The 57,671-nt window shown below is 61.8% G+C and carries 47 protein-coding genes and 1 pseudogene; 30 read left to right on the top strand and 18 right to left on the bottom strand.

All coding sequences use genetic code 11. The features are described from left to right. Positions 1-179: 179 nt before the first annotated feature. From AB7E19_RS08055 to AB7E19_RS08035, 5 genes are all read right to left on the bottom strand, one after another. Complete coding sequence (locus tag AB7E19_RS08055) at positions 180-674, bottom strand: GDYXXLXY domain-containing protein (RefSeq protein ID WP_427934908.1); 495 nt, start codon at positions 672-674, stop codon at positions 180-182. Beyond that, entirely contained in the window at positions 671-1,678 is a 1,008-nt protein-coding gene (locus AB7E19_RS08050) for a DUF4401 domain-containing protein (RefSeq protein ID WP_427934906.1), read from the bottom strand. Before AB7E19_RS08050 ends, AB7E19_RS08055 begins: the two co-directional genes overlap by 4 nt. Next, a complete protein-coding gene (locus AB7E19_RS08045; protein ID WP_042014993.1) occupies positions 1,671-2,609 on the bottom strand; it encodes a DUF2157 domain-containing protein in 939 nt (312 codons plus the stop codon). The genes AB7E19_RS08050 and AB7E19_RS08045 overlap by 8 nt, the downstream gene beginning before the upstream one ends. 217 nt (positions 2,610-2,826) lie before the next feature. After that, positions 2,827-3,384 (bottom strand): TMEM165/GDT1 family protein, encoded by a 558-nt coding sequence (locus tag AB7E19_RS08040; protein ID WP_010675206.1) that lies wholly within the window; start codon positions 3,382-3,384, stop codon positions 2,827-2,829. 253 nt (positions 3,385-3,637) lie between these two features. Next, entirely contained in the window at positions 3,638-3,967 is a 330-nt protein-coding gene (locus AB7E19_RS08035; protein ID WP_161470768.1) for a translation initiation factor, read from the bottom strand. Positions 3,968-4,086: 119 nt separating this feature from the next. Between AB7E19_RS08035 and AB7E19_RS08030 the strand changes: the two genes are divergently transcribed. Genes AB7E19_RS08030 through AB7E19_RS08020 form a run of 3 tightly spaced genes read left to right on the top strand, consistent with a single transcriptional unit; the run spans position 4,087 to position 6,870 of the window. Next, positions 4,087-4,314 (top strand): FeoA family protein, encoded by a 228-nt coding sequence (locus AB7E19_RS08030; protein WP_010675204.1) that lies wholly within the window; start codon positions 4,087-4,089, stop codon positions 4,312-4,314. Further along, positions 4,311-6,581 (top strand): Fe(2+) transporter permease subunit FeoB, encoded by a 2,271-nt coding sequence (gene feoB, locus AB7E19_RS08025; RefSeq protein ID WP_427934902.1) that lies wholly within the window; start codon positions 4,311-4,313, stop codon positions 6,579-6,581. Before AB7E19_RS08030 ends, feoB begins: the two co-directional genes overlap by 4 nt. Before the next feature lie 46 nt (positions 6,582-6,627). Then, positions 6,628-6,870 (top strand): FeoC-like transcriptional regulator, encoded by a 243-nt coding sequence (locus AB7E19_RS08020; RefSeq protein WP_010675202.1) that lies wholly within the window; start codon positions 6,628-6,630, stop codon positions 6,868-6,870. 62 nt (positions 6,871-6,932) lie between these two features. Here AB7E19_RS08020 and tapW read toward each other — a convergent pair whose 3' ends face one another. Then, positions 6,933-8,069, bottom strand: a complete 1,137-nt coding sequence (tapW, locus tag AB7E19_RS08015) for a type IVa pilus ATPase TapW (protein ID WP_322131561.1) — start codon at positions 8,067-8,069, stop codon at positions 6,933-6,935. A gap of 56 nt (positions 8,070-8,125) precedes the next feature. Further along, positions 8,126-8,482 (bottom strand): DMT family protein, encoded by a 357-nt coding sequence (locus AB7E19_RS08010; protein WP_010675200.1) that lies wholly within the window; start codon positions 8,480-8,482, stop codon positions 8,126-8,128. A 112-nt stretch (positions 8,483-8,594) separates the two neighbouring features. Between AB7E19_RS08010 and AB7E19_RS08005 the strand changes: the two genes are divergently transcribed. From AB7E19_RS08005 to AB7E19_RS07995, 3 genes are all read left to right on the top strand, one after another. Beyond that, positions 8,595-9,326, top strand: coding sequence for a substrate-binding periplasmic protein (locus AB7E19_RS08005; RefSeq protein WP_160837467.1), 732 nt, complete (start codon positions 8,595-8,597; stop codon positions 9,324-9,326). Between the two features lie 75 nt (positions 9,327-9,401). After that, positions 9,402-10,409 carry a vitamin B12 ABC transporter permease BtuC gene (btuC, locus tag AB7E19_RS08000; RefSeq protein WP_124244908.1) on the top strand — a complete coding sequence of 336 codons (1,008 nt, stop codon included), beginning with the start codon at positions 9,402-9,404 and terminating at the stop codon, positions 10,407-10,409. Continuing rightward, positions 10,396-11,169, top strand: a complete 774-nt coding sequence (locus AB7E19_RS07995) for an ATP-binding cassette domain-containing protein (protein ID WP_319862448.1) — start codon at positions 10,396-10,398, stop codon at positions 11,167-11,169. Before btuC ends, AB7E19_RS07995 begins: the two co-directional genes overlap by 14 nt. A gap of 210 nt (positions 11,170-11,379) precedes the next feature. Here the strand turns inward: AB7E19_RS07995 and AB7E19_RS07990 are convergent, their stop codons facing one another. Next, positions 11,380-12,444 (bottom strand): 3-deoxy-7-phosphoheptulonate synthase, encoded by a 1,065-nt coding sequence (locus tag AB7E19_RS07990; protein ID WP_010675196.1) that lies wholly within the window; start codon positions 12,442-12,444, stop codon positions 11,380-11,382. Positions 12,445-12,585: 141 nt separating this feature from the next. On the opposite strand from AB7E19_RS07990, the gene AB7E19_RS07985 reads away from it, so the two are divergent. Beyond that, complete coding sequence (locus tag AB7E19_RS07985) at positions 12,586-12,966, top strand: diacylglycerol kinase (RefSeq protein WP_039040385.1); 381 nt, start codon at positions 12,586-12,588, stop codon at positions 12,964-12,966. Positions 12,967-13,044: 78 nt separating this feature from the next. Here AB7E19_RS07985 and serA read toward each other — a convergent pair whose 3' ends face one another. The 4 genes from serA to AB7E19_RS07965 all read right to left on the bottom strand — a co-directional run bounded on the left by serA (position 13,045) and on the right by AB7E19_RS07965 (position 17,386). Further along, positions 13,045-14,277, bottom strand: a complete 1,233-nt coding sequence (serA, locus tag AB7E19_RS07980; protein WP_039040384.1) for a phosphoglycerate dehydrogenase — start codon at positions 14,275-14,277, stop codon at positions 13,045-13,047. A gap of 264 nt (positions 14,278-14,541) precedes the next feature. Next, a complete protein-coding gene (gene rpiA / locus AB7E19_RS07975; protein WP_039040383.1) occupies positions 14,542-15,195 on the bottom strand; it encodes a ribose-5-phosphate isomerase RpiA in 654 nt (217 codons plus the stop codon). Positions 15,196-15,338: 143 nt separating this feature from the next. Continuing rightward, entirely contained in the window at positions 15,339-15,935 is a 597-nt protein-coding gene (locus AB7E19_RS07970; RefSeq protein WP_124244907.1) for a 5-formyltetrahydrofolate cyclo-ligase, read from the bottom strand. 104 nt (positions 15,936-16,039) lie between these two features. Continuing rightward, positions 16,040-17,386, bottom strand: a complete 1,347-nt coding sequence (locus AB7E19_RS07965) for a Na+/H+ antiporter NhaC family protein (RefSeq protein ID WP_103242929.1) — start codon at positions 17,384-17,386, stop codon at positions 16,040-16,042. Positions 17,387-17,702: 316 nt separating this feature from the next. On the opposite strand from AB7E19_RS07965, the gene dapB reads away from it, so the two are divergent. The 6 genes from dapB (at position 17,703) to AB7E19_RS07935 (ending at position 28,172) form a co-directional block, all read left to right on the top strand. Then, positions 17,703-18,515 (top strand): 4-hydroxy-tetrahydrodipicolinate reductase, encoded by an 813-nt coding sequence (dapB, locus tag AB7E19_RS07960; RefSeq protein ID WP_052816492.1) that lies wholly within the window; start codon positions 17,703-17,705, stop codon positions 18,513-18,515. A 659-nt stretch (positions 18,516-19,174) separates the two neighbouring features. Then, on the top strand, positions 19,175-20,311 hold the full coding sequence (gene carA / locus AB7E19_RS07955) for a glutamine-hydrolyzing carbamoyl-phosphate synthase small subunit (RefSeq protein ID WP_010675189.1): 1,137 nt from the start codon (positions 19,175-19,177) through the stop codon (positions 20,309-20,311). Between the two features lie 16 nt (positions 20,312-20,327). Beyond that, positions 20,328-23,552, top strand: coding sequence for a carbamoyl-phosphate synthase large subunit (gene carB / locus AB7E19_RS07950; protein ID WP_103242930.1), 3,225 nt, complete (start codon positions 20,328-20,330; stop codon positions 23,550-23,552). Between the two features lie 503 nt (positions 23,553-24,055). Next, a complete protein-coding gene (leuA, locus tag AB7E19_RS07945) occupies positions 24,056-25,714 on the top strand; it encodes a 2-isopropylmalate synthase (protein ID WP_319886183.1) in 1,659 nt (552 codons plus the stop codon). 243 nt (positions 25,715-25,957) lie between these two features. Then, positions 25,958-26,863, top strand: a complete 906-nt coding sequence (locus AB7E19_RS07940) for a GGDEF domain-containing protein (protein ID WP_322131560.1) — start codon at positions 25,958-25,960, stop codon at positions 26,861-26,863. A 145-nt stretch (positions 26,864-27,008) separates the two neighbouring features. After that, positions 27,009-28,172 (top strand): DUF1615 domain-containing protein, encoded by a 1,164-nt coding sequence (locus AB7E19_RS07935; RefSeq protein WP_322131559.1) that lies wholly within the window; start codon positions 27,009-27,011, stop codon positions 28,170-28,172. A 69-nt stretch (positions 28,173-28,241) separates the two neighbouring features. Here AB7E19_RS07935 and AB7E19_RS07930 read toward each other — a convergent pair whose 3' ends face one another. The 3 genes from AB7E19_RS07930 to AB7E19_RS07920 form a co-directional block, all read right to left on the bottom strand. Further along, entirely contained in the window at positions 28,242-29,093 is an 852-nt protein-coding gene (locus AB7E19_RS07930; protein ID WP_427934893.1) for an NERD domain-containing protein, read from the bottom strand. A 25-nt stretch (positions 29,094-29,118) separates the two neighbouring features. Beyond that, positions 29,119-29,751: a phospholipase D family protein gene (locus AB7E19_RS07925; RefSeq protein ID WP_214003780.1), complete on the bottom strand. Its 633-nt coding sequence runs from the start codon at positions 29,749-29,751 to the stop codon at positions 29,119-29,121. A 217-nt stretch (positions 29,752-29,968) separates the two neighbouring features. Then, positions 29,969-30,937, bottom strand: coding sequence for a hypothetical protein (locus AB7E19_RS07920; protein ID WP_322131557.1), 969 nt, complete (start codon positions 30,935-30,937; stop codon positions 29,969-29,971). Positions 30,938-31,268: 331 nt separating this feature from the next. On the opposite strand from AB7E19_RS07920, the gene AB7E19_RS07915 reads away from it, so the two are divergent. The 5 genes from AB7E19_RS07915 (at position 31,269) to AB7E19_RS07895 (ending at position 35,981) form a co-directional block, all read left to right on the top strand. Beyond that, positions 31,269-31,919 (top strand): DedA family protein, encoded by a 651-nt coding sequence (locus AB7E19_RS07915; protein ID WP_010675180.1) that lies wholly within the window; start codon positions 31,269-31,271, stop codon positions 31,917-31,919. Positions 31,920-32,164: 245 nt separating this feature from the next. After that, the gene (locus AB7E19_RS07910) at positions 32,165-33,460 is read left to right on the top strand and encodes a DEAD/DEAH box helicase (protein WP_180344881.1); all 1,296 of its coding nucleotides are present in this window, start codon (positions 32,165-32,167) and stop codon (positions 33,458-33,460) included. A gap of 114 nt (positions 33,461-33,574) precedes the next feature. After that, positions 33,575-34,210, top strand: coding sequence for a DUF2913 family protein (locus tag AB7E19_RS07905; protein ID WP_128271676.1), 636 nt, complete (start codon positions 33,575-33,577; stop codon positions 34,208-34,210). A gap of 254 nt (positions 34,211-34,464) precedes the next feature. Next, a complete protein-coding gene (locus AB7E19_RS07900; protein ID WP_045524288.1) occupies positions 34,465-35,505 on the top strand; it encodes a M35 family metallo-endopeptidase in 1,041 nt (346 codons plus the stop codon). Positions 35,506-35,549: 44 nt separating this feature from the next. Next, positions 35,550-35,981 (top strand): hypothetical protein, encoded by a 432-nt coding sequence (locus AB7E19_RS07895; RefSeq protein ID WP_041213092.1) that lies wholly within the window; start codon positions 35,550-35,552, stop codon positions 35,979-35,981. Here AB7E19_RS07895 and AB7E19_RS07890 read toward each other — a convergent pair. Next, positions 35,978-36,106: pseudogene (locus AB7E19_RS07890) on the bottom strand (questin oxidase family protein); the annotation flags it as partial. The gene AB7E19_RS07895 and the pseudogene AB7E19_RS07890 sit on opposite strands and share 4 nt — an antisense overlap. A gap of 127 nt (positions 36,107-36,233) precedes the next feature. Here AB7E19_RS07890 and AB7E19_RS07885 point away from each other — a divergent pair. From AB7E19_RS07885 to AB7E19_RS07865, 5 genes are all read left to right on the top strand, one after another. Then, a complete protein-coding gene (locus AB7E19_RS07885) occupies positions 36,234-36,812 on the top strand; it encodes an O-methyltransferase (protein ID WP_427934888.1) in 579 nt (192 codons plus the stop codon). Between the two features lie 62 nt (positions 36,813-36,874). Beyond that, entirely contained in the window at positions 36,875-37,060 is a 186-nt protein-coding gene (locus AB7E19_RS07880) for a hypothetical protein (RefSeq protein WP_427934886.1), read from the top strand. 440 nt (positions 37,061-37,500) lie between these two features. Beyond that, complete coding sequence (locus tag AB7E19_RS07875; RefSeq protein WP_042879441.1) at positions 37,501-38,274, top strand: amino acid ABC transporter substrate-binding protein; 774 nt, start codon at positions 37,501-37,503, stop codon at positions 38,272-38,274. A gap of 57 nt (positions 38,275-38,331) precedes the next feature. Next, on the top strand, positions 38,332-38,988 hold the full coding sequence (locus AB7E19_RS07870) for an amino acid ABC transporter permease (RefSeq protein ID WP_174217478.1): 657 nt from the start codon (positions 38,332-38,334) through the stop codon (positions 38,986-38,988). After that, complete coding sequence (locus tag AB7E19_RS07865; protein WP_042864046.1) at positions 38,985-39,746, top strand: amino acid ABC transporter ATP-binding protein; 762 nt, start codon at positions 38,985-38,987, stop codon at positions 39,744-39,746. The genes AB7E19_RS07870 and AB7E19_RS07865 overlap by 4 nt, the downstream gene beginning before the upstream one ends. A gap of 86 nt (positions 39,747-39,832) precedes the next feature. Here AB7E19_RS07865 and AB7E19_RS07860 read toward each other — a convergent pair whose 3' ends face one another. Together AB7E19_RS07860 and gltB are read right to left on the bottom strand one after the other, a co-directional pair. Further along, positions 39,833-41,248, bottom strand: coding sequence for an FAD-dependent oxidoreductase (locus AB7E19_RS07860; protein ID WP_039040371.1), 1,416 nt, complete (start codon positions 41,246-41,248; stop codon positions 39,833-39,835). Between the two features lie 12 nt (positions 41,249-41,260). After that, the gene (gltB, locus tag AB7E19_RS07855) at positions 41,261-45,718 is read right to left on the bottom strand and encodes a glutamate synthase large subunit (RefSeq protein WP_042014659.1); all 4,458 of its coding nucleotides are present in this window, start codon (positions 45,716-45,718) and stop codon (positions 41,261-41,263) included. Between the two features lie 613 nt (positions 45,719-46,331). Between gltB and AB7E19_RS07850 the strand changes: the two genes are divergently transcribed. The 7 genes from AB7E19_RS07850 to AB7E19_RS07820 all read left to right on the top strand — a co-directional run. After that, positions 46,332-47,276 carry a TIGR01212 family radical SAM protein gene (locus tag AB7E19_RS07850; protein WP_322131554.1) on the top strand — a complete coding sequence of 315 codons (945 nt, stop codon included), beginning with the start codon at positions 46,332-46,334 and terminating at the stop codon, positions 47,274-47,276. Between the two features lie 370 nt (positions 47,277-47,646). Continuing rightward, the gene (locus tag AB7E19_RS07845; RefSeq protein WP_039040368.1) at positions 47,647-49,791 is read left to right on the top strand and encodes a type I secretion system permease/ATPase; all 2,145 of its coding nucleotides are present in this window, start codon (positions 47,647-47,649) and stop codon (positions 49,789-49,791) included. After that, positions 49,784-51,199, top strand: a complete 1,416-nt coding sequence (locus AB7E19_RS07840) for an HlyD family type I secretion periplasmic adaptor subunit (RefSeq protein ID WP_113070080.1) — start codon at positions 49,784-49,786, stop codon at positions 51,197-51,199. Before AB7E19_RS07845 ends, AB7E19_RS07840 begins: the two co-directional genes overlap by 8 nt. Positions 51,200-51,234: 35 nt before the next feature. Continuing rightward, entirely contained in the window at positions 51,235-52,566 is a 1,332-nt protein-coding gene (locus tag AB7E19_RS07835; protein ID WP_010675164.1) for a TolC family outer membrane protein, read from the top strand. A 114-nt stretch (positions 52,567-52,680) separates the two neighbouring features. Beyond that, entirely contained in the window at positions 52,681-53,424 is a 744-nt protein-coding gene (locus AB7E19_RS07830; protein WP_372587717.1) for a transglutaminase-like cysteine peptidase, read from the top strand. Positions 53,425-53,427: 3 nt separating this feature from the next. Next, positions 53,428-55,353: an EAL domain-containing protein gene (locus AB7E19_RS07825; protein ID WP_201888342.1), complete on the top strand. Its 1,926-nt coding sequence runs from the start codon at positions 53,428-53,430 to the stop codon at positions 55,351-55,353. Positions 55,354-55,620: 267 nt separating this feature from the next. Then, on the top strand, positions 55,621-57,671 hold a 2,051-nt coding region (locus tag AB7E19_RS07820; RefSeq protein ID WP_427934880.1), incomplete at its 3' end, for a retention module-containing protein.

Raw genomic sequence — 57,671 nt, 5'->3', positions numbered from 1 at the left:
GGCGCAGGCGACCAGTCTGCGAAGGGGGACTGCAATGTCTATGTTCATCCTGACCGTCCTGCTGCCGAGTGCCCAGTTTCAAGTGTTGCCAAGTCACGGCGTTTCGCCACCCGGCGCAGACGTTATCCGCCGGGGGGTGTCATCATTTCGCCACTCTCAACCGGATCGGCGCCCTCTTTTTACCAGGCCGGGCGGGTGTGACCCAGGGGGGTGAACGCTTCGTCCCTCAGCCCTACCAGCAGGGTGCTGCCATCCTCTTGCAGACGAAACTCGCCGTAGCGGGCCGACTCATACTGATCTCCCGTGCCCTCTTCGAAGAAGAAGGCGTCAGGCCCGATAAACCACTGGCCGTCGCGCTGGCGCACCTTGAGCAGACGCTCCCCCGGGCCCGGGGCTTCGGACTTGCCCCCTTCCACCCAGTGCACCACCTGATGTTCATCCAGGCGAACGACCAGGGTGTGGGGGCCGACGGCGGCCTGGCGGCCCGCCAGCTGGCGGGCGAGGGCGTAGTTCAGGCGCATGTAGTCCCCCTGCATCAGGGAGCGGGGGTCGACCGGTGCCAGCTCGATCAGCACCACCTCCCCCTGGCTCATGGCGTGCTCGAAGCGCCAGACGGCGGCGTTGATGCCGGCGAGCAGGGCAAGACCGGTCAGCAAAAAGGCGAGGCGTCTCATGAGGGGCTCCCGTTGTGAAGGTGCTTGAGCCACTGACGGGTACCGAGCAGCAGGGCCCCCGAGGCGAGCAGCAGCCAGGACTTGGTCATCAGGGTCAGCCCCAGATCGTAGTAATAGAGGGAGCCAAAGCCGAGCAGCAGCAGGCCTGCCAGGGTCATCAGGGCCAGGCTGCCGGCGTAGAAGCCGAGCACCAGCACCAGGGCGCCAGCCCCCATGCCGGGAATGATGGCGCTGATCACCACCAGCGGCAGCCCGTAGCGCAGCGGCAGCCTGAGGCGAACCATGACCGCGAGCAGCAGGGCGGCGCAGAGCAGGGGATTGAGCCAGAGGGGCAGGCGGGAGCTGCCGAGCTCATTGAGCACGCTGGTGCCTCCCTCCCACAGGGGGTGGTGCAGCCGTCCCAGCACCAGCAGGGAGAGTGCCAGCCCCAGGGTGAGGGATTCATAGAGCAGATGGCGGGTGGGATCGCGCTCCGCCTGCAGCCAGCACAGGGCGACGGCGCCCATCACCAGCGGCAGGGCCAGCAGGTGCAGGCCGAGGCAGGCGAGGGCGAGGGTGAGCAGGATGGCGGCGGCGAAGCTGTGGAACAGCCTGATCAGCCAGTGCTCGAACAGGGCGGCCACCCCAAGGGAGAAGGCGGTCAGACCGAACCAGAGCCAGGCGACGTTCAGATCCAGCCTGTCCAGCAGGCCGTAGAGCAGCCAGGCATCTGCCGCCAGCGCCAGCGCCAGCACGAACTGATCCCAGAGATCGCTGCGGGTCGCCATGCGGTTGAGACCGAGGGCGGCGGCCATCAGCACCATCCCCATGGCGAGGGCGTTGTTGGGGTCGCGGGTCAGCTGCTCGAAGGCCATGAAGAGGAAGAAGAGCAGGAAGAGGGCGGCTATCCAGCCCACCATGCCGAGCAGAAAACGGCCCGACCAGTGGGGCTGTTCATCCCGGGGGGCATCCCCTTCCACAAGTTGGGCTGCACGCAGGCGCTCCCAGGGGGTGAGATCAGACATGCTGCCTCCGTTGTTGTTGCAGCCAGCGGCTGGCCATCACCGACAGGCCGATGGCGATGAGGGCCAGCAGCAAAAAGCCGTTCATGTCCGGCTCCATCCACTTGCCAAGGGCCGCGAGGATGACGGCGATAAGGCTCAGGCACCCCATGGCGAGCCCGGCGATGAACCTGTGGTGCCAGCGCAGGTAGGCGGCGCCGAGCCAGGCGAGCCAGGCAGGCCAGACCCAGGGAGAGGCGGCATCGAACAGGGCCAGCAGGGTAAGCAGGGTGATGCCGAGCCCCGCGGCCAGCCCCGCGAGCCAGGAGGGCATCAGGGCGTAGCGGGCGGGCACCAGGATGAGCAGACCCCAGAGGGCGGCGTTGAGCAGGGTCAGGCACCAGCCGAGGGCCTCCTCGTTGAAGGAGAAGAAGAGATCGAGAAGGCCGAGCCGCCAGTAGAGCACCAGGGCGAGCTGACCGAGCAGCCAGGCCAGGGTCCAGAGCAGCGGGCTTCTGCCAAGGGCCGCCAGCGGCAGCAGCATCAGGGCCCAGGTGGCGAAGAGCTGCCAGGGGTCTGCGCCGGTCTGGTAGGTCTGGCCCACCAGGGCGAGCAGGGCGCCGAGGTTGAGGGCCAGGGCCAGCAGCAGGGCCTGGCGCGGGGTGTCACTCATGGGTTTGCGCCAGAGCACCAGGAGCATGGCGAGCAACGGCAGCTCCAGCAGGGCGAGACGTGAGAGGCGCCCCAGGGCCTGCCAGTTGAAGGCGACGAAGAAGACGAGGCCGGCGCCAAGGCAGAGGCAGCCGAGCCAGAGCAGCAGCCTGTCGAACAGCCACTGCCAGCGGGCAGGGCCGGGGGGCAGATCGCACAGTGCCAGGGCGGCAGGCAGCGAGGCCCGTGGCAGGCGGCCGCGCCTGACCCAGTCGAGCAGGGTCTGTCTTGAGGTGAGGTGCATGGGGGCTCCTGAAGCCGTGATGCCTGAAAGATAAGGCATTATGGCACGGCGCCGCGTCTCGGGGCAGGGGCGCCGTTGGCGCTGCGACACAGGTCTCGGCACGGGGCCATGTCTTTGCACTAAAAAGGCCCCCGCCGTGAGGAGGGGGCCTGAAGGACGTCCGGGGCGGCGGTGGCGATCAGTGCTCACGCTGATCCCCCGCCGGCTTCTATGGAGGTCAGGCGAAGATCAGGGTGGAGATGCCAAGCCCCGCAAAGAGGATGGCGCAGGCAATGCGGATCCCCTTGAGGGGGAGCTTGTCGGCCCCGAGCTTGCCGAGCAGCACCACGGGCACGTTGGCCAGCATCATGCCGAGGGTGGTACCGGTGATGACCTGGATCAGGGAGTCGTACTTGGCTGCCAGCAGCACGGTGGCTATCTGGGTCTTGTCACCGATCTCGGCGATGAAGAAGAGCACGAAGGTGGCCATGAAGGGGCCGTACTTGTCCAGGGAACTCTCTTCATCGTCCATCTTGTCCGGCACCAGGATCCAGGCGGCCATGGCGATGAAGGCGCCAGCGACCAGCCAGGTCATCACCTTGGGATCCATCCAGCGACTGATGAATTCCCCTATCCAGGCGGCCCCTGCGTGGTTGAGCAGGGTGGCAGCCAGCATGCCGGCGATGATGGGCCAGGGTTTGCGAAAACGACAGATGAGCAACAGGGCCAGCAGCTGTGTCTTGTCGCCGATCTCGGCGATGGCAACGCTGATGGTGGAGGTTAACAAGGCTTCCATAAAAATGACCGGGGGACGGAATTGTTATAAACCAGAGACAAGCCTGCGCCATCCGTCCCCGGTTTTGGCACTGGCCCGTCAAAGGTCTTGTCAAATCCGGCATTGCCCGGATCACCCTGACCATGGTGAGTTGGCACCAAGTATGTTGATCAGGATCGCGCACGAAACGGGTCCGTGGCGAGACTACTCCCCCTCGATGGGAGCGGGCATTCTAGGGAAAAACCCCCGGTGAGGCAAGGCGCGGGATGGGGAATTATCCCCCCACCAGTTTGACCTGAAAGCCGGCCTTCTCCAGTTCGGCCTTGATAAGGTCCCGTTTGTCCCCCTGGATCTCGATGATCCCCTCCTTGAGACCGCCGCCGGTACCGCACTTCTTCTTGAGCAGGGTGGCGAGGGCCTTCTGCTGTTCGACGGGAACGCCGTGGATGCTGATGACCCCGGCCCCCTTGCGTCCCTTGGTCTCGCGGCGGATGCGCACGACCCCGTCGGCGGGGAAGGGGGAGGCGTGCTGGGCGGGGGCGGATTCCTTGATCATGCCGCCGTCCGTGCTATAGACCAGGCGGCTGTTGTTGTCGTGACTCATGGCAATACTTTGTCGGTTAGCTAAGCGGAGTTTGATTTTACGCAAATAAATGTTGAGGGCACAGCTTATAATCCCCCCATTAAAAGCGAATTATTCTTGTTTAACTTCAGGAGCCCGTCATGGTACTCACAGAGCTGTCGCCGGGACAGAGCGCTCGCATCACGCACATGAACCACCTTGGCCGCGCCTTGCGGCGCAAGCTGATGGTGATGGGGCTGCTGCCCCAGACCGAGATCCTCTATCTGCGGGCCGCCCCCCTGGGGGACCCGCTCCAGATCCAGTGCCAGGGCATCTGCCTCTCCATGCAGCGGAGTCTGGCCCAGCAAATCGAGGTGGAGCCGGTATGAGCTACAACCTGGTCACAGTGGGCAATCCCAACAGCGGCAAGACCTCCCTGTTCAACGCCCTGACCGGCTCCCGCCAGCAGGTGGGGAACTGGAGCGGGGTCACCGTCGACAAGAAGATGGGGGCCTTTGCTGCCCGCGGGCAGGAATACACCCTGGTGGACCTGCCCGGCATCTATGCCCTGGCCAACCAGGAGGCGAGCCTGGACGAGCAGATCGCCAGTCGCTTCGTCCAGCGCCAGCAGCCGGATCTGCTGCTCAACGTCATCGATGCCGCCAACCTGGAGCGCTCCCTCTACCTCACCCTGCAACTGCGGGAGCTGGGGCTGCCCATGGTGGTGGTGCTCAACAAGATGGATCTGCTGCAAAAGCGGCGCATCACCATCGACGAGGCCTTGCTCGCCAATGCGCTGGGGTGCCCCGTGGTGTCGCTCTCGGCCCACAATCGCCAGCAGGTGGCGGCTTTCAAAGAGGGGATCCACCAGTTTATCGGTCAGTCCCAGCCCGCCCTGGTGCTCGACTACGGTCAGCCCCTCGAGGGGGACATCGCCGAGCTGGAGACCCTGCTCGCCCCCCATCATCTGCATCGCCGTGGCCGCGCCCTGCGCCTGCTGGAGGAAGACATTGCCATGCAGGAGACCCTGGCGGCGGGGCAGCAGGCGGCGGCCGACAACGTGGTGAGTCGCGCCCACCACGCCCAGGACATCGACCTGCAACTCGCTGATTTGCGCTACGGCCATATCCACCACTGGTGCCAACAGGCGTGCCGTCATCAGGACAAGCTCACCGTCGCCCAGAGCGAACGGCTGGACAGGGTGCTGCTCAACCGCTGGGTGGGCATCCCCTTCTTCCTGCTGGTGATGTACCTGATGTTCATGTTCGCCATCAAGGTGGGCAGCGCCTTCATCGACTTTTTCGACATCCTCGGGGGGGCCCTGTTCGTGGACGGAGTGCACCACCTGCTGGGGCTGATGAGTGCCCCCGACTGGCTGGGGGCCGTGCTCGCGGACGGCGTGGGTGCCGGTTTGCAGACGGTGGCGACCTTCATCCCCGTGGTGGGCTGCCTCTTTCTCTTCCTCGCGGTGCTGGAGAGCTCCGGCTATCTGGCCCGCGCCGCCTTCGTGGTGGACGCCCTGATGCGTCGCCTCGGCCTGCCCGGCAAGGCCTTCGTCCCCATGCTGATGGGCTTTGGCTGCACCGTGCCCGCGGTGATGGCAACCCGGACCCTGGGGTCGGAGCGCGAGCGGCTGATGACCTCGGCCATGGCGCCCTTCATGTCCTGCGGTGCCCGTCTGCCGGTCTACGCCCTGTTCGCGGTGGCCTTCTTCCCCGAGTCGGGGCAGAACCTGGTGTTCGGTCTCTATCTGTTCGGCATCCTGGTGGCGGTGCTCACCGGCCTCTTCCTGCGCAGCACCCTGCTGCCGGGCAAGAGCGACTCCATGGTGATGGAGATGCCCGATTACGAGTGGCCCCGTCCGGTGGACGTGGGGCTGCGCACCTGGCAGAAACTCAAGGGCTTCATCTTCGGCGCGGGCAAGACCATCGTCCTGATGGTGGCGGTGCTGAGCGTGCTCAACTCCCTCGGCACCGACGGCAGCTTCGGCAACCAGGATCAGGAGAACTCGGTGCTGAGCAAGCTGAGCCAGTCCGTGACCCCGGTGCTGCATCCCATAGGCGTGCGGGACGACAACTGGCAGGCCACGGTGGGCATCCTCACCGGCATCTTTGCCAAGGAGGCGGTGGTCGCTACCCTCAACAGCCTCTACGCCGGCGGCGCCGGTGATGAGGAGGAGAGTGAATACTCCCTGCTGGGCAGCCTGAAAGCGGCGCTGGCCACCATTCCCGCCAACCTGGCGGACATCGACCCCGCCGATCCCATGGGGCTCAAGGTGGGGGATCTGGAGGACAAGCAGGCGGCAGCCGAGGCCCAGGAGGTGGACACCTCCACCTACGGCAACATGCAGACCCACTTCGACGGCGTGGCCGGAGCCTTTGCCTACCTGCTGTTCGTGCTGCTCTACATGCCCTGCGCCGCCGCCATGGGGGCTCTGGTGCGAGAGACCGGTCGCCAGTGGGCCCTGTTCACCGCCGCCTGGTGCAACTACGTCGCCTTCCTGTGCGCCACTCTCTTCTATCAACTGGCGACCTTCGCCGCCCACCCGGCGCAGAGCCTGGTCTGGAGCCTGAGCTATCTGCTCTCCCTGGTGCTGCTCTGGTGGCTGGGGCGTCGTCACGGCGACATCGTCGCCCGCAAGGTGGTGACCCTGTGAAGGGGCTCATGGTCAGGGACGAGTGCGCCGAGAGGGAGGGTATTCTGTGATCCTGCGTGAACTGGGGGACTATCTGGCCCTGCACAAGAAGGTGAGCCGGCGGGCGCTGGCCCGCCACTTCCACACCTCCGAGGATGCGGTAGAGGCCATGCTCGGGGTCTGGATGCGCAAGGGGCGCGTCGCCAAGCGGGAGAGCCGCCTGTGTGGCGGCTCCTGCTGCGGCAAGCACGAAGAGGTGACGTTCGAGTGGTGCGAGCCCGGCCAGATAGGGCTGATCCAGAAGGGCTGACGCCTGCCCATATGAAAAAGGGAACCCGAGGGTTCCCTTTTTCGTGGCCGCCGTGCCCGGTCTTAGAAGAGGTCGCCCTCGTCCTTGGTGGGCTCCAGGCTCCAGCCGCTCGCTGCCGCGCTGTTGCCAATCTGGCCCTTCTCCCGCCAGAGTTTGATCTTGAGGCGCAGGTTGTTCTGGGAGTCTGCGTTCTTCACCGCCTCCTCCTCGTCGATCACCCCCTCGACCACCAGATCGAACAGAGTGCTGTCGAAGGTCACCATGCCAAGGGCCTTGGATTTTTCCATGATCTCCTTGAGGCCGCCAAACTCGCCGCGCTTGATGAGATCGCGCACCGTGTGGGTTCCGAGCATCACCTCCACCGCCGCCCGGCGGCCGCCATCTGTGGTCTTCACCAGCCGCTGGGAGACAAAGGCCTTGAGGTTGTTGCCAAGGTCGTTGAGCAGCTGGGGTCTGCGCTCTTCCGGGAAGAAGTTGATGATGCGATCCAGCGCCTGGTTGGCGTTGTTGGCGTGCAGGGTGGAGATGGCCAGATGCCCGGTCTCCGAGAAGGCGAGGGCATGCTCCATGGTCTCCCGATCGCGGATTTCACCGATGAGGATGACGTCCGGCGCCTGGCGCAGGGTGTTCTTCAGGGCCGCGTGGAAGCTGCGGGTATCCACCCCCACCTCCCGCTGGTTGATGATGCTCTTCTGGTGGCGATGGACGAACTCCACCGGATCCTCGATGGTGATGATGTGGCCGCCGCTGTTGCGGTTGCGATGATCGATGAGGGCCGCGAGCGACGTGGACTTGCCGGACCCCGTGCCGCCGACGAAGAGCACCAGACCCCGCTTCTCCATGATGGTGTCGAGGAGCACCGGAGGGAGTTTGAGATCCTCGAAGCGGGGGATCTCGGTCTTGATGTTGCGCGCCACCAGGGAGACTTCATTGCGCTGCTTGAAGATGTTGACCCGAAAACGGCCTATCTGGGGCAGGGAGATGGCGAGGTTCATCTCCAGCTCTTTCTCGAACTGCTGTTTCTGCTCGAGATCCATGATGTCGTAGGCGATGCGGGCCACCTCGCCCGGCCCCAGGGGCTCTTGGGTGAGGGGGCGCAGGGCGCCGTTGAACTTGGCGCAGGGGGGGGCGCCGGTGGAGAGATAGAGATCGGAACCATCCTGTTTGGCCAGGATCTGCAGCATGTCTCTCAATTCCATGAGGGGCCTCGTCGCTCAAAGGGCTGGGGGATGATGAATGGCTTGAGTGTACAGCCTCAGGCGCCGGTCAGTTTTTCGCGGAACACAAAAAAGACCGCGCCCAGGATGCACAGACCCGCCCAGAGGTAGTCCCACTTCAGGTCTTCTTTCAGATAGAAGATGGAGAAGGGAACGAACACGGTGAGGGTGATCACCTCCTGCAGGATCTTGAGCTGGCCGACGGAGAGCACGGTGTGGCCGATGCGGTTGGCGGGCACCTGCAACAGGTATTCGAACAGGGCTATCCCCCAGCTCACCAGGGCGGCGATGATCCAGGGTTTGTGATTCATGCTCTTGAGATGGGCGTACCAGGCAAACGTCATGAAGACGTTGCTGCAGATGAGCAGGCCGATACTGGTCATGATGGGGTTCATTAGGTTCTCCTTTTAAATCAATGCATTTTATCTCGACTCCATGGGTTTTCATAAGTGGTGCTTGAGGGTATTTTTAGCTCACAAGGATGTAACAAAAGAAGGCGAAAGCTGGATGGGCAAGACAAGCTGGGGTGCGCTTTGTCTGTTGTTTGCCTGCTGGGCGCAAGGTGCGCCGACCCTGACGGTGGCCACCGATGTCTGGCCGCCGTTTCGCATGCTGGCAGAGAACGACGACTTCCAGGGGCTGGATATCGACATTCTGCGCCAGTTGCAGGCACGCAGCGGCATTGTGCTCACCCTCAAACGGGTGCCCTGGGGACGGGCACTCAAACAGATGCAGACCGGTCAGGTGGATCTGATGATAGGGCTGGCTCACACCGAGGAGCGGGCCGCCTTCATCGACTACCTGCAGCCGTCCTATTACCAGTGCCGGCCTGCCTTCTATGGCAAGCCCGCCGCCGTGGCAGGTCTCAGGCGCTACGAGGATCTGCGAGGCCGCGAGATAGGCTATGTGCTCAACTCCGCCTACTTCCCCCCCTTCGATGGCGACACCCAGCTCGACAAGCACGGGGTCCCCACCGAAGACCAGTTGCAGCGCATGGTGGAGCGGGGCCACCTGCCCCTGATGATAGGGACCGACTGCCAGGTGGATTACGCCCTGAGCCAGCGCAACGACGCCGGCCTCGTCAAGGCGCCCTTCCAGCCCCCCAACCCGGTGGTGCTCTACCTCGGGATGAGCAAGCACTCACCCCACCATGAGCTGGGCCCCAAGCTGGCGCAGGCGTTGCTAGCCATGGTGGAGAGCGGCGAGATAGCGGCGCTGGCCAAGCCCTACCAGCCTTGACCTTGGGTGGTAACGCGCTGTTATCATGCAGCTTTCCTGCCTGCCCCCCGGCGGGCCTCGCTTCTTGGGGATCCCGTGTATCTCGCTCTCATCCGTCGCCAGCAGCGCTGGCAGCGCCGCTGGCTGCTCCTGCTGTCGCTGCTGACCCTGGCCCTGTTCCTGCTCTCCCTCGCCCTCGGGGAGTTCGTGCTGCTGCCCTGGCAGCCGCTGGGGGATCTGGAGCTGCGCATCCTGCTGGAGCTGCGCCTGCCGCGCGCCCTGCTGGCCCTGCTGGCGGGGGCCTCCCTTGCCTGCGGCGGTGCCGTGCTCCAGGTGATGCTCCACAACCCGGTGGCGGAACCCGGCCTGCTCGGCGTCTCGAGCGGCGCTGGGCTGGCCGCCATGGTGGCGATGGCGGTGGCCAAGGGGCTCGGGCTCTATCTGCCGGGCTGGGGGCTGTCGCTGGCGGCCTTTGGCGGCGCCCTGGTGGTGACCATGCTGCTCATCCGTCTCGCACGCCGGGCACGGCTCGGCCATGGGCGGCTGCTGCTGTTCGGGGTCGCCATCGGCATCCTCACCAATGCGGCCATGACCTGGCTGATGTATTTCGCCGACGACGGCGCCTTGCGGGAATTCATGTTCTGGATGATGGGCAGCCTCGCCTACGGCAGCCAGCAGCTCGCCTGGTGGTGGCTGGTGCTGCCCCTCACCCTCGGCTGGCTCTGCTGGCAGGGGCGGGCACTGCAACAACTGCTGCTGGGGGAGACCCAGGCCCGCCTCATGGGGTTGAACGTGGACAGCATGCGGGTACGCCTGGTGCTGGCGGTCTGCCTGCTCACCGGGGTGGCGGTCTCCCTGTGCGGCGTCATCGGTTTCGTCGGCCTGGTAGTGCCTCACCTGCTGCGCCTGTGCGGTGGCAGCGATCAACGCTTCCTGCTGCCCGCCTCGGCGATGGGGGGTGGCGCCCTGCTGCTCGGGGCCGATCTGGTGGCCCGCTCGGCGCTGCACGCCGGTGAACTGCCCATCGGGGTCATCACCGCCTCGGTGGGCGCCCCGCTCTTTATCTATCTGCTGCTGAGGCAAGATGCCGATGTGTCCCGCTGATCCCGCCCCCTGGCGGCTGGAGGCCCGCGCCCTGGCCATCCCCCATCGCCTCGCCCCCCTGGATCTCACCTGGTCCGGCGGTCAGCTGGTGGCCCTGCTCGGCCCCAACGGCAGCGGCAAGTCCTCTCTGCTCGGGGCCCTGGCGGGCCTGCTGCCCGCCGATGGCGCCGTCTTGCTGGGGGGAGAGGCCATCACGACCCTGAGCTGGCCCGAGCTTGCAACGCGGCGCGCCATGCTGCCCCAGCGCCAGCCCCAGCTGTTCCACATCCCGGTGTTCCAGGTGCTGAGCCTGGGGCTGGAGGAGGGGGCCCCCGATGCCCAGGCGCAGGCGGTGGCGGATGTGTGCGACGCCCTGGAACTGGCGCCCCTGCTTGCACGGGACTTCAGCCGATTGTCCGGGGGGGAGCAGCAGCGGGTGCTGATCGCCCGCACCCTGCTGCAACTGTGGCCAAGCCTCAATCCGACCGGGCGGGTGCTGCTGCTGGACGAACCCCTGGCGGGGCTGGATCTGCATCACCAGATGGCGCTGCTGCGGCTGCTCAAGCAACTGGCCGCGCAGGGATTGCTGGTGGTGGTGGCCATCCACGACATCAATCTGGCCATCGACTGGGCGGATCGCGTGCTCTGCCTGCAACAGGGCCGCGTGGTGGGGGAAGGGGACGTCGGGATCATCGACGAGGCGCTGCTGGAGCGGGTGTTCCAGATCCGCACCGATCGCATAGAGGCGGCCGGCCGCACCTGGTTTATGCCGAGCCTGTGAGGCGGGCTTCCCCCTCATCCCCAGCCCTTCTCCCATTCTTTTGATACAAGTGGGAGAGGGAGCCGCTCCGTCGACTACGGATACAGCATTGAAAACCTGCAGAGACTGAGTGAAGCCAAGGAGGCGAGTGAATCACTGTGGAAATGAAAAGAGCCAGGCATCTGTGATGCCTGGCTCTTTTCATTGGTAGATGGAGCGTTGAGCGGTTGCTCAGGCTTTCTGCTTGTCCAGCCGCACCTGGGCGGCTTCTGCCAGCATGGCCAGCAGGGTTTCGGTGTCACTCCACGACAGACAGGCATCGGTGATGCTCTGGCCGAAGGTGGCGGCACAGCCGTTCTCCACGTCCTGACGCCCTTCCACCAGGAAGCTCTCGGCCATGATGCCGGCGATGCCGGTGCGGCCGCGGCGCAGTTGATCGCAGATATCCTGGGCCACCAGCAGTTGGCGGCGATGATCCTTCATGCTGTTGCCGTGGCTGAAGTCCACCACCAGGCGCTCCGGCAGGCCCACCTGGGCCAGAGCCTCGCACGCCTCGTCGATGCTGGCGGTGTCGTAGTTGGGCCTGTGGCCGCCGCGCAGGATCACGTGGCCGTAGGGGTTGCCGGCGGTGCGGTAGATGGTCATCTTGCCGTCCTTGTCCGGGGAGTAGAAGATGTGGCTGTGACGGGCGGCGCGCACCGCATCGATGGCGATGCGGGTGTTGCCGTCGGTGCCGTTCTTGAACCCCACCGGGCAGGAGAGGGCGGAGGCCATCTCCCGGTGAACCTGGGACTCGGTGGTGCGCGCCCCGATGGCGCCCCAGGTGATGAGATCGCTGATGTACTGGCCGGTCACCATGTCGAGGAACTCGGTGGCGGTGGGCATGCCGGTCTCGTTGATGTCCACCAGCAGCTTGCGGGCCAGTTTCAGCCCTTCATTGACGTCGAAACTGCCGTCCAGGCGCGGATCATTGATGAGCCCCTTCCAGCCGACGATGGTGCGCGGCTTTTCGAAGTAGGTGCGCATCACGATGCACAGGCTCTCTTTGTACTCTTCACGCAGGGTGTTCAGACGCAGGGCGTATTCGTGGGCGGCGGCGGGATCGTGGATGGAGCAAGGGCCGACGATGACCAGCAGGCGCTGATCTTCACCGGACAGAATGGCTTCCACTTGGCGGCGGGCATCCAGCAGGTTCTGGGCGATGGTGTCGGTTAACGGGAAGGCGTGCGCCAGCTCGCTGGGGGTGATCAGGGCCTCCAGGCGACGGGTGCGCAATTCATCGGTGTGAATGGACATACGACTCAATTCTCGAGTGGATAAGGTGGGCGGGATGCCAAAATGCAAGGGAATAAAATAAAGCAAAAGTCACCCGATGGAAACCTTGGGCGGCTCTGATAGGATGTGAACCCAAAAGCCATTTCAAATGAGGTAGTTATCGTGGCAAAGCCAGGCGCGACCGGGATCACCCGCATCATCAACGCAACCGGTTACAGCATGAAAGGTCTCAAATCGGCCTGGATCAACGAGGCCGCCTTCCGTCAGGAGCTGCTGCTCATCCTGCTGCTGATGCCGCTGGCATTCTGGATAGGTGACTCCCTCAACGAGATCCTGCTGCTCGTCTGTATCAGCTGGCTGGTGGTGATCGTCGAGGTGCTCAACTCCGCCGTGGAGGCGGTGGTGGATCGCATCGGCTCCGAGCATCACGAACTCTCGGGTCGCGCCAAGGATCTGGGCTCCGCTGCCGTCTTCATCGCCTTGGCCCTCAATGCCCTGGTGTGGGGTGCCCTGGTGGGCCGCAACCTGCTGGGCTGGTGGTAGGTTGCGAGAGCAACCTTTCTTCTGACATAAAAAAGCCCGTCATCACGACGGGCTTTTTGCTGCGCAGATAAGGGCTTATCAGTGCAGGATCCGGGCACGGATGGTCCCATTGATCTCTTTGAGACGGGCCAGGGCCTTCTCGCTGTGCTCGGTTTCGACGTCGATGACCACGTAACCGATCTCGCTGCTGGTCTGCAGGTACTGACCGGCGATGTTGATCCCCTCGTCGGCGAAGATCTGGTTGATCTGGTTCATCACGCCGGGCTGGTTGCGGTGAATGTGCAGCAGGCGGCTGGAGCCCTTGTGGCCGGGCAGGGAGACTTCCGGGAAGTTGACCGCGGAGAGGGTGGAGCCGTTGTCGGAGTATTTGACCAGCTTGTTGGCCACTTCCAGACCGATGTTCTCCTGGGCTTCCTGGGTGGAGCCGCCGATGTGGGGGGTCAGGATCACGTTGTCCAGGCCGCGCAGCGGGGTGAGGAACTCCTCGTCGTTGGACTTGGGCTCCACCGGGAAGACGTCGATGGCGGCGCCGGAGAGGTGGCCGCTCTTGATGACGTCGGCCAGGGCGTCGATGTCCACCACGGTGCCGCGGGAGGCGTTGATGAAGATGGCGCCCGGTTTCATCATGCGCAGTTGCTCTGCACCGATGAGATCCTTGGTGGAGGCGGTTTCCGGTACGTGCAGGCTGATGACGTCAGACATGTTGAGCAGCTCCACCAGGTTCGGCACCTGGATGGCGTTGCCAAGGGAGAGCTTGTTCTCGATGTCGTAGTAATAGACCTTCATGCCGATCATCTCGGCGATGATGCCAAGCTGGGTGCCGATGTGGCCGTAGCCGATGATGCCGAGCTTCTTGCCACGGGCTTCGACGCTGCGGTTGGCCAGCTTCTCCCAGACGCCGCGATGGCACTTGGCGTTCTTCTCGGGAATGCCGCGCAGCAGCAGCAGGATCTCCCCCAGTACCAGTTCGGCCACGGAGCGGGTGTTGGAGAAGGGGGCGTTGAAGACGGGGATGCCGCGCACGTGGGCGGCGTCGAGGGAGACCTGGTTGGTGCCGATGCAGAAGCAGCCGATGGCCACCAGCTTGGTGGCGGCATCCAGCACCTTCTCGGTGATCTGGGTGCGTGAACGCAGGCCCACGAAATGCACGTCACGAATGCGCTCGATCAACTCCTCTTCCGACAGGGACGTCTTCAGATATTCCACATTGGTGTAGCCGGCTGCCCGAAAGGTCTCCACCGTGTTGGGATGGACTCCCTCCAGCAGCAGTACCTTGATCTTATCCTTGTCCAGCGAAAACTTGGCTGTCATGACGTTCCCTCTATTGTTTTGAAAAATGCGTTCAGGCTTGCAGTGTGAAGAAAACCGTAAAGTAGCAAAAACGTTTGGGAGAGGGAATATTTGTGACGAAAGTCAAATTCTTTGAAGTTATCAACGATTGTTGCAGATGTGCTGCTACAACCCATTGAGGGATAACCAGAAACGGCGCCATGAGGCGCCGTTGTCCATTTGGGGCAGTCAGATTGACTGACCCGGGCGGGGGCTAGCCCGGAGGAGAGGTCCGGGGAGCGGGCCTTAGTTGGTGATCACACCCTCGGGGGTGCCGATCAGCACAACGTCGGCGCCACGGTGGGCGAACAGGCCGTTGGTGACCACGCCCACGATGCTGTTGAGGCGGGTTTCCAGAGCCTTGGCATCGGTGATGGCCATGCCCTTGACGTCCAGGATGATGTTGCCGTTGTCGGTCACCACCCCTTCACGCCACACCGGGTTGCCGCCAAGGGCGCGGATCTCGCGGGCCACGTATTCGCGGGCCATGGGGATCACTTCCACCGGCAGGGGGAAGGTGCCCAGCACGTCGACGGTCTTGGTGTTGTCGATGATGCAGATGAACTGGTCGGCCACGGCGGCGACGATCTTCTCGCGGGTCAGGGCGGCTCCGCCCCCCTTGATCATGTCGCGGCTGGCGTTGATCTCGTCGGCACCATCCACGTAGACGGAGAGGGCATCGATGTCGTTGAGGTCAAACACCGGGATGCCGAGACCCTTGAGGCGTTCGGTGGAGGCGATGGAGCTCGACACCGCGCCCTTGATCTGGTCTTTCATGGTCGCCAGTGCGTCGATGAAGTGATTGACGGTAGAGCCGGTGCCCACCCCGACGATGGTGCCGGGTACCACGTATTTGAGCGCAGCCCAACCGGCCGCCTTCTTCATTTCATCTTGAGTCATGATGGATCCTTATGGAAAAAGCGGGCGCATTATATCCAAGCATCCCCCCCAGAGCGACCATGGTGCTCACGTTCCGGCGCAAAAATCCCCAAGATGTAAATCGTTTGCCTGTTTATTGAACCGAAGGGGGCGCCCCCGCCTGATCAGGCAAAGTGCCAGCTGCGGCTGGGGGTGATGATCTGGGGGAGCGGCACGTCCCACTGCTCCCGGGGGACGGCATCTACCTGCTGGCAATCGTGGGCGAGCCCCAGGGGTCTTGGGCCGAGCTGGTGCTCGTGCCAGCAGGCGAGGGTGCGATCGTAGTAGCCGCCCCCCATGCCGAGGCGGTTGCCAGCCCCATCGAAGGCCACCAGCGGGGTGCAGATGATGTCCAGCATGCTGTGGGGCAGCACCTGCTGCACGTCGAGCTCGGGCTCGGCGATGCCGTAGCGGTTGCGGGTCATGGGGGTGGTGGCGGTGTAGCGCAAGAAGAGCAGGTGACCCGGGGTGAAGGGATGCAGCACCGGCAGGTAGACCTCCTTTTGCCGGGCCCACAGCCAGTGGATGGCGGGCAGGGGATCGAGCTCCCCGTCGTTGGCCAGATAGAGGGCGATGCGCCTGGCCGCGAGGATGCCGGGGTGTTCCTGGAAGCGCTCGACCAGCTGTTGGGCCGCCGCCTGCTGCTCGGCCTGGCTCAGGCTTTTTCTGCGCTGGCGAATGAGCTGGCGCAGGTTCTGGCGTTCGGGTTGGGTATCCGGCATGGGGACTCCTGGGCAAAGGTGGGCTGGCGCTACCTTAGCAAGGGGCCGACGGGATGAAAAGCCGATGGCGGGGCCGCCAGCCGGGCGGCCCCTGAGGTCGGGCGTCAGGAACGGTTGGGGGCGGGAGCCACTGCACCCATCTGGTGCTTGAGGAAAACGGCCACGATGGCGGCCAGGGCCAGCGCCATGGGGTAGAAGCTCATGCTCACGACCAGGATCGGCGAGAGGGCGAAGATGGAACCCAGCAGCAGCGCCTGGGCGCCCCAGGGAATCAGCCCCTGTACCACGCAGGAGAAGATGTCCAGCATGGAGGCGGCGCGGCGCGGGGTGACCCCGTGATGGTCCGCCAGATCCCTGGCCACCTTGCTCGCGACTATGATGGCCACGGTGTTGTTGGCGGTGCACAGGTTGGTGAGGCTCACCACGCCGGCGATGCCGAGCTCGGCCGCCTTTTCGTTCTGCTCGCCATCGTGGTGGCGGGTGAAGCGGGCAATCAGGGCGGCGATGCGCTCACTTATCCATGCGAGCCCCCCCTGGCGTTCCATCAGGGCACCCAGACCGCCGATGAGCATGGAGAGCAGGAAGATCTCCTGCATGCTGGTAAAGCCCTGATAGATGTCCTTGCTGAACTGGCCGAGGGAGTAGCTGCCAAGCAGCCCCACGCCACCGGCCGCCAGGATGCCGAGCCCCAGTACCATGAAGACGTTCATGCCAGAGAGGGCCAGCACCAGGATCAGCAGATAGGGGGCGACCTTGAGCAAGTCCGCCTCGGCGGTGGGGGCCGGCGCTTCACCGGTGGAGCCCAGCACCAGATAGAGCAGGATCACCAGCACGGCGGCGGGGGCGGCAATCTTGATGTTCTCGCGAAACTTGTCCTTCATCTCGCAGCCCTGGCTGCGGGTGGCGGCGATGGTGGTGTCGGAGATGATGGAGAGGTTGTCCCCGAACATGGCGCCGGAGAGGATGGTCCCCGCCATCAGCATCGGATCGATGCCGGCGGCCTGGGCGACGCCCAGCGCCACCGGTGCCACGGCGCCGATGGTGCCCATGGAGGTACCCATGGCGGTGGCAATGAAGGCAGAGATGAGGAAGAGCCCCGGCAGCAGGCACCAGCCCGGAATGAGGGAGAGGCCGAGGGCGACCGTGGCATCCACCCCGCCGGTGGCCTTGGCCACGGTGGCGAAGGCGCCCGCCAGCAAATAGATGAGGCACATGGCCATGATGTTGCTCTCGCCCACCCCCTTGAAGAAGGTCTCGAGGTTCTTGTTGAACCCCTCGCGTCCCATCAGCAGGGCCAGCATGACGGCGGGCAGGGCGGCAACGGGGGCGGGGAGCTGGTAGAAGGCGAACTCGACCCCCTGCAGGGTCAGCCAGGTACCGGTACCGATGAAGAGGGCAAGAAAGACCAGAAGGGGCAGCAGGGCTCTGGCACGGGGTTGGGTCTGGATCATGTGTTCCTCGAAACTTGAACAATGACCTCCTGTCGTTGCCTGTGGCGCCTCCAGGGCGGGCACAGGGCGGGCATCCTGCCACCATGGGGGGCCAACAGTAGTGAGTCGGCCCGCCCGGGTCAAGATAGCCGTCCAGATGGATAGGGCTTTTTGCTTCGTGATTCTGACTTGTCTGGTTATTCCGTTATTTATTCTGTTTTTAATGAATTTATCGTTTAAATGTCGGGGTGGTTTGGCGGGCCAGATCGGGCTTTTCAAAGGGGGCGCGGGCTGGTAAAACGGTCTCTTTCCATAATAAAGAGATGAGAGGGTGGAGATGGACAATCCGATCCGTGTGGCCGTGATGGGCTGTAATGGTCGTATGGGCAAGGTGCTGCTGGAGGCTATCGCCAACGCCGAGGGCGTGGTGGTGGGAGCGGCGCTGGAACGACCGGGCTCTGCCGTGATGGGTCTGGATGCGGGTGAACTCAACGGCCTGGGGCGCCTTGGCGTCATCATCAGCGACAGTCTGGAGAAGGTGAAGGACGAATTCGATCTCATCATCGACTTCACCCGCCCCGAGGTGACCCTGGCGAACCTCGCCTTTGCACTGGCGCATGGCAAGCAGATGGTGATCGGCACCACCGGCTTTGACGAGGCGGGCAAGGCGGCCCTGCACGAGGCGGGCAAGCAGATCGGCATCGTCTTCGCCTCCAACTACTCGGTCGGGGTCAACCTGGTGTTCAAGCTGTTGGAGCAGGCGGCCAGGGTGATGGGGGAGTACACCGACATCGAGATCATCGAGGGGCACCACAGACACAAGGTGGATGCTCCGTCCGGCACTGCGCTCTCCATGGGAGAAGTGGTGGCGAAAACCCTGGGCCGGGATCTCAAAGAGTGCGCCGTCTATGGCCGTGAGGGGATCACCGGTGAACGGGATCGCAACACCATCGGCTTTGCCACCATCCGCGCCGGAGATCTGGTGGGGGAGCACACCGTCATGTTTGCCGACATCGGCGAGCGGGTCGAGATCAGCCACAAGGCTTCCAGCCGTCTGACCTTCGCCAACGGTGCAGTGCGGGCGGGCAAGTGGCTCGGCCAGCAAGGGGCCGGTCTCTATGACATGCAGGATGTGCTCGGTCTGAAATAAACCGTCTTCAGGGGGAGTGCAGACTCCCGTACTGGTTGCCAAACCCCGGTCCGCCGGGGTTTTTTGTCACTTTTTTGTAGAAATGAGCCTTAATCATCACTTTTTGAGTGAACCTCGCTAAATCCTGCCATTCTTACAAGCCTGCCACCCTCTTGCGACAAAAATGTCATCAAGGGGTAACGGGTTTGGGTCTCAATATTCCCCTGCGGGGGGCATTTCGCCTTGATGTGAAATAGACTAAAAATGCAATCCAAGAAAAACGTTTTCTATTCTTGGTGTTCACTTTTCTGGCTTCAAATGGTGTTTTTGATGTTGTGTTGTTTATTTTTTAATTTTCTATCTTGCTGTTTATTAAGTGGTAAATTTGGTTTTTTGTACGTTGCATGGCATCGGGCGCCGCTTTGTGGTCTGTGTTTGGCTTTTCTTTTTGAAGAGGGGGTTGCAAAGCGAGTGAGTGCATAGATAATGGGTAATGTTGCTTGTTTATTGAATTTAGATGCATTTCAAACGAGAAAAGACGTTGAAATGAGATCGTTTTTAAGTAGAATGCGCCCAATTTGCCAGAAATCTGCCGGGTTCGAGTCCTGTCAAAGACCGGAACCGAGCCCGCAACACCCAGGTAAATTGCTGAATTTAAAGCTAAATAACTGGAGGTTGTCTTGAATCACACTGCATTGCTAGTGCTGGAAGATGGAACTGTGTTCAAAGGCGTGTCGATAGGCGCCGAGGGATGTTCCGTTGGTGAAGTGGTTTTCAACACGTCGATGACGGGTTATCAGGAAATCCTCACAGATCCCTCCTATTCCCGTCAGATCGTTACCCTCACTTACCCCCATATAGGCAACACCGGCACCAACAGCGAAGATGAAGAGTCCAGTCAGGTCCATGCTCAGGGCCTCATCATCCGGGACCTTCCGATACTGGCCTCCAACTTCCGCAATCAGCAATCCCTCTCCGATTACCTCAAGTCTCACAACATCGTTGGCATCGCCGACATCGACACCCGCAAGCTGACCCGCATCCTGCGTGAAAAAGGCGCCCAGGCCGGTTGCATCCTGGCCGGCAAGCAGCTCGATGAAGCCCATGCCCTCGAACAGGCCCGCGCCTTCCCTGGTTTGAAGGGGATGGACCTGGCCAAGGAAGTGACCGTGAGCGAATCCTACAGCTGGACTGAAGGCAGCTGGCAGCTCGGCAAGGGTCACGTCACCCCGGCGGCTGATGAGCTGAAATACCACGTGGTGGCCTACGACTTCGGCGTGAAGCGCAACATCCTGCGCATGCTGGTGGACCGTGGCTGCCGCCTGACCGTGGTGCCGGCCAAGACCCCGGCCGCCGAGGTACTGGCGATGAACCCGGATGGCATCTTCCTCTCCAACGGTCCCGGCGACCCCGAGCCGTGCGATTACGCCATCGAAGCTATCAAGGCTTTCCTTGATACCAGCACCCCGGTGTTCGGTATCTGCCTGGGCCACCAGTTGCTGGGCCTGGCCTCCGGCGCCAAGACCATCAAGATGAAGTTCGGCCACCACGGTGCCAACCACCCGGTGAAGAGTCTGGACGACAACACCGTGATGATCACCGCCCAGAACCACGGCTTTGCGGTGGACGAGCAGACCCTGCCCGAGTGCCTGCGTGCCACCCACGTCTCCCTGTTCGATGGGTCGCTCCAGGGCATCCATCGCACCGACCGTCCGGCCTTCAGCTTCCAGGGTCACCCCGAAGCGAGCCCGGGCCCGCACGATTGTGCCGGTCTGTTCGACCACTTTATTGAATTGATTAAGCAGTATCGCGCCTAAGAGGATAAAGAGAGCCATGCCAAAACGTAACGACCTACAGAGCATCCTGATCCTCGGCGCCGGCCCCATCGTCATCGGTCAGGCCTGCGAATTCGACTACTCCGGCGCCCAGGCGTGCAAGGCCCTGAAAGAAGAGGGCTACCGCGTCATCCTGGTGAACTCCAACCCGGCCACCATCATGACCGACCCGGAGATGGCCGACGCCACCTACATCGAGCCCATCACCTGGGAAGTGGTGCGCGAGATCATCAAGAAAGAGCGCCCGGACGCCATCCTGCCCACCATGGGTGGCCAGACCGCGCTGAACTGCGCCCTGGCGCTGGAGCAGCATGGCGTGCTCAAGGAGTTCGGTGTCGAGATGATCGGCGCCACCGCCGACGCCATCGACAAGGCCGAGGATCGCTCCCGCTTTGACAAGGCCATGCGCAGCATCGGTCTCGAGTGCCCCCGTGCCGGCATCGCCCACAACATGGAAGAGGCCTGGGGTGTGCAGCAGATGGTCGGCTTCCCCTGCATCATCCGTCCTTCCTTTACCATGGGTGGCTCGGGCGGCGGCATCGCCTACAACACCGAAGAGTTCGTGGAGATCTGCGAGCGCGGTCTGGATCTCTCCCCGACCAAGGAGCTGCTCATCGACGAGTCGCTCATCGGCTGGAAAGAGTACGAGATGGAAGTGGTGCGGGATCGCAACGACAACTGCATCATCGTCTGCGCCATCGAAAACTTCGACCCCATGGGCATCCACACCGGTGACTCCATCACGGTCGCGCCAGCCCAGACGCTGACCGACAAGGAGTACCAGATCATGCGCAACGCCTCCATGGCGGTGCTGCGCGAGATCGGCGTCGAGACCGGCGGTTCCAACGTCCAGTTCGGCATCAACCCCAAAGACGGCCGCATGGTCATCATCGAGATGAACCCGCGGGTGTCGCGCTCCTCTGCGCTGGCCTCCAAGGCGACCGGCTTCCCCATCGCCAAGATCGCCGCCAAGCTCGCCATCGGTTACACCCTGGACGAGCTGATGAACGACATCACCGGTGGTCGTACCCCGGCCTCCTTCGAGCCGGCCATCGACTACGTGGTGACCAAGGTGCCGCGCTTCAACTTCGAGAAGTTCGCCGGTGCCAACGACCGTCTGACCACCCAGATGAAGTCCGTGGGTGAAGTGATGGCCATCGGCCGCAACTTCCAGGAGTCCCTGCACAAGGCTCTGCGTGGCCTCGAGACCGGCAAGACCGGCTTCGACCCCATGGTTGACCTCAACGCCCCCGATTCCCTGACCCGCATCCGTCACGAGCTGCAGGATGCCGGTGCCGAGCGCATCTTCTACATCGCCGACGCCTTCCGCGCCGGCCTCTCCATGGACGGCGTGTTCAAGCTGACCAAGATTGACCCCTGGTTCCTGGTGCAGATTGAAGAGCTGGTGAAACTGGAAGAGCAGGTGAAAGAGCGCGGCATGGCCGGTCTTGACGCCGACTTCCTGCGCGCCCTCAAGCGCAAAGGCTTTGCCGACGCGCGTCTGGCCAAAATCCTCGGCGTGGCCGAAGGGGAAGTGCGTAAATTGCGTGCCCGCCACAACATCTTCCCGGTCTACAAGCGGGTCGATACCTGCGCGGCCGAGTTCGCCACCAACACCGCCTACATGTACTCCAGCTACGACGAGGAGTGCGAGGCCAACCCCACCAACCGCGACAAGATCATGGTCATCGGTGGCGGCCCGAACCGTATCGGTCAGGGCATCGAGTTCGACTACTGCTGTGTGCATGCGGCCCTGGCCCTGCGTGAAGACGGTTACGAGACCATCATGGTCAACTGCAACCCGGAAACCGTCTCCACCGACTACGACACCTCGGATCGTCTCTACTTCGAGCCGGTGACCCTGGAAGACGTGCTGGAAATCGTGCGGGTCGAGCAGCCCAAGGGCGTCATCGTCCAGTACGGCGGCCAGACTCCGCTGAAACTGGCGCGGGCATTGGAAGCGAACGGCGTGCCGGTGATTGGTACCAGCCCGGATGCCATCGACCGCGCGGAAGATCGCGAGCGCTTCCAGTCCGCCGTCGAGCGCCTGGGGCTCAAGCAGCCGGAAAACGGCACCGTCACCGCCCTGGAGCAGGCCGTGCAACTGGCCACGCGCATCACCTACCCGCTGGTGGTTCGCCCCTCCTACGTGCTGGGTGGCCGCGCCATGGAAATCGTCTATGACGAGCAGGACCTGCGCCGCTACTTCGCCGAGGCAGTGAGCGTCTCCAACGAGTCGCCTGTGCTGCTGGACCGCTTCCTGGACGACGCCACCGAGGTGGACGTGGACGCCATCTGCGACGGCGTTGACGTGGTCATCGGTGGCATCATGGAGCACATCGAACAGGCCGGCATTCACTCCGGTGACTCCGCCTGCTCCCTGCCGCCCTACACCCTGTCCAAGGCGATTCAGGACGAGATGCGCGAGCAGGTGCGCAAACTGGCGCTGGAACTTGGCGTAGTCGGTCTGATGAACGTGCAGTTCGCGGTGAAAGACAACGAGATCTACCTCATCGAGGTGAACCCCCGTGCCGCCCGTACCGTGCCCTTCGTCTCCAAGGCCACCGGCGCACCGCTGGCCAAGATCGCCGCCCGCGTCATGGCCGGTCAGAGCCTGAAAGAACAGGGCTTCACCACCGAGATCATCCCGCCCTACTACTCGGTGAAGGAAGTGGTACTGCCGTTCGCCAAGTTCCCGGGTGTGGACCCGCTGCTGGGGCCGGAAATGCGCTCCACCGGTGAAGTCATGGGGGTGGGCAGCAGCTTCGCCGAGGCCTATGCCAAGGCGCAGCTGGGTGCCGGTCACCAGGTGCCGAGCGAAGGTCGCGCCCTCTTGTCCGTGCGCCACGGCGATAAGGAGCGGGTGGTGAACCTGGCCGCCAAGCTGCTGGAGCTGGGCTATGACCTCGACGCCACCCACGGCACCGCCGTGACCTTGGGCGAGGCGAGCATCAACCCGCGTCTGGTCAACAAGGTGCACGAGGGTCGTCCGCATATTCTGGATCGCATCAAGAATGGCGAGTACACCTACATCGTCAACACCGCCGAGGGTCGTCAGGCCATCCAGGACTCCAAGCAGCTGCGCCGCGGCGCCCTGCAGCACAAGGTGGCCTACACCACCACGCTGCACGCGGCCTTCGCCACCTGCATGGCCATCAGCGTGGATGCCACCGCCAACGTCAATTCGGTGCAGGAGCTGCACGAGAGGGTGAACAACCGCTAAGAGCACCGGCAGCACGCTGCCCGCTCGATGCACGCAAACCCCGCCAGCAATGGCGGGGTTTTTTATTGCCTGCGCCCAGCCACTCCCGGGGAAACGCCTTCAAGGAAGATGGGTGAGATGGCGAATAATCCATCAGGTGTGGTGATACTCACCCCATTATCGGACATTAACTGCATCCATATTGCTTAACTGACATGAAATGGTGCAATCTTCGCAATCTCTCGCCCCCACGACCTCCCTATACTGGGTGCTCATACAAACAAGGTCGTCTGCGCCGACACACCGAAAGGTGGCGTGCGAGAGGATCAGCGCCCGCAGCCCGATCCGGCTGCCGTGGCCGGCCCCGGTGACCGACGGGGGCCGCAGGAAAACCGGTCGCGGGGTTACCGCCGCGCGACTCGTCAGGGACGGTGTTACCGCACCAACCCGCTTCCCCTCCTTGCCCCACCCGCCTGTCGGCCCGGTCGTCCGGCGCCTCGCCCATCCGTCAAGGGAATCTGAATATGAGCTTCGATCATCGCAAATACCGCCGTGCCCCCGTGATCAACCTGGCGGATCGCCAGTGGCCCAACCGGGTACTGGAGCGGGCACCGCTCTGGTGCGCCGTGGACCTGCGCGATGGCAACCAGGCGCTGGTCGAGCCCATGACGGTGGCCCAGAAGCTGCAAATGTGGGCGCTGATGACCCACATCGGTTTCAAGCACATCGAGGTGGGCTTCCCGGCGGCCTCCCAGCCCGACTTCGATTTTGTGCGCGAACTCATCGAGCGCAACCTCATCCCCGATGACGTCACCATCCAGGTGCTGGTGCAGGCGCGCGAAGATCTGATCGCCCGCACCTTCGAGGCGCTCAAGGGGGCGAAGCGGGCCATCGTTCACGTCTACAACTCGGTCAACCCGACCCAGCGCAACTATGTGTTCAACTCAGGCAAGGACGGGGTCAAGGCCATCGCCGTGCAGGGGGCGCGCTGGGTGCGGGAGTATGCGGCCCGCAATCCGGGCACCGAGTGGAGTTTCCAGTATTCTCCGGAGAGCTTCAGCAGCACCGAGGTGGAGTTCGCCGTCGAGGTGTGTGACGCCGTCATCGACGAGTGGCGTGCCGCTGCCCGTCCCATGATCCTGAACCTCCCCGCCACGGTGGAGGTGAGCACCCCCAACGTGTTTGCGGATCAGGTGGAGTGGTTCTGCCGAAACCTCAAGGCGCGACCCGAGGTGAGCATCTCCATCCACACCCACAACGACAGAGGCTGCGGGGTGGCCGCCGCCGAGCTGGCGGTGCTGGCGGGGGCGGATCGCATCGAGGGCACCCTGCTCGGCAACGGGGAGCGCACCGGCAACATGGACATCGTCACCATGGCCATGAACCTCTACAGCCAGGGGATTGACCCCGAGCTGGACCTGTCCGACATGGATGCCATCGTCGCCACCGTGGGGGCCTGCACCCAGATTGCCCTGCACCCGCGCCACCCCTATGCCGGCGAGCTGGTCTACACGGCGTTTTCCGGCAGCCACCAGGACGCCATCCGCAAGTCTCTCGCGGCAGAAAAACCGGATCACTACTGGGACGTGGCTTACCTGCCCATCGATCCTGCCGATCTCGGTCGCAGCTACGAGGCGGTGATCCGCATCAACAGCCAGTCCGGCAAGGGAGGGGTGACCTATCTGCTGGAGCGTGACCTCGGTCTGCAACTGCCGCGCTGGCTGCAAATCGACTTCAGCCGCCGGGTACAGGCCGAGGCTGAGGCGAGCAGCAGCGAAATCAGCCCGGAGCAGATCCGCGCCCTGTTCGAGCAGCACTATCTTGAGCCTGCCCACGGCTATCGCATCGGGCGCTTCCAGCTCGGTCATGACAGTCAGGAGAGCCTGCGCCTGGAGTTGCAGACCCCCCACGGCACCCTGCAATTGTGTGGTGAAGGGGAGGGTGCCATCACGGCCCTGGTCAACGGCTGGCAGCGTCAGACCGGCATGCACATCGATGTGCTGGATTACTCCGAGCATGCGCTCACCGCCGGCACCGAATCCCGCGCCGCCGCCTATGTGCTGCTGAGCGTCGAGGGCACCCGGATGTGTGGCGTTGCCGTCGGTCGCGACGTGGTCAACGCCTCCCTGCAGGCGGTGATCAACGGCGCCGCCCAGCATCAGGCCCTGCGCCAGAGCGCCTGAGGCGGCACTGCCCGCTTGCCGTGAGGGCGAGCAGGGAAGGGCCGCCCGCCCGGATTCACGGCAGATCGCGCCGTCCCCGTTGCAACAATCCCCTGACCCCTATGGTGAGGGGATTGTTTTTTATGGAAAAATCGGCCCACAATATCAGTGATTTGCCACCAGGAATGCCGTCGGGGTTCGCTGGCGATGGCAGCCAACGGCTGCCATTCGGGATAGAAGACATGCGCGCTTGGAGCCCAAAACATGATGAAGACTCCCCTCAGGTTATCCGTTCACCCCGCCCGGTTCTTCTCGCTTCCTCCCTGCCGTCGTCTCGCGCTGGTGAGCCTGCCCTGTCTGCTGCTGCTGACGGGGATCCTGGCCGGGGTCAGCTTTGATCCCCTGGCAGAGCACAACCTCTATACCGTCGGGGCTCTGGCCGAAGCGCTCAACGTGCTGACCCTGCTGTTCATGTTCTGGGTGGTGCAGTGTGCCCAGATCACCTTGAGAACCTATCTCTCCCTCACCGGCGGGCTGACCCTCTGGCTCGTTTCCGGCGTCATCGATCTGATGGATGAGGCCTATTTCCAGCCCTGGTGGCTCTCCACGGTGGAAGACAGCCTGCGCACGATCGGCATGCTGGCCTCGGCCTGGGGTGTGCTGCTGATGGTGCAGCAGATGTATGGCACCCAGATGCGGCTCTCCTCCCTTGCCATGTCAGACGAGCTGACCGGGCTCTCCAATCGCCGGGCGTTTCGCGCCGTGCTGGAGGCGCACGGAGAGGAGGGGACGCCGCTCCTGCTGCTGGATCTCGATCACTTCAAGCTGATCAACGATCGCTATGGCCACGCCATCGGCGACAATGTACTGCGTGAATTCAGCACCCTGCTGCGCCAGCTCTGCCCATTGGATGGGGTGGTGGCACGCCTTGGGGGAGAGGAGTTTGCCATCTGGCTGCCCGGCATGACGGGCGACAAGGCCCGTACGCTGGCGGAGCAGATAAGGTGCGCGACCGAAGAGCTGGTCTCAGGTGACGGGGTAAGATTCACCGTGAGCCTTGCCCTGGGCATCAGCCAGAGCGGGGAGGGGGTGGATGCCCTGCTCCAGCGCACCGATCTCGCCCTCTATCAGGCCAAGCACCTGGGACGCAACCGGGTGGAGCTGGCGTGATGACGCCAGGGGATGCCGCAGCCAGCGGGCCAGCAGGTTCATCCGCCTTCATCTTGTCAGACTTGTTCCCTACAATGTCCGCCTCCATGCATTCGAGCCCTCTCATTCGCGATGAGGGGCAGGTCCCGCTCTTCAGGAAGCCTTCATGATCCCCTCTCACTCCTTGTTTGATGCCCATTGGCGCTGGCTGTCACTGCTTTCCCTTGCCCTGCTGTCGGGTTGTGCCAGCGAGCCTCCCGCCACGACCAGCCCGGCGACGCCGGCGGGGCGCCCCATTCCCAAGGCGATGCAGCCGCAAAAACCGGCCGACATGAAGAGCCGTATCGTGCGCTTCCTGCCGCGCAACGCGGTGGACAAGCCGGGCTGGGCCAATGACGTGGTGACGGCGCTCACCACCCAGGGGCTGACGGTGAGCGATCACAACGTCTGCAGCGTGCTGGCGGTGGCGGAGCAGGAGGCGACCTATCAGGCGGACCCCGTGGTGCCCAACCTCAACAAGATTGCCTGGAAGGAGATCAATGCCCGGGCCGGCAAGCTGCTGATCCCCGAGTTCATGGTGCGCACGGCCCTCTCCATCCAATCCCCCACTGGCAAGAGCTATGCCGAGCGCATCGACAAGCTTCGCACCGAGCGGGAGATGAGCGAGATCTTCGAAGACATGATAGGCAGCGTCCCCATGGGCAAGCAGCTCTTTGGCAACCTCAACCCGGTGCGCACCGGCGGCCCCATGCAGGTGAGCGTCGCCTTTGCCGAAGCCAACGCCCGTGGCTACCCCTATCCCGTGAAGGAGTCCATTCGCCACGAGGTGTTCACTCGTCGGGGCGGCATCTGGTTTGGCACCAAACACATCTTCGGCTATCTCGCCGACTACCCGGATACCCTCTATCGCTTCGCCGACTTCAATGCGGGCTGGTACGCGAGCCGCAATGCGGCCTTCCAGGCGGCGGTAAGCCGGGTGAGTGGCAAGCCCCTGGCCCTGGACGGGGATCTCATCCGCTACGACTCGGATCTGCCCGGCAAGACCGAACTCGCGGTCCACAGCATCGCCAGCCGCGTCAACATGAGCAAGCAAGCCATTCACCAGAGCCTGAAGCTGGGGGACAGCAACGACTTTGCCAAAAGCGATCTCTACCACAGGGTCTTCGCCTTGGCCGACAAACAGGCCGGGACACGGCAACCCCGCGCCATCTTGCCCGGTATCCAGCTAAAGAGCCCCAAGATCACCCGCAACCTCACCACCGCCTGGTTTGCCAAGCGGGTGGATGAGCGCGAGCAGCGCTGCGTGCAGAAGATGGCAACGATCCGCTGATTTGCAGAAATAACAAAGGCGGCCAATTGGCCGCCTTTGTTTTATGCCTCCGTCGTTCAGCCTTCCCATCTACTTCATCAGCGCTCTGGTTCCCCTGAATGTGGGGAATTCATGGCATCCCCAAAACGGTTTTCCCTTGTTGTCACCTCGACCGGCAGTGCGCAGCACCATGGGGTTGCCACATCTGGGGCACATGGGGCTCTGGAGGTTTGCTGGATAAATGGCCGTTGGCGGTGCAGGGTGGTGAGCGCTCGGCACGCTGGCTGGCGCAGGCTTGGTGGGGGTTTCCCCGTGGCGGGCCTTGAGCTGTGCCACATGCTGTCTGTGAGTCTGCCAGTTGGCGGCAAGTCGCCCTTGTTGAATGGTGTCGACAACGCGAGCGACCTCGCTCTCGGCCAATACCGGCGTGGTTATACCCTTGACGTAGCGAATGAGCCCACGGTTCATCACGTTGTCCGGCATAGGGGTCTTGAAGGTGCAGTCGCCGATAAAGAAGATGATGGAGTGAAGCTGGTTGTCTGAGAGCCCCAGCAGGGATTTGAGGGTCATCATGTGCAGGTGGTTCTGATGCAGCGGATTTTGAAAGTGGTGCCTGCGGCGATAGATCTGCTGGGTCCAGCGTTTCTGGGTCGGGTTGCCGAATATCCAGCCCTTCATGTTCTTGGTCTCAATCACGAATAGCCCGAAGCGGGAGACGATCACGTGATCGATCTGGGTGCTGCCCTGGGGGGTGGGCAGGGTCACGTCCTTGAGCAGGCGATATTCCCGCTTGTCGAGAAAGAGCCGAATACAGAGATTGATAAACCACTCCCCGACCATCCCTTTGAACCAGGCCGTTTTGAGCAGGGTGGCAATCAACAGCAGTGGCAGGAGAAACCAGAGCTGAGTCAGCAGAGGCGCTATGGCAGCAGTGATATCCATGTGATTTAGCCTTCACAGACCCCGGTCAGGGATGTGTCTCGATGGGGATGATGCTGCGGCACTTGGGATAGCTGGGGCAGCCCCAGAAGCTGTTGCCCTTGGTATCTCCCCGTTTGCTGGTCCTCAGTACCATGGTTGTGCCGCATTTTGGACAAACCGGTGCTGGCCCTGTATGGGCGGCCACGTTGTCCTGCGGGTCACTGTCGCTTGCGACGCGCTCCAACGTGATGCGCACCTCCTCGCTCACCCGAATAATGCGCTGGGCTTCATCGTAGGCATCGCGGTACAGCTCACTGTCATCCGCCCGCCGGATCAACACCCCCATCTCGTTGTTGTTCACCTGGCTGAATTCGTAGAGGTTCAGGCTGGTGACAATGCACATCTCCTCATTGAGGTAGCACTTGGCATGGAGATTTTTGCAAAAGCTGGTGCGGATATAGGTGAGCTCCTTGAGCCAGCTGATCTCTTCCGGTTGGAGTTCGCTCTTGCCATAGACGATCCGCACATCGATCTTGAGCCGGTTCTTGTCGGTCAGCAGCTCCTTGATCCTGTCATTGAGTTTGAGAAAGGGGCTGATCAGGATTAACCGCTCCTTGGCATCCTTTATCAGCTCTTCGAGGAAATAGTTGGTTGCGCTGGTATTCAGAAATTTGGCCATAACAAGCTCCCTGTCCCTGGAAATGTCATGTGTTCTCTGCTCAACAGTAGGCAGTCAGCCTGACCACAATCCCCGGCGTGGTTCAGCTTCACGTCTTCAACGCCTTCCCGTATCCCCATGCTAGGAGATACAGGTGGGGCCTGACAGTGGCAATTGAGTCAAATGTGCGTTCAGTCAGAGATTTGGTGATGGGGACGGTTCATGTCGCCTTGCTGCGCTAGAAACTCATCGCCAGTCCGATGGAGTAGCCGCTGGTACTGTTGCTGAACATATAGCGGGCCACCAGCCGGGTGCGGGTGATGAAGATGTCGTACTTGCTGCTGTCGAGTTCGAGGCCAAGTCCCAGGGAGTTGAGGCTGTTGAAACCGAGCAGCCCCCGTTGCTGCCCCAGGTATTCGGTTCTGGCCCCTTCCAGCACGTAGCGAAGGGGCCTGTCCAGCAGGGTCCAGTGCCACAGGGGGGCGCGGCGGCGCAGGTAGAGCCCGAGATTCTCCGCCTCGGCCTGGCCGGTGACGCTGTCGGCGGTGCCGGTGAAGCTCTGCAGATGCTGGTAGGAGTAGCGCAGCTCGGCGTCAATGTCCTGGGCGGCGGAGAAGAGTTCATAGTCCAGCATCAATGAGCCGCCGAGGCCGTAGACATTGAGGGTGCCGCCGTCGAGGAAGTCCAGATGCTTGTCGCTCCTGTGCTCGAGCAGGGCGGCCCCGATGCGAAGGTCGCTGGCCACCGTGCCCAGGGTGACATTGGCGATGGGCCGCAGCACCAGATTGCCACCAAAGCGATCCCGGTGGACGCCGACATCCCAGCCGATGCCGCCGGTGGCGCTCAGGCTGTTCCATTTGGTGGGAATGGTGCGGGTCTCGTTGCCATCGGTGAACACGAACTGGGGATCGTAGCGGCTGTAGCCCAGGGTGCCCTCCAGATAGAGGGGAACATCCTCGCTCAGGGTGGCGCCACCCCCGAGCTGGGTGATGGTGAGGGCGGAGGTGTCGTTGGTGCCGCTGCCGATATTCAGATTGCTGGCGGTGATATCCGGCACCACGGCGTAGCTCATCAGGGAGACGACGGCGTTGGCGCGCTGTTGAACCAGGCTCTCGTCGCTGGCACGGGCCTTTGTCACAAGACCGGCAGAGACGCCGGCAATAACCGCCAGCAAGGAAAGTGTGTGAGAAGAGAGCTGTCTTGCCATACCTGGCTCCATGAGTACCCCGTCCATCGGGGCATGTTCACACTGTAACGGGTTTCATCTGGCTTGGCAGCCTGGCAAGGGCCGACCCGTCCTGTTTTGGGGCGTGCGCATTGGCCTGATGGGCCAAGCTGCCCTTGCTTTGGCGGGGGCAGGGGGGGCGAGAAGGGTGAGCCGCTGGGCAGAAATCACAGACATTAATTTATTGTTCAGTTCCCCGGGTGTATAAGAGGCCTCCCATACGAACATTGGGGTGGTAGCAGGGATGGATTACCAGACGGGGCCTTCGGGTCATCATGACGAATGCGCATTACGTTGATGGGAGTCACACCAGATGCAGGACATGCTGCTTGCCATATGGCATCAGGATTTTGATCAGCTTATACAAATGCAGGCAATCGGTCTGCTCGTCACCTGTCTGGTGGTGATCCTCTTCCTTGAATCGAGCTTCGTCTTTCTGCCCCTGCCCGGTGACAGCCTAGTGCTGCTGGCGGGCGGTCTGGTGGGCATGGGGGTGCTGGGGCCCGAGGTGACCTTGCTCTATCTGCCGCTCGCGGCCGGGATAGGGAGCGTGCTCGCCTACTGGCAGGGGCAGGCACTGCATGGCACCCGTTTCATGGGCCATGTGGAGCGAATGATCCCGGAAGGGAGCCTGCCCAGGGCCTCCCGACTGCTGGATCGTTACGGCTTCTGGGCCATGTTCGTGTCCCGTTTCATCCCCTTTGTGAGAGTGTTGACCCCCATGTTGATGGGAGTCTCCCGCCTGCACCTGCTGCGGGTGGCCGTGGCGAGTTTTGCCAGCGCCTTCCTCTGGTCCCTGGTACTGAGCATGGTGGGCAAGATGGTGATGGCGACCCCGGTCTTTGCCCATCATCAGGAGCTGCTGACCAAGTGCCTGCTCGTCACCTCTTTCGGGCTGTTCGTCATCGCGGTGGCGGCCATCGGTATGCGGCTGCTCAAGCGTCCGAGCAAGCGGGTGCGCTGATCTCACTGCCCGGGCCGCGCCTGCTGCCGCATCTGGAGAGCGCAGCCGCCGGAAAAATACAGGCCATTTGAGGCGGCATTCCTGTCGCCTATCTGTTACACTTCGCGCCCGCCATTTTCCGGCTCATCTTCTGATCTGATGTCAGACCCAGCCGTCCTTGGCTCCACGCCTCGACGATGCCAGGCCACACGCCGGCCCAGGCCACCCACGCCAACTACAGCTCCGCTGGAACACAGGAACCCAACATGAGATTTGAATCGTTCGATTTTGCCCCCGAGATTTTGCGCGCCATCTCAGATTGCGGTTATCAGGAGATGACCCCTGTGCAGAGCCAGGCCATCCCGGCCATTCGCCGTGGCCGCGATGTGCTGGCCAGTGCCCAGACCGGTACCGGCAAGACCGCCGCCTTTGCGTTGCCCATCCTGCAACGCCTGGTAGACAACCCGGCGCCGGTGCAGCCTTCCAATGCCCGCGTGCTGATCCTGACCCCGACCCGCGAGCTGGCAGCCCAGGTGGCGAGCAATATCAACGATTTCGCCAAGTATCTGGGGATCTCCACCCTCACCATCGTGGGTGGTGGCAAACAGGATGTGCAGGCCAAGAAGCTCAAAGCGGGCGCACACATCATAGTGGCCACCCCTGGCCGTCTGCTCGAGCACCTCACCGCCTGCAACCTGAGCCTCTCCGGGGTCGAGACCCTGGTGCTGGACGAGGCGGATCGCATCCTCGACATGGGCTTTAGCGCCGATGTGCAGCAGATCCTGCAGGCGGTCAACAAGACCCGCCAGAACCTGCTCTTCTCCGCCACCTTCTCCGAGGCGGTGAAAAAGCTGGCCAACCTCATGCTGGACAAACCCCAGGTGGTGGCCGTCGACAAGCAGAACTCCACTGCCGACACCGTGAGCCACACCGTCTATCCGGTGGAACAGAAGCGCAAGCGCGAGCTGCTCTCCGAGCTTATCGGCAAGCAGAACTGGCAGCAGGTGCTGGTGTTTGCCAGCACCCGCGAGAGCTGCGATGAACTGGTGGAGGAGCTCAACCTCGACGGCATCAAGTCTGCCGTGGTGCACGGTGACAAGGCCCAGGGGAGCCGTCGCCGCGCCTTGCGTGAATTCACCGAAGGCAAGCTGCGGGTGCTGGTGGCCACCGAGGTGGCCGCCCGCGGCCTGGACATTCCGAGCCTAGAATACGTGGTCAACTATGATCTGCCGTTCCTCGCGGAAGATTACGTGCACCGTATCGGCCGAACCGGTCGCGCTGGCAAGAGCGGCATGGCCATCTCCTTCGTCAGTCGCGAGGAGGAGCGCACCCTGCTGGAAATCGAGGCCCTCATCGGCCAGAAGATCCGCCGCATCATGGTGCCGGGTTACGAGGTGAGCAGCCGTGACGACCTCATCAAGCAGTTGCAGGAGCGCCGCCGCTTCGGCAAACGCCCGCAGCGTGAAGACAATGCCGCCGCCCAGGCCATGGCCGAGGCGAAACTGCAAGGTCAGCGCCTCAAGCGTCTGGCGGCGGCCAAGAAGCCCCGTCAGCCGAAATAAGGCAATGTCGCACCCTCCCGGTCGGGGAGGGGCGTTTACTCTCCAAAGGCGCCACTGGCGCCTTTGTGCTGTCGATGACGCGGCCCCTGGCCGCCCCGTTTCAGAGGATCCGAGATGACCCTTCCTGCTTACAATCAGGCCCTGCTCGAGATGGCCCGCCAGAGCCTGGCGGAGCTGGAGCGCACCGCCGCCCAGAAGACGGGCAAACGCACCCCCGCCCAGGAGAGCCACTTTCTCTGTACCTGGATGGCGGATTCTCTCAAGGAGAAACGCTTCTCCCGGCTGGTGATGGAGGATCTCAAGACCTGGGTGCAACTGGGGCGGACGCTGGGGGCGGGGGCCGATCTCAAGGGGCTGCTTGAGCGGGTGCAGCGCCAGTATGAGCGTGCCATGCATGAGCCGGTACAGCTGGGGGCGCGCCTGGCCGATCTGCTCTTGGCGCTGGAGGGGGCGGGCTGGCTGGTGTTCACCGACAGCGAACTGCACACCCGGCAGCGGCTGCTGAGCCAGGGGCAATCCAGCCTGGTCATCTCGGCCAGCGAGTATCAGGGCCATATCGAGGGGGGTGAACTGGTCAAGCCCCTCACCCTCTATGTGCGCGGGGACGAGCAGGTACTGGCCGAGGCGGCATTTGCCCGGGGCCTGCTGCTGAGCCAGGGCAACAAGAAAACCACCCTGGTCAAGCACCACAAGGCCTATCGGCTGATGCCGGGCAACGCGCAGCCGGCCCTGGCGCTGCTGGCCTCCTGACCCCGCCTTCTCATCCCGTCACCCGGCCCTGCGCCGGGTTTTTTTATGGCAAATACGCCACACGGGGTTGCCTGCACGCCCAGGGCCGGGCGGGCAATCTTTGTCGCAGCCAAGAGGCTCCCCCTCTGATGGGGGGCGTCCCCCATATGGAGGGATGGTGGGGTGGTGCTTCTGCTCTAGGGTGGATGGGCCCCAAAGAGGGCCTTAAAGGAAGCAGACCGCCTGACAAGGCGACACTCAATGAATGAGGAAACATGATGAAAGCGACTCCAATTGCCCTGTTGCTGGCCAGCGTGCTGGCGTCCCCGCTCTGCGCCGCCGGACTCGATGCCCGGCTCACCCTGGTGGAGGGCAGCACAGACGATGTGCGCGTCAACCTGACCTTGACCAACACCGGGGAGAAGCCGGTTCGTCTGCTCAAATGGCAACTGCCGGGCAGCGAGGATGCTCCCCTGTTCCAGGTGGAGCGTGACGGCCAGCCGGTGGATTACGAAGGGGCCCTGATCAAGCGGGCCGCCCCGAGTGACAAGGACTACCAACTGCTCAAGGCGGGCCAGAGCCTGACAGTGCAGGCGGAGGTCTCCGGTCTCTACGACATGAGCGCCCAGGGCCAGTACAGCATCCGTTACCTGCTGCCGACCGTGGCGCAGGAGGGGAAAGCGGCCAAGGCCAAACAGGCCCAGGCGAGCGAGTCCAATGCCGTGACCCTCTGGGTGGACGGGGTGAGCGACGATCGGGTGCTGGCCAAGGCTGCGGTGGCCGAGCCCCAGGCGGTGAGCGCCTCGGTCAGCTTCAGCGGCCGTTGCACCAACACCCAGAAGAGCGACATCCTGGCGGCGCTCGATGCCGCGAGTGGCATCGCCAACAACTCCAGCAGCTACCTCGCGGTGGACAAGCCGAATGGGCAGCGCTACCGCAGCTGGTTTGGCGCCTATGACGCCACCCGCTGGAACCAGGCCGAGACCAACTTCAGCAAGATCAAGGATGCCATCGACAACAAGCCGCTCACCTTCGACTGCGGTTGCAAGCAGAGTTACTTTGCCTATGTCTATCCGGACCAGCCCTACAAGGTCTATCTGTGCAAGAGCTTCTGGACAGCGCCGGTCACCGGGACCGATTCCCGCGCTGGCACCATTGTCCACGAGCTGAGCCACTTCAACGTGGTGGCGGGTACCGACGATCTGGGATACGGTCAGGCCAATGCGCGCAATCTGGCGAGCACGGATCCCCAGAAGGCCCTGAACAATGCCGACAACCATGAATATTTCGCCGAGAATACCCCGAGCGAAAATTGAGTTGCAAACAGGGGCCGGATGGCCCCTTTTTTGACGGAGGCACCATGATGACACTCTTGCTTACCACCCTGGCACTGGCGCCCTTGCAGTGCGAGCTGTCGGTCAGCGCAGAGAGCGGGGTGAACGAACCCCTGCCCCTGGTGATGACCCTGACCAACCGGGGGGAGACGCCCCTCGAGGTATTGACCTGGTTCACCCCCTTCGAGGGGTGGTTTGCCGATGCCATCGACCTGACCCGCGATGGGCAGCCGCTGGACTATCGAGGGCCGCTTGCCAAGCGAGGTACCCCCGGGGACGGCGACTTCCTGCACCTGGGGGCGGGGGAGCAGAGCCAGGCCGATGCGGATCTGGCGCAGGCCTACGATCTGTCCCAACCGGGCCGCTACCGGCTCAGCTATCGTGCCCAGCCCCTGACGCTCACCAAGGGCGTGGCGCCCAGCTGCCCCGCCATCGACTTTACCCGGGTGGCCCCCTAGGCGATCTGCGGCTTGCCCTTGGTATCCAGTAGCCCGACGGCGCGGGGGGCCACCGCCAGACCGGGTGACGATTGGCTTTCCCGCCAGCAGCAGTGCACCAGCGTGATCACATGGTCATCCAGGGTGTTGTCTTTATCCGGATGACGCAGGGGATGGGCCACCGAGTGGGTCGATAGCAAAATGATGAACATGAGGGGCGGTCCAGCTATGCCATGCACCGGGCCGACTCGTTTACACCGTCAAGGAGGAGACATGGCACTGGAACAACTGAAACGGGAGCTGGAGCGCTTTGGCGAGCAGAATGACGGCGCGCAACACTCCCGTGGCAGCAAGATGCTCAACATTACCCGCGACACCGGCGAACTGCTGGCGGTGCTGGTGCAGACGAGGGGGGCGCAGGCTGTGCTGGAGATCGGCACCTCCAACGGTTACTCCACCCTCTGGCTGGCCGAGGCAGTGAAACGGCTGGGGGGCCGGGTCACCACCATCGAGCTGGACGAGGGCAAACGGACCATGGCGGCGACCAACTTTGAGCGGGCCGGGCTCACTCCCTGGATTGAGCAGTTGGTGGGGGAGGCCGGCAGCCTGTTGCCCTGCCTGCCGACGGCGGGCTATCAGCTCATCTTCCTCGACTCCGAGCGCCGCCACTACCAGGCCTGGTGGCCCGAGATCCAGCGCCTGCTTGCCCCTCGTGGCCTGCTGGTGGTGGACAATGCCATCTCCCATGAGGACGAGATGAGGGAGTGGATGGCACAGGTGCGGCGTGACCCCGATTTCCTGACTTCCCTGGTGCCGGTGGGCAAGGGGGAGTGGCTGGTGGTGCGGTTGTAGGAGGGCTGGATGGAAAACAGGACCATGGAACCAAAAACCGTGGTGCAGACCACAGGCAGGCCATGCAGAGCAACGGTTTCGTCAGGGCCCCCAGGTGGCTGAGCGATGACTTCCTCTGTGACTGGCCAACGTTGGGGGAGCGGCGCGCGGGGCGGGTCAACTTCGTCGAGATCCATCGGCGCTACCCGGCGACCGGGCCCTGGAATGTCGACATCGTCCGCCTGCTGGAGCAGGGCGGGAGGTGGTGACCGAAGGGGTGATCACTGACGGTGACGTCAAGGTGCGCGCCATCGCGCCTTTACCTTCCACGTGGTGCGTGGCAATCCCATTTGCCATCAGACCGAATTTTGGCCCGATTGATACGCTGTGTCGTGACTGGGCCACTGCCATCCCGCGGGAGCTGCAACCCGCCTGATATGGTTTCCGCTGACGGAGCGCCGCCAGCGGGGCGATTCCTCGGCCAGCCCGGCCATTATTTTTTTCGTTATCCATTATTTCGCTAAATATCCCCGTATTTCATGGTTGGGTCATGCCATGAGCCACGTTATGTTTCATCCATACCGCCAGCAAGCACTATGAAGGTTATCTCTACCGATAATTAATTTAAATTAAACATGATAACCGGCTGGTTTTATTTTGTGGTGGTTGGCAAGCGCTCTGGATGTTCATAAATATAACGAGGTGAATAATGAAAAAACGGCACTCCCTGTTTTTAATGGCGGCACTTCCGCTGGCACTGATGACATCGGTACAGGCACAGTCAAGCCTGGCCGAGATCCAGCGGGCCGGAGTGATCAAGATCGGCACCGAAGGGACCTATCCTCCCTTCACCTACCACGACAAGAGCGGCAAGCTGGTGGGCTTTGACGTGGAGATAGGCGAGCTGATTGCAAGCGGTCTGGGCGTGAAGCCGCAGTTCGTCGAGGGCAAGTGGGACGGGCTCATCGCCGGGGTGGACGCCAAGCGCTACGACCTGGTGCTCAACGAAGTGGCCATCACCCCTGAACGGTTGAAAAAATATGATTTTTCAGACCCCTACATCACCTCCAAGGCGGTGATCGTGGTGCACAGCGACAACCAAAGCATCAAGAGCTTTGCCGATCTGAAGGGCAAGAAATCCTCCCAGTCCCTGACCAGCAACTTCGCCCAGCTGGCGAAATCATCGGGCGCCGAGGTGGTGGCCACCGAGGGATTCAACCAGTCACTCGAACTGGTGCTGACCGGGCGGGTGGATGCCACCATCAACGACAGCCTCTCCTTCCTCGACTTCAAGAAACAGAAGCCGGATGCCAAATTGAAGGTGGCGGCCAGCGAGGCCAAGGGGGATCAATCTGCCGCCCTGCTCGCCAAGGGGCAACCCGAGTTGCTGGCTGCCATCAATCAGGCGCTGCGCAATGCTAAGCAGGATGGGGCATATCAGAAAATATCGCAGAAATATTTCGGCACCGACGTCTCGCAATAATATCGTGGCAACATAATAACTACTGAGGATATTAACGTGCCGGCCTGGTTGCAGTTAATGATCGACTCTTTTTGGCCCCTGCTCAGTGCGGGGCTTATTTTTACCGTGCCACTCACTCTGATTACCTTCGTGCTGGGAATCGTGCTCGGCTTGTCGGTGGCGCTGGCCAGATTATATGGTCCGGCTCCGCTGGTGATGCTGGTCCGCTTCTATGTCTGGCTTATTCGGGGCACGCCCCTGCTGGTGCAGCTGTTTCTGATCTTTTACGGTCTGCCGAGCGCCGGCATCGTGCTGGACGCCTTCACCGCCGCCGTCATCGGTTTCACCCTCAACATCGGTGCCTACAGCTCGGAGATCATTCGTGCCACCCTGGCGGCCATCCCCAAGGGGCAGTGGGAGGCGGCCTACTCCATCGGCATGAACTGGCCCCAGGTCATGTGGCGGGTGATCCTGCCGCAGGCGGCGCGTATCGCGGTGCCACCGCTCTCCAACACCTTCATCTCCCTGGTCAAAGACACGTCGCTGGCGGCGGCGGTGACCGTGCCCGAGCTGTTTCAGGCGGCCCAGCGGCTCGCCTCCGTCACCTATGAGCCGCTCATCCTCTATATCGAGACGGCCCTCATCTACCTGATGTTCAGCTCGGTACTCTCCACCCTGCAAGACAGGCTGGAGCAGCGACTGGCTCACAAAGAGACCCGGGAGGTCGCCCTATGATCCGCTTGAGTGGCATCGAGAAACAGTTTGCGGGGCAGCGCGTGTTGAAAGGGGTGGGGCTGGCGATGGCCGCGGGCAGCGTCACCGCCCTGATCGGTCCCTCCGGCAGCGGCAAGAGTACCTTGCTGCGCTGTGTGAACCTGCTGGAGCGACCCGATGCAGGCCAGTTGGTGCTGGGGGGCAGCGAGCTCGACTTTACCCGGCATCTGTCACGGCAAAGCGTGTTGGCCCTGCGCCAGCAGACCGGCATGGTGTTCCAGAATTTCCAGCTGTTCCCGCACATGACGGTGCTGGAGAACGTGATGGAAGGGTTGGTGACCGTGTTGAAGTGGCCCAGGGAGAGGGCAGTGGCGCGCGCCCTGCAACTGCTCGACAAGGTGGGGCTCAGGCACAAGGCCGAGGCGGTGCCTGCCACCCTCTCCGGCGGTCAGCAGCAGCGGGTCGCCATTGCCCGGGCGCTGGCGCCATCCCCCAAGGTGTTGCTCTGTGACGAGCCTACCTCGGCGCTGGATCCCGAGCTTGCCCAGGAGGTGGTGACCGTGCTGCGCCAGCTGGCCAGTGAGGGGACCACCATGCTGATCGCCACCCATGACTTGCGCCTTGCAGCCCAGATTGCGCAGCAGGTGATCTTCCTGGAGGCCGGGGAGGTGGTGGAGGCGGGCAGTGCGCGCCAGATGTTCACCACCCCAAAGCGGGCACGTACCTTCGAATACATCTCCACCCTCACCGAACGGCTGCCGGAGAGCTGGAGCATCTAGCCGGTTCTGGCGGATTGAGAGCGAGATAAAAAAACAGCCCCGCACGAGCGGGGCTGTTTGCATGGCTGCTTGGTTATGGCGGCAGATCACACGGCCAGGTAGTCCATGATCCCTTCGGCCGCCTTGCGACCCTCATAGATGGCGGTCACCACCAGATCCGAGCCGCGCACCGCGTCACCACCGGCGAACACCTTGGGGTTGCTGGTCTGGAAGGCGTACTCGGCCTTCTCGGGCGCCTTGATGCGATCCCGGCCGTCGAGCTCGACGCCGTGCTCTGCCATCCAGGGCTGGGGGTTGGGCTGGAAGCCGAACGCCATCACCACCGCATCGGCGGGCAGCACCTGCTCGGAGCCTTCAATGACCACAGGATTGCGGCGGCCATTGGCATCGGGGGCGCCGAGTTCTGTGCTCACCACCTTGATGCCGCAGGTGCGGCCGTGAGCGTCCAGTTCGACCCCGACAGGTTGCAGGTTGAACATGAATTCCACCCCTTCCTCCTGGGCGTTTTTCACCTCCCGCTTGGAGCCCGGCATGTTCTCGGCATCCCGGCGGTAGGCACAGATCACCCGATCGGCCCCCTGGCGGATGGCGGTGCGCACGCAGTCCATGGCGGTGTCGCCGCCCCCCAGCACCACTACCTGCTTGCCGGCGAAGTCGATGTAATCGGCTTGCGCCTTTTCAAAGCCCAGCAAGCGATTGGCGTTGGAGATGAGGTAGGGCAGGGCGTCGTAGACCCCCGGCGCCTCTTCGTTGGCAAAGCCGCCCTTCATGTACTTGTAGGTGCCGACCCCGAGGAAGACCGCATCGAACTCACCGAGCAGGTCGGCGAAGGTGACGTCACGGCCCACTTCGGTCTCGAGGCGAAACTCCACCCCCATCCCCTCGAAGATCTCGCGGCGGCGTTGCATCACCTCTTTCTCCAGCTTGAAGGAGGGGATACCGAAGGTGAGCAGGCCGCCGATCTCCGGGTACTTGTCGAACACCACAGGGGTGACGCCATTGCGTGCCAGCACGTCGGCACAGGCAAGGCCAGCTGGGCCCGCGCCAATGACGGCGACCCGCTTGCCGGTCTTGACCACCTTGGAGAGATCCGGGCGCCAGCCCATCTCGAACGCCTTGTCGGTGATGTATTTTTCGATGTTGCCGATGGTCACGGCGCCGAATCTGTCGTTGAGGGTGCAGGCACCCTCACACAGTCTGTCTTGTGGGCAAACGCGGCCACACACCTCCGGCAGGCTGTTGGTCTGGTGGGAGAGCTCCACCGCCTCCAGGATGCGTCCCTCGTTGGCCAGCTTCAGCCAGTTGGGGATGTAGTTGTGTACCGGGCACTTCCACTCGCAATAGGGGTTGCCGCAGTCGAGGCAGCGATCCGCCTGCATGCCGACCTGGGCCTGGTTGAAGGGCTCGTAGATCTCCACGAACTGGATCTTGCGGATCTTGAGCGGCTTCTTGGGCGGGTCGACCCGCTGGACATCGATAAACTGGAATACGTTCTGGCTCATAGGGTTCCCTCCTTATTGCGCCTGGATTCTGAGTTCTGCACTGGAACGGCTGGTGTGGCCAAGCAGCGATTTGACGTCGCTGGACTTGGGTTTGATCAGCCTGAACTTGGGCACATAGGAGTCGAAGTTGGCCAGGATCTCCTCGGCACGCGAGCTGCCTGTCTCGTTGAGGTGCGCCGTGATGATACCGCGCAGGTGCTCCTGGTGGATGGCCAGATCCGCCACCTCCAGCAGTTCGACCAGCTCGGGGTTGGTGCGCTTGGCAAAGTTGCCGCACTCGTCGAGCACGTAGGCGAAACCGCCTGTCATGCCCGCCGCGAAGTTGACACCGGTCTTGCCGAGCACGGTGACGATGCCGCCTGTCATGTATTCACAGCCGTTGTCGCCAATCCCCTCGACCACCGCCAAGGCCCCTGAGTTGCGCACCGCGAACCGCTCGCCGGCGGTCCCTGCGGCATAGAGCTTGCCGCCGGTGGCGCCATAGAGGCAGGTGTTGCCGATGATGGCCGCCTCGTGGGATTTGAACGCCACGCCGACGTGGGGTTTGATCACCAGCTTGCCGCCGGTCATCCCCTTGCCCACGTAGTCGTTGGCATCCCCGGTGAGGATCATCTCAAGGCCACCGGCGTTCCAGACGCCGAAGCTCTGGCCGGCGGTGCCGTTGAAGTGCACCTTGACCGGATCGGCCGCCATGCCCTGGTTGCCGTGGCGTTTGACGATTTCGCCGGACAGACGCGCACCCACGGAGCGGTCGGTGTTGCGGATGTCGTAGCGGAACTCGCCGCCACTCATGTTTTCCACCGCATCCAGCAGGTCTTCCACCATCTTGAGGTTCAAGGGCCCCTTGTCGAAGGTGGGGTTGTGCTGCTGGCTGAACAGACTGGAGCCTGCCGGTGCAACCGGGGCCGCCAGGATGCCGGACAAGTCCAGCTTGGCCTGACGGGCGGTGAGGCCGGGCAGCGCTTCCAGCAGGTCGGTACGACCGATGAGGTCGGTGAGCTGGGTGACGCCAAGCTCGGCCATCAGCTCGCGCGTCTCCTCGGCGATGAACTTGAAGTAGTTCATCACCATTTCCGGCAGGCCGGTGAAGTGTTCGCGGCGCAGCTTCTCATCCTGGGTGGCGACGCCGGTGGCGCAGTTGTTCAGGTGGCAGATACGCAGGTATTTGCAACCGAGTGCCACCATGGGGCCGGTACCGAAGCCAAAGCTCTCGGCGCCGAGGATGGCCGCCTTGATGATGTCGAGACCGGTCTTGAGACCGCCATCCACCTGCAGACGCACCTTGTGGCGCAGGCCATTGGCCACCAGCGCCTGCTGGGTTTCGGCCAGGCCCAGCTCCCAGGGAGAGCCGGCGTATTTGACCGAGGTGAGCGGGCTTGCGCCGGTGCCGCCGTCGTAGCCGGAGACGGTGATGAAGTCCGCATAAGCCTTGGCCACGCCACAGGCGATGGTGCCGACGCCAGGTTCGGACACCAGTTTCACTGACACCAGGCAGTTCGGGTTGATCTGCTTGATGTCGAAGATGAGCTGGGCCAGATCCTCGATGGAGTAGATGTCGTGGTGCGGCGGCGGGGAGATCAGGGTCACGCCGGGCACGGAGTAGCGCAGCTGGGCGATTTGCGCGGTGACCTTGTCACCGGGCAGCTGGCCCCCTTCGCCGGGCTTGGCGCCCTGGGCGACTTTTATCTGCACCACGTCCGCGTTCATCAGGTAGTGCGGGGTGACGCCAAAGCGACCGGAAGCCACCTGTTTGATGCGAGAGTTCTTCTCGGTACCAAAACGCTTGGGATCTTCACCGCCTTCGCCGGAGTTGCTCTGACCGCCGAGGCGGTTCATGGCGATGGCCAGGGCCTCGTGGGCCTCGGGGCCCAGGGCGCCGATGGACATGGCCGCGGAGTCGAAGCGGGGGAACAGCCTGGCGGCTGGCTCCACCTGATCCAGCGCAACCGGGGTGGTGCCCTGTTTGAGCGACAGCAGATCCCGCAGGGTCGCCACCGGGCGCTCGTTCACCAGACGGGCATACTCCTTGTAATCGGCGTAGTTGCCGGAGCGCACCGCCACTTGCAGGGTCTGCACCACGTCCGGGTTGTAGGTGTGGTACTCGCCACCGTGGACGAATTTCAGGAGGCCGCCCTGGGTCAGCGGCTTGCGGCCGAGCCAGGCCAGACGGGACAGATTGATCTGATCCTGCTGGATGTCGGCAAAGTCGGCACCCTGGATGCGGCTCGATACGCCGCGGAAGCAGAGTTCGACAACAGCCTTGGAGAGGCCGACGGCTTCGAACAGCTGGGAGCAGCGGTAGCTTGCCACCGTGCTGATGCCCATCTTGGACATCACCTTGTAGAGGCCCTTGTTGATGCCGTTGCGGTAGTTGAGCATGGCCTGGCGCAGGCTCATCTTGAGCACGCCTTCTTCTACCTGCTTGGCGAGGGTCTCGTAGGCGAGATAGGGGTAGATGGCGGTGGCGCCAAAGCCCAGCAGCACGGCGAAGTGGTGCGGGTCGCGCACGCTCGCGGTCTCCACCAGGATATTGGCGTCGCAGCGCAGGTTGTTGTCCACCAGGGTACGCTGCACCGCACCCACCGCCATGGCGGCCGGGATGGGCAGGGTATCCGGGCTGATGTCCCGGTCTGACAGCACCAGCAGCACCGCGCCGCTGCGGGCCGCTTCAGCTGCCTCGTGGCAGAGACGCTCGAGGGCGGCTTGCAGCCCCTCTTCGGGCAGGTAGTTGAGGCTCAGCACCGCATGGCGGTAGTGCTCCCCTTCCAGGGCCAGCAACTGATGGAAGTCGGAGTAGAGCAGGATCGGCGACTGGAACAGCACCCGGTGGGCGTGACCGAAGGTCTCGTTGAAGACGTTCTGCTCGCGGCCGATACAGGTGGCCAGGGACATGACGTGATTTTCCCGCAGGGGATCGATGGGCGGGTTGGTCACCTGGGCGAACATCTGGCGGAAGTAGTCGTACAGGGTACGCTGGCTGGAGGAGAGCACCGCCATCGGGGTGTCATCCCCCATGGAGCCCACCGCCTCCTGGCCATTCTCGCCGAGTACGCGGATCACCTGATCCAGCTCTTCAAAGGAGTAGCCGAACAGCTTCTGGTAAGTCTTGAGCCGGTCATCCGGGAATTCGCGCGATCCCGTGCTGGCATCGTCCATCTGCTCGAAGGGCACCAGGCGCTTGCAGTGCTTGTCCATCCACTGCTTGTAGGTGTGACGGCTCTTGAGATCGTCGTCAATTTCGAAGCTGGTCCAGATCTTGCCGTTGCTGGTATCGACCACGAACAGCTCCCCCGGGCCGACACGGCCCTTCTCCAGCACTTCGTCCGGGGTGTAGTCCCAGGTGCCCACTTCGGAGGCCAGCGTGATGAACTTGTCCTTGGTGATGACGTAACGTGCCGGACGCAGACCGTTTCTGTCGAGTGCGCAGGTAGCGTAGCGACCGTCGGTCATGACGATGCCGGCCGGGCCGTCCCAGGGCTCCATGTGCATGGAGTTGAAGTCGTAGAAGGCGCGCAGGTCGTCATCCATGTTCGGGTGCTTCTGCCACGCAGGCGGGATCAGCAGGCGCATGGCACGGAACAGGTCCATGCCGCCGGCCAGGAAGAGATCCAGCATGTTGTCGAGGCTGGAGGAGTCCGATCCCGTGGTGTTGACGAAGGGGGCGGCCTCTTGCAGATCCGGGATCAGCGGGGTGGCGAACTTGTAGCTGCGCGCCTTGGCCCACTGGCGGTTGCCGGCAATGGTGTTGATCTCGCCGTTGTGGGCGAGGTAGCGGAACGGCTGCGCCAGCGGCCAGCGCGGGCTGGTGTTGGTGGAGAAACGCTGGTGGAACACGCAGATGGCGGCCTGCATGCGGATGTCGGCCAGATCCAGATAGAAGCGCGGCAAATCCACCGGCATGCACAGTCCCTTGTAGACGGTGACCAGGTTGGAGAGGCTGACCACATAGAAGTAGTCGTCGCTGATGCGCTTCTCGATGCGGCGGCGCACGATATAGAGGCGGCGCTCGAGATCCTTGTCGACCCAGCCCGGGGGCGCGTTGACAAAGACCTGTTCAATACTGGGCAGGGACGCCTTGGCGATGGAACCGAGTACGTTGGTATCGATAGGCACCTTGCGCCAGCCGACCAGACTCAGGGTCTCTCTTTCCAGCTCCTCGTCGATGATGTCGCGAGTGGCCTGGGCCAGGATGGGATCGGGGTTGAGGAACAGCATGCCGACCGCGTAGTTGCGGCCCAGGTGCCATCCCTTCTCTTCGGCGACCGCTCTAAAGAAGCTGTCGGGTTTTTGCAGCAACAGGCCGCAGCCGTCGCCGGTCTTGCCATCGGCGGAGATACCGCCGCGGTGCTGCATGCGAGCCAAGGCTGACATCGCGAGACGGACAAGCTTGTGGCTGGCTTCCCCTTCCATGTGGGCCAACAGGCCGAAGCCACAGTTATCCCTCTCCAGCTTTGGATCATATAGTGACATTGCATTTCTCCCTTGCTCGGCCTTCCATCGCACTGTCATCAACAGACTGCATAAATTGCGATTGGCTCTTGTGGTTCCGTCCGCCTGAGGTGGCGAATCTCCAAACTAATGGGATTTTCGGGCAAGGTCAATTGGACATCCCGCTTGTTTGCAATGTTACATCGCCATAACAAAATGTGGGTTTTTGAGACTCAATCAGCATTTTCTTGTATTTATGACTGCCTTTTATTTGTTTGTTGGCTTTATATTCTGGTTATGGACGGTTTGGTGGTTGACTGCATGGTGGCGGGAAACTGTAGTAATTTTACAAAGTCATCTCTGGTGTGCTTGGCGGGGATCACATTTCAGGATCCTGCGTCTTGCATTTGTCCATAAGCAGACTAAACAGGATTTTTTCAGTAGTTACAGCCGGTTATGGGCGAGAGGTTATGACACTTTTCTCCAGGTTGCAGGAGTGACAGGTTGTCAAAAGTGACCGTGAATGCCGACTGTTGGGTATTTATCACATCTAACGTGAATATTTATATGATTTTTGGGTAGAGAGCGGGATTGATCCAGCGCAGCCTGCCCGCCGGGCTGCGTCGCTAGAATGACACCTCATTTCGGAGGTGTCATGCAGTTACACGAACTCATCAATACATTTGGCCAGGATCTCAAGCAACGCCACGGCCAGAAGATCCACAAACTCTCCATCCACGGGGCCTTTACCTGCCCAAACCGGGACGGCACCCTGGGCCGGGGTGGCTGCACTTTCTGCAATGTCTCCTCCTTTGCCGACGAGTCGGCCCAGCAACTCTCCGTGGTGCAGCAACTGCTGGCACGCCGGGACGAGGTGACCCGGGCCAGGCGCTATCTTGCCTACTTTCAGGCCTATACCAGTACTTATGCCGAAGTGGAGTACCTTCAGCGCATGTATGAAGAAGCCTTGTCGGTGAGCGACATGGTGGGGCTCTGCGTCGGAACTCGCCCTGATTGTGTACCCGATGCGGTGCTGGATCTGCTGGCAGGTTATCAGGCCAGAGGTTACGAGGTGTGGCTGGAGCTCGGGCTGCAAAGTGCCAACGACAAGACGTTGCAACGCATCAATCGGGGTCACGGCTATGCCGCTTATGCCGATGCCGTTACCCGAGCCCATCTGCGAGGCATCAAGGTGTGTGCCCATCTCATCGTCGGCCTGCCCGGCGAGGTGCCGATGGACAGCCTGGAAACCCTCCACCGTGTCGTGGAGACCGGCGTCGAGGGGATCAAGCTTCACCCACTGCATGTGGTGGAGGGGAGCACTCTTGGCAAGGCGTGGCAGGCGGGACGGCTGGATGTGTTGACGATGGAGCAGTATGTGGCGGCGGCGGTCGCCATGATCCAGTACACGCCGCCCGAGGTGGTCTATCACAGGGTCTCGGCGTCGGCGCGCCGCCCGACCCTGCTGGCCCCCGCCTGGTGCGAGAATCGCTGGAGCGCCATGACCGCCATTGCCGCGGCGCTGGCACGCTCAGGCCCTCAGGGACACTGCCTGGGACGCCCTTTTTCTCTCCCTTCCACAGGCGAGTGCCAACTCTAATTTCGTCAAAAAAACAGTGGGTTATTAGATGAAATTCAGTCTTTGGAGTATAGTTTCGTTCAAGTCACCTTGATAAGATGGTCGGCTTGAAAAAAGATATAGTTATCAATAACTCTTTGCAGTTTGTATACCGGGCGGGCTTTCTTCGTACCGGGTGGCATATTTGTTGGCAACATCAGGTGCCCGGCATGTCCCCTCCGTTTCCGGCATGAAAATCTGTGAGGGAGGCGAGACATGCAGTGTCCCGGCTCTGTGCGCTAATCGGGTTGTGGGTCTGGGTGGCGAGGTCTGTTCTGTTTTTCCGGATCGCCGCCGGGCTTTGTATATTCGGCCCCGAGACAACCTTCTGAATCATGTTTGATGGGATGCTATGCAAGCAGAAACCAGCCATATAGATGAACTGTTGGAGTGCCTGGTCTTTTTGACCCGCTTTTACGGGGTGCCCAACAGTCAGGATGCTCTCACCACCGGCTTGCCACTGGTCTCCGGGCGTCTCAGCACGGCGCTCTTCAGTCGTGCCGCCGAGCGGGGCGGTCTCTCTGCCCGCGAAGTGATCCAGCCCCTTGAACAGATCTCCTCCCTGCTGCTGCCCTGCGTCTTGCAGACGCGCAATGGCGGCGCCTGCATCTTGCTTGAATGGAATGAAGAACGGACCCAGGCGAGGGTCATCTTTCCCCAGGCCGGAGACGCGGCTCAATGGGTCAGTCTTGCCCAGCTGGGTGACGAGTACAATGGTCGTCTGTTCTACGTCAAGCGGCAGTTCAAGTTTGATGAGCGCTCGCCCAAAGTGCTGGAGACCCGTGATGGTCACTGGTTCTGGAGCACCTTGTTCGAGTCCCGTGGTATCTATCGGGATGTGCTGGTGGCCTCGATCCTCATCAACCTGTTTGCCATCGCCAGCCCCCTGTTCACCATGAACGTCTATGACAAGATTGTGCCCAACCTGGCATTCGACTCCCTCTGGGTGCTGGCGGTTGGAGCCATGGTGGTGTTCACCTTCGACTTCGTGATGCGCCAGCTGCGCAGCTACTTCATCGATATTGCAGGCAAGAAATCCGACGTGCTGTTGTCGGCCAAAATCTTTGCCAAGGTGATGGGCATGAAGATGGAGTCCAGGCCTGCGTCGACCGGTGCCTTTGCCAAGCACTTGCAGGAGTTTGAATCGGTGCGCGAGTTTTTCACGTCGGCCACCGTCTCCACCCTGATCGATCTGCCGTTTGCCATCTTCTTCCTCTTCATCATCTGGATTTTCGCCGGTGTCATGGTGGTGGTGCCCATCATCGCCATCCTGATCCTGGTGGCCTACAGCTTCTACATTCAGGCACCGCTGAAGCAATCCATCGAGGAGGGCTCCCGGCTCGCCTCCCAGAAGAACGCCAATCTGATCGAAAGCATCTCGGGCCTTGAGACCGTGAAGATTTTCGGGGCCGAGAGCATGTTCCAGCACCGCTGGGAGCAGGCGGTGTCCCACATCTCGACCTGGGGCGTGCAGACCCGGCGCATCACCAACTCCATGTCTTCTCTGGCGAGCTACATCCAGCAGGTGGTGACAGTGGGACTGGTGATCGTCGGTGTTTACCAGATCTCGGAAGGATTGGTGACCATGGGGGGCATGATAGCGGCCGTGATGCTGTCGAGCCGGGCCATCGCCCCCATGGTGCAGCTGTCGGTGCTCTCCACCCGCTACAATCAGGCCAAGTCGGCGCTCGAGATCCTGGAGAAGATCATGATGACGCCGGGTGAGCAGGAGGAGGGCAGGCAGTACATCCACCATCCGGTCATCCAGGGGCGCATCGAGTTTGAAAATGTCTCCTTCAAGTATCCGGGCATGGAGAGCAGTACCCTGCACAACATCAACCTGCGCATCGAGCCGGGTGAGAAGGTGGCCATCATTGGACGCATCGGTGCGGGTAAAACCACGCTGGAGAAATTGCTGATGGGTCTCTATCGCCCGACTGATGGCCTAGTGCGTCTGGATGGCTTTGAGCTGGACCAACTGCCGCCGACCATCATTCGCCGCAACATCGGCTGCGTGCCGCAAGATGTGACCCTCTTCTTTGGTTCCGTGCGGGACAATATCATGCTGGGTAATCCCCTGGTGGATGATGCCCGTGTCTTGCGCGCCGCCAAGCGGGCCGGGGTCACCAACTTTACCAACCGGGATCCCAACGGCCTCGACAGACAGATAGGCGAAGGGGGACGTCAGCTCTCCGGTGGCCAGCGTCAGTCCATCCTGCTGGCGCGCGCCCTGCTCAACGATCCCCCCATTCTGGTGATGGACGAGCCGACCTCCAACATGGACAACCAGTCAGAGATGCACGTGAAGCAGGAGCTGGCGCGGCTCGGCCCCGAAACCACCCTTATCCTCATCACCCACAAGACCTCCATGCTGGATGTCGCTTCCCGGGTCATCGTCGTGGAGCAGGGGAAGATAGTGGCGGACGGTCCCAAAGAGGTGGTGTTGCAGCAATTGAAGGAAGGCAAGGTGCGGGTGCAGGAGACGGCGAATGGCTAACCACTGGTTCAAGAAAACGCCCTCAGATGCGGTCTTGCCTGCACCCGAACATCTCGAGTACGTGGATGACGGCGCCGCCGCCGTGCTGCTGACGACGCCCACCCGTGCCAGAGTCCTGCTGTGGGCCTGCTTCCTGTTTTTTGTCAGCGCCATCGTCTGGGCCGCCTGGGCAGAGCTGGATGAAGTGACAGTCGGCCAGGGCAAGGTGATACCGTCGCGCCAGTTGCAGGTGATCCAGAACCTGGAAGGGGGGATCGTCAAGGAGATCTTCGTCAAGGAGGGGGACATCGTCGAGAAGGGGCAGCCATTGCTGCGCATCGACGATACCCGCTTCAAGTCGGATTTTCGCGAACGGGAGCAGGAGCTGGTCACCCTCAAGGGGGATATCGCCCGCCTGCGCGCCGAAATTCGCAGCGTGGTGGTCAAGAACGAACCCAACCTGGGGTGGCGTGAGCAGGTAGCCATCGACAAGCAACCCATAGAGTTCCCCGAAGGGTACGAGAATGTCTTTGCCGAATATGCCGCCCGTGAAAGGTCGGTGCAGGAGGCGCGGTTAAACAACCTCAAGAACCAGCTTTACATTCTGGGACAGCAGATCGAGCAGAAAGAGCAGGAGACCATAGAGCTCAATGCCAAGATCCGGACCGTGGGCCGCAGCGTTGATTTGGCTCGTCAGGAGCTGAACATCAGCCGTCCTCTCGCAAAAGAGGGTATAGTTCCTCAAGTGGAGCTAATTAAACTGGAGCGGCAGGTCAACGAAATGCAAGGGGAGCTGGAGGCGAACCGCCTGCTGGTGCCCAAGCTCAACTCGGTACTGCGGGAGACCATCTCGAAGCGAAATGATATCGCCCTGAAATTCCGGGCGGACTCCCAGACCGAGCTGAACGAACGTCAAGGCAAGTTGAGCCAGTTGTCGGAGGGTCAGGTCGGCCTCAGGGACAGAGTCGATCGTACCAGTGTGATTGCGCCTCTCAAGGGGACCATCAAAAAGCTCAAGATTAATACGCTGGGTGGGGTCGTTCAGCCGGGCATGGACCTGATGGAGATAGTGCCGCTGGAAGACACCCTGCTGGTTGAAGCCAAGGTGTCGCCCAAGGACATCGCGTTCCTCAGACCCGGACTGGAGGCCGTGGTCAAGATAACTGCCTATGATTTCACTATTTATGGAGGTTTACATGGCAAGGTTGAACAGATAAGTGCCGACTCAATCCAGGATGAGGAGGGCAATTCCTTCTATCTGGTGCGAGTACGAACCGAGAAGAGTTATCTGGGCGATGAGCTTAACGCACTTCCCATCATCCCCGGTATGTTAGCCAGTGCAGATATTATTACTGGTAAAAAAAGTGTCCTAGACTACTTGCTGAAACCCATCTTGAGGGCTAAGCAGTCGGCACTGAGAGAACGATAAGCCAACAATCTAAAAACAACATGACTGGAGATACCATGAAGAAGACGATTGTTGCCATGCTGGTTAGTGGCACCATACTGTTCCCGGGCCTGAGCCAGGCACAGACGCTGGAACAGTCAGTGGCGCAGTCACTGGCTACCCATCCGAAAATCAAGGAAGCTTTTGATCTCTATCAGGCACGACTGTATCAGCATGATGGAGCCAAGGGCGGCTATTACCCCACCATTGATCTGCGTGGTGGCGTCGGTTACGAGAAGACTGACAGTCCCTCGACCCGTGCCGCAGGTCCGAATTCACAGACGATCGATGACTCCATGACGCGCAAGGAGGCCGGGATCAGCCTTCGCCAGATGCTGTTTGACGGCTTTGATGTCAGCAGCAACGTGGCACGGACCGATGCCGCCGCCCAGGCCCAGCGCCTGGCGATGATCTCCGAGGCGGAGAACACGGCCCTGCGCGTGGCCGAGGTCTATCTCAACATGCTGCGTCAGCAGGAGATCCTGGAGCTGTCCAAGCAGAACCTTGAAACCCACGAGCAGATCCGCAGTGACATCCAGAAACGGACCGACTCCGGTCTTGGGTCGACCGCTGACCAGACCCAGATCGACGGTCGTGTGGCTCGGGCTTACTCCAATCAGGCGGCGGCGGAGAACAACTATCGGGATGCCGAGAGCGAGTTTATCCGTGTCGTCAATGAAGTGCCCAAGGATCTCGTTCAGCCAGTACCGAACACCCAGCTCCTGCCCGCAACACTGGAAGATGCGCTGAAGACGGCAACAGAGGTTCACCCGACCCTGCTGTCATCCCTGCAGGACATCGAAGAGGCGAAGTACCAGCATGAAGGCTCCAAGTCAGGGTTCTACCCGAACGTAGCCTTTGAAGTGGATCAGAACTGGAACGAGGACATCGATGCGGTCAAAGGCCGTAACGACGATCTCACCGCCATGGTCCGGATGCGTTACAACCTGTTCCGCGGTGGGTCCGATCTGGCAGAAAGTAAGGCAACCTCTGCGCTCTATTCCCAGGCCAAAGACATTCACATGAATGCCTTCCGTCAGGTGGAAGAGGGGACCCGCCTCGCCTGGAACGCCAAAGAGTCGCTGGCAAAGCAAAAAGTCTTCCTCAAAGAGCACGTGGACGCCAGCTATGACACCGTACAGGCGTACAAGAAGCAATTCGGCCTGGGCCAACGGACCTTGCTGGACGTGCTGAACACGGAGAACGAACTGTTCGAGGCTCGCCGCAGCTACATCACTGCCGAGTACGACTCCCTGTTGGCGGATTATCGTATCCTCAATGCCACCGGTGGTCTGCTCAATGCTCTGAATGTGCAGCAACCGGCTGAATGGCAGGCCAACAACAACTGATGGCCCTGCCACTGATGTCATATCAGGCAAGGGGAATGGCTGCAGCGTGCTGCAGTCATTCTTTTATGCGTCCGGCGGTCAGGGGATGATGGCGGCGTCATGACACAGAAAGAAGTGGCATCGACAGGCTGGAGCCGACGTGATGGGTATCGAGCTGTCGCAGGTGCACGTGCGCCCTGGCGGGTTCGCCTGCTGTGGCTGGCCCTGCTGGCGATCCCCCTGCTGCTCAGCGCCAGCCAGCCTCTCTCACCGGAGGATATGAAACTGGTCAAGCGCGCGGAGGAGACCTATGGCCCCAGGGCTGGCAAACGGGTCACCAGCTGGCGCACTTTGGCAATGCAGAACAAGGCGGCGGGGCTGACGGATCGGCAGAAGCTGGAGAAGGTGAACCAGTTCTTCAACCAGATGCGTTTCATCGATGACATCAAGTTGTGGCACAAGAAGGATTATTGGGCGACACCGCTGGAATTTCTGGGCGCAGCGGGGGGAGATTGTGAAGACTTCAGCATTTCCAAGTATTTTACCTTGCTGGAACTTGGCATCCCTGATGAAAAAATGCGAATGGTATATGTCAAGGCATTGGATTATAACCAGTTTCATATGGTCGTTGCCTACTATGAGACGCCTGCGGCAGTACCCCTGATTCTGGACAATCTTGTCGGATCAATTCGCCCGGCGACCCAACGGGCGGATTTGTTGCCAATTTACAGTTTTAACGGTAGTCACTTGTGGCTGATGAAGGCGCGTGGTCAAGGGGAACTGGCCGGGCAATCATCCCGCTTGGGATTATGGACAGACTTACGCAATCGCATGACATCGGGGCGATTGGCTCGGCCTGCGGTCAATTTGGATGATTAACCTATGACGCTCTACAGACAACTATTGGCAACCATGCTGCTGCTGTTCGGATTGCTGTTTGCCGCCACCTATTGGGTGCAATTCAATTCGACCCGCAACTACCTGGCGCAGCAGCAGGAGACCACCGTCATCAATACGTCCACCGCACTGGGTCTGGCGCTGACCCCCTATCTGGAGAACGGCGACAAGGTCAGTGCCGAATCCGTGATCAAGGCGGTGTTCGACGGGGGTTACTACAAGCTGGTCCGTCTCGATCTGCTGGCCTCCAAGGATGTCATCGAGCTGGAGAACAGCAGCCATATCGAAGGGGTCCCACAGTGGTTCATTGGGCTGGATCTGTTCCCTGAAGTGGCCAATGAATCGATTTTGACGTCGGGTTGGCTGCAACTGGGCAAGCTGAAGGTCGTCGGCCACCCTGGACAAGCCTACTACGAGCTTTGGAAAGGAATGAGCGAACTGGCCACCTGGTTCCTGGTCGGCTTTCTCGTCACCACTCTCTTGCTGATGCGGGCGCTCAATTATCTGCTCAAACCGCTCAAGCTGATTTGCGATCAGGCGGTTGAAATCGAGCTGCACCATTTCGGCCACGCCATTCCCGAGCCCAAGACCCGCGAGCTGCGGCAAGTGGTACAGGCCATCAATACCCTTTCCAGCAAGCTCGCCGTACAGTTCAAGGAGCAGGCCGACGAAGCCGAGAATCTGCGAGCCCGTGTCTATGTGGATGCCGTCTCCGGGCTTGGCAACCGCTCTTACTTCGTCGGGCAGGTCAATGCCTGGATTGCGGAGGCCGGGCAGGGCGGGGTCATGCTGGTGGCCGTCGACATGCTGGACGATCTCTATCGGGAAGAGGGCTTTGCTGCAAGGGACAACATGGTCAAGTCCATTGCACAGGTGCTCAGGGAACTGCTGGATGGCTGGGATGGCGCGGCACTGGCCCGGATCTCGGCGACGGAGTATGCCTTGCTCTGCCCCACCGATGATCTGTCTCAGCTCAAGGAGCTGGCGGAGCTCATCAACAGCCGTATCGCCGATCTGGTTGTCAATCCCATGGGAGAAAGCGGTGCGCTGTCCGTCGTCGGCATCGCCGGCCGTGATGGCAATGACGATCTCTCGGCCCTGCTGACGAAGGCGGATAACGCCCTTGGCAAAGCGCGCAATGAGCGGCGCGGTGCCGTCGTGATGGAAGGCGGCAATGAGCAGGGACTGATGGGACGCCTTGCCTGGCGAGACCTGGTGCAGGATGCCATTGCCAGACATCTCTGGCGCTTCAAGGCACAGCCTGCATGCCGCTTCGATGATGGTACCCGCCTGCATGCCGAGTTGTTCGCGGCCATCTCGCGAGATGGAACGGATTACTTCGCAGGGCAGTTCTTGCCTGCGATCGAGCAGTTCAAGATGGGGGCCGAGTTTGACAAGGCGGTGCTGGAAGCCTGCGTCCCCTTGTTCAAGCAGCAACCGGAATTGGTGTTGGCAGTCAATATCACGGCGGGTTCTCTCTGTTCGGATGAGTTCCTGACATGGCTCAGAGGCTATCTGTCGCTGAACGTGGAGCTGAAGGAGCGACTGCTGTTCGAAATCCCGGAAGTGGCCATCATGAAACACAAAGAGTATGTGACTCATCTGGTTGAGCTATTGCGAGAGCACGGCTTCTTGTGGGGGGTCGATCACTATGGCCGGCACTTCCAGTCCCTCGGCTATCTGGAAGAGCTGACCCCCGCTTATGTCAAGGTGGACCACGGGTATACCAGCCAGGTCATGGAACCAGGCGCCGATACCTCCTTCCTGGCGGCTGTCTGTCGGGCTGCCCACAATGCGGGTGTCACGACCATCGCCACCCGGGTGGAAGATCAACGGCAGGTTGAATTGTTGTCCAGTTTGCATATCGATGGTTATCAGGGGTTCGTTCACCCTGCATTTCCACTGGCATAAGCGGTACAACTCGATAGAAAGGGGCCCATTAAGGGCCCTTTTTTATATCTGTTTAGAATATGTACATCATTTTTACGCGACATATAGGTAATATCACTAAAACTCGCGCTGTTACTTAATTGATTTTTATATGTAAAAAATATTCGTTCGATTCGCTGCATCGGATGAAGTCAAAGAGACTCAACCCTGTACATTTTTGCAACGGAAGCAGGACGGGGGCGTATCTAGAGTGTAGGCATCAAGATCTGTCACCCTGGAGCAATGGATATGCGCACCCAAATCATCGACAAAACCGTGGTCGTCTCTTCCGTAGAAGGCAACGTTCAGATCCTGCTTGCCGATGGCAGCAGTCGTCCTCTCCAGCCTGGCGAGATACTGCAGCCTGGCGCCAGACTCAATATCGCTGATGATGCCAAATTGATGCTGGCTCCCTACGATGACAAACCTGCAGCGGACAATGGTGTTCCGGCAGGGACAGAGATGCCTCCAGAGGGGCAATCGTCCTCATCGGTTGCCAATCATCAGCAAGGCTCGCCTGAAGTGTCGCCAGAAATTGCGGCGTTGCAACAATCCATCCTGCAAGGGGTTGACCCGACCAAGAACTTCGAAGCCTCTGCTGCCGGTGGGGCACCTGCCGCCGGTGGTGGTGGCGGTATCGGCGGGGTCGCAGGGGCCAGTGGCAATGGTGGTTTTGTTGTCATAGACCGCATCGGAGATGCGACCATAGCCGAGGCCGGATTCGATACCGGCTATGACACGTTGATCGATCAGAATGTGCTGCAGGAAGACGATCTTCTGCCCGAGAATCAGCTCGATGATCAGGATGAGTCTGTTGTCACCCAGGAAGATCAGGCCATCAGTGGCAATGTGCTCGACAACAGCAACAATCCGGATGGTCCCCTTGATTCGTCTGTCATTTCCTATAGCTGGGGCAGCAATCAGGGAATTGCTGCTGGCGTTGAGAGCACGCTGGATGGGATTGGTACGCTGATCATCAATGCCGACGGCTCCTATACCTTTACCCCCGCGCTGAACTACACAGGGCCTGTACCTGCGGTCAATTACACCGTAACGGATGGGGATGATACCAACGACTCCACTCTGACTATCACCATCACCCCTGTAGATGAGCCTGTCTCGCTGAATGGATTGCAGGTCGAGGGTGGTGAGCTTGTCCTTGATGAAGCCGCATTGCCGGATGGCTCAGCCTCCGATGGCGCAGCCTTGACCAAGAGCAGTACCTTTACATTCAATGCGGCAGATGGAGTACAAAGCCTGACGCTGGGAGGTGTGACGCTGATCAGCAATGGCCAGGTCTTGACCACCTTCCCCCAGGGGATCCCCAGTCCTTTGGGAAATCAACTGCTGGTGACCAGCGTCAGCTACAACCCGGTGACAGGGGTTGGCAGCGTGACCTACAGCTACACCCTGAACGATAACGAAACACATAACAAACCTGCAAATGATGGGGCTCTGACGGAGAGCTTCAACGTTGTGTTGACGGACCTCGATGGCGACACGACCAGTGCAGGGCTGGATGTCGTGGTGCTGGACGACGTGCCGACGGCGGTGAGCGACGTCAACCCGACGGCGGCGAGCGAGAACAACCTGGTCCTCAATGGCAACGTCATCACCAACGACGTGCAGGGGGCGGATGGCGCGGCAGTGACCGCGGGCACCCTGAGCGGGACCTACGGCAGCCTGGTGCTCAATGCCAACGGCACCTACACCTACACCCTCAACCCGAACGACGGTGACTTCAAGGCGCTGACCGGGGGCGGGGTGGGCAGCGAAGTGTTCACCTACACCCTGACGGATGCGGATGGAGACGTGAGCACGGCAACCCTGACCCTGACCATCAAGAACGACGATGACGGGGTGACCATCACCAACCTGACGCCCAAGGGCGAGGGCGGGGATGCGAAGGTGTACGAGGACGACCTGCTGGCGACCCGCGGCGAGAACGAATCGGCGGGGTCGGACAGCAGCAAGGAGTCGACCACGGTGACGGGGGACTTCACCATCAGCGCGCCGGACGGGGTGAAGACCCTGAGCGTGGGTGGCATCAACATCGTGGTGAACGGGGTGGTGGCGGGCTTCCCGCTGAGCGGGGTGACCACGCCGCTGGGCAACACCCTGACCATCACCGGGTACAACCCGGCGACGGGGCTGGTGAGCTACAGCTACACCCTGAACGACAATGAGGCGCACCCGACGGCGAACGGCAACAACAGCCTGTTCGAAGACTTCGCGGTGAGCCTGGTGGACAGCGACGGGGATTCGGCCTCGAACACCCTGAGCGTGCAGATCGTGGATGA

Origin of the sequence: Aeromonas sp. (assembly GCF_050252055.1) — a bacterium.
GTDB lineage: Bacteria > Pseudomonadota > Gammaproteobacteria > Enterobacterales > Aeromonadaceae > Aeromonas > Aeromonas caviae.
Note: the sequence above shows the minus strand (reverse complement) of the source record. Positions and strands in the feature narration are given on the sequence as shown.

Excerpts from the sequence above, each read along its gene's own strand:
- AB7E19_RS07875 (WP_042879441.1), top strand. The coding sequence starts at position 37,501 with ATGAAAAAACGGCACTCCCTGTTTTTAATGGCGGCACTTCCGCTGGCA.
- dapB (WP_052816492.1), top strand. The coding sequence starts at position 17,703 with ATGGACAATCCGATCCGTGTGGCCGTGATGGGCTGTAATGGTCGTATG.
- AB7E19_RS08040 (WP_010675206.1), bottom strand. The coding sequence starts at position 3,384 with ATGGAAGCCTTGTTAACCTCCACCATCAGCGTTGCCATCGCCGAGATC.
- AB7E19_RS08005 (WP_160837467.1), top strand. The coding sequence starts at position 8,595 with ATGGGCAAGACAAGCTGGGGTGCGCTTTGTCTGTTGTTTGCCTGCTGG.
- AB7E19_RS07905 (WP_128271676.1), top strand. The coding sequence starts at position 33,575 with ATGACCCTTCCTGCTTACAATCAGGCCCTGCTCGAGATGGCCCGCCAG.
- AB7E19_RS08030 (WP_010675204.1), top strand. The coding sequence starts at position 4,087 with ATGGTACTCACAGAGCTGTCGCCGGGACAGAGCGCTCGCATCACGCAC.
- serA (WP_039040384.1), bottom strand. The coding sequence starts at position 14,277 with ATGACAGCCAAGTTTTCGCTGGACAAGGATAAGATCAAGGTACTGCTG.
- AB7E19_RS07885 (WP_427934888.1), top strand. The coding sequence starts at position 36,234 with ATGGCACTGGAACAACTGAAACGGGAGCTGGAGCGCTTTGGCGAGCAG.
- AB7E19_RS07850 (WP_322131554.1), top strand. The coding sequence starts at position 46,332 with ATGCAGTTACACGAACTCATCAATACATTTGGCCAGGATCTCAAGCAA.
- AB7E19_RS07920 (WP_322131557.1), bottom strand. The coding sequence starts at position 30,937 with ATGGCAAGACAGCTCTCTTCTCACACACTTTCCTTGCTGGCGGTTATT.
- AB7E19_RS07835 (WP_010675164.1), top strand. The coding sequence starts at position 51,235 with ATGAAGAAGACGATTGTTGCCATGCTGGTTAGTGGCACCATACTGTTC.
- AB7E19_RS07825 (WP_201888342.1), top strand. The coding sequence starts at position 53,428 with ATGACGCTCTACAGACAACTATTGGCAACCATGCTGCTGCTGTTCGGA.
- AB7E19_RS07935 (WP_322131559.1), top strand. The coding sequence starts at position 27,009 with ATGATCCCCTCTCACTCCTTGTTTGATGCCCATTGGCGCTGGCTGTCA.
- AB7E19_RS07990 (WP_010675196.1), bottom strand. The coding sequence starts at position 12,444 with ATGTCCATTCACACCGATGAATTGCGCACCCGTCGCCTGGAGGCCCTG.
- AB7E19_RS07940 (WP_322131560.1), top strand. The coding sequence starts at position 25,958 with ATGATGAAGACTCCCCTCAGGTTATCCGTTCACCCCGCCCGGTTCTTC.
- AB7E19_RS08045 (WP_042014993.1), bottom strand. The coding sequence starts at position 2,609 with ATGCACCTCACCTCAAGACAGACCCTGCTCGACTGGGTCAGGCGCGGC.
- carB (WP_103242930.1), top strand. The coding sequence starts at position 20,328 with ATGCCAAAACGTAACGACCTACAGAGCATCCTGATCCTCGGCGCCGGC.
- tapW (WP_322131561.1), bottom strand. The coding sequence starts at position 8,069 with ATGGAATTGAGAGACATGCTGCAGATCCTGGCCAAACAGGATGGTTCC.
- AB7E19_RS07930 (WP_427934893.1), bottom strand. The coding sequence starts at position 29,093 with ATGGATATCACTGCTGCCATAGCGCCTCTGCTGACTCAGCTCTGGTTT.
- AB7E19_RS08055 (WP_427934908.1), bottom strand. The coding sequence starts at position 674 with ATGAGACGCCTCGCCTTTTTGCTGACCGGTCTTGCCCTGCTCGCCGGC.
- AB7E19_RS07845 (WP_039040368.1), top strand. The coding sequence starts at position 47,647 with ATGCAAGCAGAAACCAGCCATATAGATGAACTGTTGGAGTGCCTGGTC.
- leuA (WP_319886183.1), top strand. The coding sequence starts at position 24,056 with ATGAGCTTCGATCATCGCAAATACCGCCGTGCCCCCGTGATCAACCTG.
- AB7E19_RS07880 (WP_427934886.1), top strand. The coding sequence starts at position 36,875 with ATGCAGAGCAACGGTTTCGTCAGGGCCCCCAGGTGGCTGAGCGATGAC.
- AB7E19_RS07895 (WP_041213092.1), top strand. The coding sequence starts at position 35,550 with ATGATGACACTCTTGCTTACCACCCTGGCACTGGCGCCCTTGCAGTGC.
- AB7E19_RS07860 (WP_039040371.1), bottom strand. The coding sequence starts at position 41,248 with ATGAGCCAGAACGTATTCCAGTTTATCGATGTCCAGCGGGTCGACCCG.
- AB7E19_RS07910 (WP_180344881.1), top strand. The coding sequence starts at position 32,165 with ATGAGATTTGAATCGTTCGATTTTGCCCCCGAGATTTTGCGCGCCATC.
- AB7E19_RS07995 (WP_319862448.1), top strand. The coding sequence starts at position 10,396 with ATGTGTCCCGCTGATCCCGCCCCCTGGCGGCTGGAGGCCCGCGCCCTG.
- AB7E19_RS08050 (WP_427934906.1), bottom strand. The coding sequence starts at position 1,678 with ATGTCTGATCTCACCCCCTGGGAGCGCCTGCGTGCAGCCCAACTTGTG.
- AB7E19_RS07925 (WP_214003780.1), bottom strand. The coding sequence starts at position 29,751 with ATGGCCAAATTTCTGAATACCAGCGCAACCAACTATTTCCTCGAAGAG.
- AB7E19_RS07970 (WP_124244907.1), bottom strand. The coding sequence starts at position 15,935 with ATGCCGGATACCCAACCCGAACGCCAGAACCTGCGCCAGCTCATTCGC.
- gltB (WP_042014659.1), bottom strand. The coding sequence starts at position 45,718 with ATGTCACTATATGATCCAAAGCTGGAGAGGGATAACTGTGGCTTCGGC.
- rpiA (WP_039040383.1), bottom strand. The coding sequence starts at position 15,195 with ATGACTCAAGATGAAATGAAGAAGGCGGCCGGTTGGGCTGCGCTCAAA.
- AB7E19_RS07915 (WP_010675180.1), top strand. The coding sequence starts at position 31,269 with ATGCAGGACATGCTGCTTGCCATATGGCATCAGGATTTTGATCAGCTT.
- AB7E19_RS07865 (WP_042864046.1), top strand. The coding sequence starts at position 38,985 with ATGATCCGCTTGAGTGGCATCGAGAAACAGTTTGCGGGGCAGCGCGTG.
- AB7E19_RS07870 (WP_174217478.1), top strand. The coding sequence starts at position 38,332 with ATGATCGACTCTTTTTGGCCCCTGCTCAGTGCGGGGCTTATTTTTACC.
- AB7E19_RS08035 (WP_161470768.1), bottom strand. The coding sequence starts at position 3,967 with ATGAGTCACGACAACAACAGCCGCCTGGTCTATAGCACGGACGGCGGC.
- AB7E19_RS07840 (WP_113070080.1), top strand. The coding sequence starts at position 49,784 with ATGGCTAACCACTGGTTCAAGAAAACGCCCTCAGATGCGGTCTTGCCT.
- AB7E19_RS08010 (WP_010675200.1), bottom strand. The coding sequence starts at position 8,482 with ATGAACCCCATCATGACCAGTATCGGCCTGCTCATCTGCAGCAACGTC.
- AB7E19_RS07900 (WP_045524288.1), top strand. The coding sequence starts at position 34,465 with ATGATGAAAGCGACTCCAATTGCCCTGTTGCTGGCCAGCGTGCTGGCG.
- AB7E19_RS07965 (WP_103242929.1), bottom strand. The coding sequence starts at position 17,386 with ATGATCCAGACCCAACCCCGTGCCAGAGCCCTGCTGCCCCTTCTGGTC.
- feoB (WP_427934902.1), top strand. The coding sequence starts at position 4,311 with ATGAGCTACAACCTGGTCACAGTGGGCAATCCCAACAGCGGCAAGACC.